The organism is Porphyromonas sp. COT-239 OH1446 (assembly GCF_000768875.1).
Classification (GTDB): Bacteria; Bacteroidota; Bacteroidia; order Bacteroidales; family Porphyromonadaceae; genus Porphyromonas.
In genome coordinates this window covers 1-57,671 of sequence record NZ_JRAO01000009.1, presented here as the reverse complement: position 1 = coordinate 57,671, position 57,671 = coordinate 1, and the positions used below count along the sequence as shown (strand labels likewise).

The following is a 57,671-nucleotide window of genomic DNA, read 5'->3' as shown; positions in this document are numbered from 1 at the left end:
CATCACCTCGTCAGGGATGAGCGTGCCGTCGAGGTCAGCAAAGACGTAGCGAATAGGCCAAAGAGCCTCCGAACGAGAGAGGTAGAGAGCCCCTCTACCATGGCGCACCAGGGGCAGTAGGGCAGTCAGTAGCCTCAGGGCATCGGCATCCTCGAGGGCGGGCAGACTGAGCGAAGCAACCAAATAGCTCTCAGTACGAGTACAATACCCCTGCCGAGCCTCTAGGCCCAGCTGCTCGAGACTAGACTCGACCTGTCGGAAGAAGTCCTGCCGACCAGGCAAACAGACCATATGCAGTCCACACCCGTTCATTTGCTTAGCATTCATACCACAAAAATATCTATTTCCCCGACTTTTCCTCTCTCTTTTGGGAGGAAGTCGCGACACGGAGAAAAGACTATCTTTGCCCTGCAAATACACTAGATCCTATTCATGCAAACAGACTTCTCCAATCAGCAGATCTCGTCCCAGGATCTGCCCCAGAGCGAGGCCGTCCATTGGCAAGCTCTACTTCCCTCCTATCGCAAGGTACAGCGCATCTCCATCGCCCTCGTTTGGGGGGGTATCCTCGTCTCAGGAATAGGTCTCTCGTGGGTTATACTCGAGGAGTTTAAGCCCTGGATCGCTGGGCTCATTGCCCTCGTAGCCCTAGGGAGTGGTGCGATCAATCTGCGCCTAGTCGATGCTGCCTATCGTGTCAAGGGCTATGCCGTGCGAGAGCATGACATCTGCTACCGAGAGGGATTGATCTTCCGCAAGAGCTCCACTATCCCCTACCGTCGCCTACAGCAGGTTACACTGAACCAGGGGCCTATCATGAAGCTCGCTCACTGCCACTCGCTCGAGCTCTTCGTCCCTGGGCAACTGGGGGTGCTGACCATCCCAGGCCTCTCGCTCGAGGAGGCTCAGCGCATACGAACCTTCGTACTGAGCCAAATACGCCTAGATGAAACCCATTGATTTCTCCCGACCTAGACGTATGGGGGGCGCAGCCCTCGTCGTGCTCCTGTGGGAAAACGTCAAGGGCTCACTGCGCGCCATCCTCACGCTCTCCGGCGTGGCTATTGCCCGGGCAATACTCAACGACGGACAGATCAAATGGGATGCCCTGAGCATCCTCACCTTTGTCATCTTCGCCCTCTACATCATCTCTACGCTGGTCAAGTATTTCAGCTTCCGCTTCCACATTGCTGACGGGATGATACACACCGAGCAGAGGGTGCTAAGCCTCGCGCGCAAGCACCAGAGCATCCCCATCGACCGCATTCACAACATCTCCTCTCGCAGCAATCTATTCTATCGCCTGGTCGATATGGAGTATATCAGCATCGACTCAACAGCGACCAACGAGGCCGAGATCACCCTCATCCTAACCGAAGCCGAGGCAAAGGCCCTGCGCAACTACATCGGTCTAGAGGAGAGGGAGCTACACGCTCCCGAGGTCGAGACGACGGACGGAGAGATCTCTCGAGGCGCAGAGATCCAGGAGGGCGAGGCCACCCTCGGGAGCATCTCGCTCACCAGGCGAGATCATCTGCTCGGGGCACTGTCTCAGAGCCACGTCCGTGCCATATCTCTACTCATCACCTCGCTGCTGGCCCTGGGCGATGACCTCCTCGAGCTCTTCGGCGACAAGGTACTCGTTCGCATATCGGAGACCTTTGCTCAGAGCACTGTCGAGGAGTGGAGCGAGGGCAACCTCAGCCCCTGGTCTGTACTACAGGTCGTGGCCGTACTCTACCTCATCCTCGTGGTGCTGTGGTCTATCCCCCAGGTGCTGCGCCAGTGGGGGGCACGGGTTGACCTCTACTCAGACCGCCTGGAGCTCTCGGCAGGGCTCATCGCTAGCATTCACCGACGCATCCGCTCGAGCCAGATCGTATTCCTCAGCCTGAAGACCAACCCCATCGAACATCTTCTCGGACTCTCGAGCCTGCGCATCACACAGGCAAGCAATGCAGGCAAGCAGGGGGAGAAAGAGGCACAGGGTGGACTACTGCTCTACGGCTGGCGAGAGCGTGCCCGGCTCTACCGCTGGTGGGGCATCGATACCGAGCCCCTCGAGGAGCTACGCCCCAATCGACGCATGCTCTCCCTCTACGTCGGCGGATGCCTCGTGCTGCATGGCCTAGCCTTCGGGGTGATGTGGTTCACCGAGGTCATCGAATGGGGAATTCTGCTCCTGCCGACGCTCCTCCTAGCCCTCGGGGCTACACGAGGGGCCTACTACCATCGTCGTCTAGTGCTTACCTCGACACATCTATGCGTCTATCATGGGCGGATAGCACAGATAGAGAGCTGGATCGCTCTGAGGCGTATCGAGAGGCTGACTCTCTCTCAGACCCCCATGCAGCGTCGCTCGGGTCGCTGTACCCTCAAGATCGACACCATGAGCGAGACGTTCAGCATCCCTTTCGCCTCGCTCGAGGAGGCCCGCCACATCCAAGACCATACTCTCTACCTCATCGAGAGATAGAGAGCTTGTAATCAACTTATTAACAGAAAGGTCAGAGAGGTATCAAAGACCTCGATAGGGTCTCACCTATAATCCTAATTGGATCGCAGGTGAGACTCAGATAGGAGTTCGATCGAAGTCCTACTTAGACCTCCATAGAGACCCAAGTAGGAGCGCAAGAGCAGCCCCATCTAGGGGCGCACCGAAGAGGTCCATAGGCTCTCAGCTAAGGTCTCGGGGAACGCAGGCACAACCATCCTCGAGGCCGATCGATGAGCTCCTAACGAGATCGAGGGAGAACCTAATCGTCCCAAGCAGAGTTATCAAGCTATATGGATTCAATTATATTCAAGCCCGTTTCCCTTGCGGATCGGGCAGAGATTACACGATTTACCCTCAACGGATCATCTCGCATCTGCGATCTAGCATTCTGCAACCTCTACGGTTGGGGCGAGCATTACGGCACCAGTTGGGCTATTGTCCGAGACACCTTAGTCATCCGTTTCCAGTCCCCCTTGCGCAACCATCCCACCTACCTCATGCCCGTCGGGGGCGAGGGGTGTAACCTCTCAGTCGCCATGACCGAGTTGCGCCGTATATCTGAGGCAGAGGGCTATCCCCTCGTACTCATGGGCGTTGCTCCACAGTGCCGAGAGGCTCTCGAGACCTCCTGCCCAGGGATGTTTCGCTTCACCAGCAACGAGGGCAGCCGAGACTATGTCTACCTACGAGAGCGACTGGCTAGCCTCTCGGGCAAGGCTCTACAGTCCAAACGCAACCACATCAACCGCTTCGAGCGACTATATCCCAACTACAGCTACGAGCCGATCAGCCGAAATAATATCGAGGAATGCCTAGCGGTCGAACGCAGCTGGTTCGACGAGCACGGAGCAGGTGAGGGACGGACATCGGAGCTCAGAATGATCGAGCGCGTCTTCTCAGCCTTCGATGAGCTGGAACTCATGGGCGGAGCTCTGCGGGTGGATGGACGAATCATTGCCTTTGCCGTCGGCTCTCCAATCAATCAGAGCACCTTTGGCGTGCATATCGAGAAGGCAGACCGTGCCTACGAGGGAGCTTTCACCATGATCAATCGAGAGTTTGCCCGCCGCATCCCCGAGCAGTACACCTACGTCAATCGAGAGGAAGATCTCGGGATCGAAGGTCTCAGACAGGCCAAGCTCTCCTACAAACCCGACATGTTGCTCTACAAAGACACCGCCGTCCTGCACCATGAGAGCTAAGTGCGACAGCAAGCGAAGCGAGGCGAAGCGGCTCTGGAGTACCTGCTTCGAAGACCCTCGGCCCTTCGTCGAAATGTACTTCGACAGAATCTATCGAGACGAGGAGACGCTCCTGGGTTATGATCCCGAGAGCGGCCAAGCTATCAGCCACGTCGGTCTACCAACCTATAGCCTTGCCCTATCGGGCGAGACCCTCCCAGTAGGCTATATTTCAGGGGCTTGCACCCTGCCCGAGTATCGAGGGCAGGGCGAGATGCAGCACCTCATGCGCCGAGCCCTTAGGCTCATGCACGAGCGGGGCGATGTGGCCAGCTTCCTCATCCCAGCCTCAGAGAGCCTCTACACCTATTACCGCAAGGGCTTCGGCTACGGGACGGCCTTCTTCTTCGAGCTCAGCCACAACCTCGACGAGAGCGATACGATAGGGGTGAGGGCCTCGGAGCTGATCGACTTCCTCATACTCTGTGAGGCGGAGAGCAAGGGCCATAGCATTCGCCACAGCCGAGCGCAGTGGGAGGCCGTCCTCGCCGACTACTCCCTCGCCGAGGTGAGCCATACGCTCATCGAGCGGGATCGTGAGGGCTCGATCACGGGGGTAGCCTTCTACCTCATGAGCGACGAGGCTCTCGAGCTCAGAGCCCTCTATGGCTTCGCCTATCACCGAGAGGAGCTCCTCCAGGAGCTTCGCCGTAGAGCCGAGGGCCGCAGCCTTAGGCTCATCCACCCTGTCCGAAGCCACACCCCTACCCTATGGCAACCCAAGGGAATGCTTCGTCCTCTACGCCTACTCCCCCTCCTGGAGCATTGGACAGGCAGCAAGGGGCAGACAGAGCTCCACGCCTATATCGAGGATGACCTCATCGCCGCCAATACTGGTTCGTACCTCATCACCCCTAGCGGCATACGCTACAGCCCCACCCGAGAGCCTGAGGCCAAGCCCATGTCCCTCTCGACACTGGTAGAGCGACTTGCCCACGAGCATCCACTATCCATGGAGCTGATGATGGAATAGCCCCTTGAGGCCAGCTCTTCACCCTCTCTCCATAAGAGCAACGCCCCCTGCTACGGACTGAATAGTCGTAGCAGGGGGCATCCACTCTCTAGAGGTAGAGAGGCTTAGATCGAGACCTTGTCCAGGATACCCGTTAGGTGTGCCAGGCAGATACCATAGTTCGTGATCGGCACTTGCTGGGCCGAGGCTCGGGCGGTGCGCCTGAGTACATGGGCTCGATTGAACATACAAGCCCCGCAATGAATGATCAGGTCGTACCCGCTGAGATCCTCCGGGTAGTCCATCCCCGAGACAATATCGATACCGAGGTCCTCGCCATAGCGTTTGCGCAGCAGAGCGGGGATCTTGACACGACCAATATCCTCCGTAGCAGGGGCATGGCTACAGGCTTCGGCGATGAGCACTCGAGAGCCCTCACTCAGGCTATCGAGAGCCTTTGCCCCTTCGACAAAGAGGTCTATATCCCCCTTGTAAGCTGCGAAGAGAATCGAGAACGAGGTCAGCAGGCTCTCCTTTGGCTTGAGCGCATACACCGCCCCGAAGGCCTGCGAGTCGGTGATGATGAGCTTCGGAGGGGCATTCAGAGCCGCCAGTGCTACCTCGAGCCGCTCGGGGGTACAGCTCACGATGATGCAACCCTTGTCCAGCAGCTCTCGTGTCGTCTGCACCTGCGGCAGGATGAGCCTACCCTTCGGGGCAGCCTGATCCTGAGGCATCACGAGCAGGACGACATCGCTAGAGCACACTAGAGAGCGAGTGATCGTCTGCACCCCAAAGTCCTCCGGTACCAAGCGGGGCAGGAGCTCATGCAGCTGTTCGAGCCCCTGGCCGGTCTTGCTGCTGAGGGCCAGGCATTCGACACTCGAGGGGAGGTCTAGGCGGGCCTGGAGCTCTCGGCACAGCTCCTCCTCCCCTCGCTTAGCCAAATCGCTTTGACTGACGAGGAAGGCGAAGGGGATGCGACGCTTGCGTAGCTCCTCCAGCCACCTGCGCTCGGGGGCAAGCTCAGCATCCTCCTCGAGAGAGGGCGCAGAGACCAGCACGAGAGCTATATCGACCCGCTCGAGGGTCTGTAGGGCTCGCCCTACTCGCTGCCCTCCTAGCTCGCCCTGATCGTCATCATAGCCAGCTGTATCGACGAGGACGCATGCCCCCAGATGGGGCAGTTCGATAGCCTTGGCCACAGGGTCGGTCGTTGTGCCTGGAGTGGCAGAGACGAGCGAGGTCTCCTGACCCGTAAGGCGGTTGATGAGCGAGCTCTTGCCACTATTGCGGCGGCCGTAGAGGGCGACGTGTAGCCGCTCGGAGCGAGGGGTTTGTTGCATAAATCAGCGTGAGAATAGTTTATTTTCAAGCGGTACAAAAGTACTGATAATCTCCTGAGCTCACGCCCCCGAGCCTCGAGGCTATAGACGAGGCGAGGTGGGCGAATTACCTTCGTCCACCTCGCCTATTGCTTTGTACCTATACCCCGAGCTCAGGGCATGCCCACTCTAGGGCTCGTGGCGTTTGAGCAGCTCTGCGCCCTTTGCCAAGGCCTCCATATTCATGGGGATGAGCTTGTGGTGTCGCTCGGGCAGAGACTTCATCAGTCCCTTCTGCACACTATTGATCGAGAGCATGGGTCGGGCCGAGAGCAAGGCCCCGAGGATGAGCATGTTGAACACCTTTTGGTTACCCATCCGATTGGCCTCTTCCGTAGCATCTACCTCATAGATCTCAATATCCGTCCGCCCAGGGACGTGGTGGATACCATTCGTATCATAGATCAGCACCCCGCCAGGCTTGACCCTAGGGGCGAACTTGTCGAGAGAGGGTTGGTTGAGCGCAACGACAATGTCGTAGTCATTGACCACAGGCGAGCTCACAGCGTCGTCGCTCACGATGACAGTTACATTCGAGGTACCACCTCGTTGCTCTGGGCCATAGGAAGGCATCCAGCTGACCTCCTTGTCCTCCATCAGTCCAGAGTAAGCCAAGATCTTACCCATGGATAGAACGCCCTGGCCTCCGAAGCCTGCGATTACAATCTCGTATGTCATAATGTTTGTCTTATGAGGTGAGTGTCTAAATATCCTTAAGGTCTCCAAGTGGATACTGCTTAAACATATGCTCTTCCATCCACTTGTTCGAATCGGCAGGGCTCATCTTCCACCCAGAGTTACAGGTCGATACGATCTCCACGATCGATGTCCCCTTACGTTGCATCGAGTTAGTAAAAGCCTTATCTAGGGCCTTCTTCGCCTTGCGCACAGCCGCTGGGGTATGCACAGACTGACGGGTTACATAACAAGTGCCCTCGAGCAAGGCCAAGAGATCAGCTATCTTGAGCGGATAACCATTCATCTCTGTATTACGACCGTCGGGACAGGTCGCAGTCTTCATCCCTGGGAGTGTCGTGGGGGCCATCTGACCACCAGTCATTCCATAGATACCGTTGTTGATGAAGACGATGACAATATTCTCTCCCCTATTGGCAGCATGGATCGTCTCTGCCGTACCAATGGCGGCAAGGTCTCCATCGCCCTGGTAAGTGAAGACCATCTTGTCAGGGTTCAGACGCTTAATCGCTGTAGCTAGAGCGGGTGCACGCCCATGAGCAGCCTCCTGCCAGTCGACATCAATATACTTGTATGCAAATACTGCACAGCCTACGGGAGCGATACCAATAGTCTTCTCCTCGAGGCCTTGGTCTTGAATGACCTCTGCAATCAACTTATGCACCACCCCATGGCTACAGCCTGGGCAGTAGTGCATATTGACATCGTTCATCAGATCTGGTTTCTTGTAAACCAAATTCTCGGGCTTGATAATATCTTGAATGTTGAAGTTCGTTTCCATCGTGCTAAGTTTAGTGTTTGATCAGACGAAGAATATAGGAGCAGAGACGCACCAATAGGGCTGCGATACCGAGGCCAATGAAGACCCAGCGAGCCTCATGCCTTAGGGTGAAGAAAGCCACCAGACACGAAGCGGCCAAGATGTAGAAGGCTACTGTGAGCCAATACTCTATGCGCTCGAAGCGTGCCTCTCTGTCCTCTTGAGCTCTCATCATCATGCGATTTACAGGGAGAAGAGCTTCTTGAGGTTGTCTAGGATCTCATTAGGAGAGAAGAGCATCCCTCCCATACGTCCGTAGTGCTCTACGGGCACACGTCCATTGACCGCTAGGCGCACATCCTCGACCATCTGACCTGCATTGAGTTCGGCCACAAGGAAACCCTTGGCTTGATCTGCGAGCTGAGAGATCGCATCCTGGGGGAAGGGCCACAGAGTAATGGGTCGGATGAGCCCCAACTTGATACCCTCTCGTCGAGCCAACTCGACAGTCTTCTGACAGATACGAGACGAAGATCCGAAGGCAACCAAGATGTAGTCGGCATCGTCCGTCTGAATACATTCGTAGCGGACCTCATGCTCCTCAATGAGCTTAAACTTGGCCTGGAAGTGCTCGTTGTTGCGCTCCATGATAGCAGATTCGAGCTCAAGCGAAGTGATGATATTGGGCTTACGCTTGTCCTTGCGACCGAGCGTTGCCCAAGGGCACTGCTGGCGGATCTCTTCGTCGCTGCGGCGAGGGGTAAAGTCTGGCAACTTAACCTTCTCCATCATCTGTCCGATGATCCCGTCGGTAAGGATAATCGCAGGATTGCGGTATTTAAAGGCGAGCTCGAGACCTAGGGGGACAAAGTCTGCCATCTCCTGCACCGAGTTGGGAGCTAGGGTGATGAGGCGATAGTCTCCGTGCCCGCCACCCTTGACGGTCTGGAAGTAGTCGGCTTGGCTGGGTTGAATAGTCCCGAGGCCTGGTCCTCCACGCATCACATTGACCAACAGACAGGGAAGCTCTGCCCCTGCGATATAGCTGACACCCTCCTGCTTGAGGCTCATACCGGGGCTCGAGGAAGAGGTCATCACACGCTTACCACAGCCTGCACCACCATATACCATATTGATAGCGGCCACTTCGCTCTCTGCCTGTAAGACAACCATCCCTGTAGTCGTCCAAGGACGCTCCTCCATCAAGGTTTCGAGGATCTCGGACTGAGGGGTAATAGGATAACCAAAATAGCCATCGACGCCACAGCGGATGGCCGAGTGGGCAATAGCTTCATTGCCCTTCATCAACTTGATTTCTTCTGCCATAATATATTGGTATTTATAGCGTGGGAGTTAGATCTTAACTTTGTAGACAGTGATGCAACCATCGGGACACACCATACCACAGCTAGCGCATCCGATGCAGTCATCATAATTCTTGAGGCGAGCATAGTGATAGCTCTTTTCGTTAACCTCTGTAGGGTGCAGTTCGAGTACCTTCGTAGGGCACGCCACTACGCACAGGTTGCATCCCTTGCAACGCTCGGTGTTTACGACGACCGTTCCTCTTACTTTTGCCATTTATAGAAACTGTTTAAGGTTATCACCACGACCGTCGCCAGGGCCAAGGCCTAGGTGGGGTCATTATTGATCTCTCTTCTTTCAGTAAACCGATCCAGCCACAGCGAGGCGAGGGAAGGAGATACTCCTCGCCCTGCAGATAGACCTTAATTCTGCATCAAATATACCACTAGTTTTTGATACTCCACCTATAAGAGAAAGAATATTTTCTCCCAGGAAGGGGAACCATTTTATCTAAGAAGCAGAAAGGTTTAATCAAGCCCTATTTACCCGAAATTTCAGGTATTGAAGGGTAGAGATTTCATTATTATTTAAGAAACTATGTCCCTACCCTTGAGCTGTGGGCGAGGGGCTACCTGCGCCCATGGGGACGGCGGGGACGTAGCTCTAGCGTCGGATAAAAGGCATTGGGGATGTGCTCGACGGTATAGGTCTGATCCGCTGCGATGTCGATAGCAATAATATCGTAGCGTACAGGGAGGCTCAGCCCATGTAGACGGATGTATCTGTCGGCTGCCTGAACGAGGCATCGTCTCTTGTCTCGATCGACGGTCTCTCGAGCACGCAGACGGCTACTAGAAGAGCGTACCTTGACCTCGACGATGATGAGCTCTCGGGTGTTCGAGGCAATAATGTCCACCTCCCGAGGTCGGTCGTACCAGTTGCGCTCGAGGATACTGTAGCCCTGTCGCTCGAGATAGCGACAGGCTATCTCCTCACCAACCCGACCCGTCTCAGAACGAAGTCCCATAGGCTACGACGATGCTCTCGAGTCAGTCGGAAGCTCAAGATATGCCGGGCTCGCTTCTCCTCGAGGATCTTATCCACGGCAATGAGGATACCTGTCTCCTCCACCTCTCCGAACTCATGATTGATCGCAGTGCCGAAGACCCTCATCTCGGGAGAGAGAGACATATAGGCACTTACCAGTGGGGGGATATTGATCCCGAGCCTACGCACCTCCTTGTTGAGAGCTCGATAGTTCTGCTTGAAGTTGTCCGAGGGGAAAAGGCTAGCCACACAGTCTGGATCAACCTCGATAGGCAGCGGTTCGATGGGAACAACCAAATGCTCGTGATCGTGGAAGTGTTTATCTAAGAAATAAAGTATGAGGTTACGGGCATAACGATTGTAATTGCGATACATCGTTACCTTGCCATAGAAATACTTCATATCGGGGTTCAGAACGGTGAGCGCACCGATGCCGTCCCAAAGATTGTCGAGGGCAAACATCGACTTCGCCCCCATGAGCGTGGACTGATAGGGCAACGAGACAAACGAGCGACCCAACTCGATCGTGTGCGGCAGGTACTCCTCGACGAACTGCGGGCTGAAGTGGAACATCTCTCCCGTAGCCAGGTGCGGACGCCCATCCGAGCTCAGCCTGACATCCGAGCCAAAAATAAAGCGATAGCCTCCGAGGATAGCCTGCTCAGCAGGATCCCAAACAATAAGCTGCATATAGCCCTCAGGGTCGGTGTCGAACTCATCTATATCGAGCTCTCGACCCGTACCTCCGCCATAATATCTGAAAGCCTCCTCACGTAAGCGGCCGACCTCACGCATCACGTTGGGGGCATCGGCAGCCTTGAAGATGTAGATCTCGTTGTCGGCCTTGTTCGTCGTGCGCAGGAAGAGCTTTCGAGTGAGCTCTCGCCGAATAAGATCGGCGGGTACAGGGGCGATGATGGGTTGTTCTTGCATATTACTAGGGGCTTGATCGGGGGAGCAAGGAGGGGGGCTATATCATATCTCTAAACTAGGGGCGAAGCTCGGTGGCCAGGGCATAGCTCAGAGAGCGAATACGCTGAGCCTGAGCGTGGGCAGAGCCCTCCCACTGGGCAACCTCCTGCCAGGGGATGGGTGAGCCGACGATGATCTCGAAGCTGCGGCCTCGGGTACGAAACATCTCGTCAGGCAACAGAGCCGTTGAGAGGTCGAACCGAATCCCTAGCCTGCGGCGCAGACGATCGACGAGGTAGAAGTGCCGAGAGTTGCGCCCGACGAAGTGCAGGGGGACAATATCCCGCTGGTAGGTCGTGGCCAAGTGGATGAAGCTCTTGTGCCAGTCCCGATCCTGCACTCGACCCGCAAGGTGTCGAGAGCAATAACCCGCTGGGAACGTCCCGATGGGCAGATCGCTCTGCATCGCCTCTTGGAGCATGGCCACCGACTCTCTGCGCTGCGCTCCGTAGGTATTCACAGGCAAGAAGATCGAGCGCAGGGGTCTGAGGTTGTAGAGCATATCATTGACCAGATAGCGCACATCGCCATAACGCTCAGCTAGGAGCAACGAGAGGCCTACCCCATCTATTGCCCCGAGGGGGTGATTGCAGACGAAGAGATATCGTCCATGCTCGGGCAGGGCCTCAGGGTTGCGCCAGCGTACCTGGACGCTGAGATCCTGCAGCAGGGCACGAAAGAAAGCAACACCCTCCTTGTCGCTATGTCGCTTGAGGATGTCATTAATCTCTCGCTCGTGAATGAGGCGTTGTAGCAGCCTGGCAATCCAGCGGGGAAGTTTCTTGCCACTCTTGGCCTCGACGACCTGGGCAATATCGATCTCGATAGGGTTGCTCATCTATGTATGGGGTAGGATGATCATCGTCTTATAGTAGGACAAAGGTATAAAATCTGTTCCTTTCTCCTACGCCCTCGATCCACTTTGCTCCGTAAGAAATAGGGCCTGGAGAACTAAAACTCGGCTTAGAAGACCCAACCTCGGCTGAAGCAAGACCTCAGGAGCGACCGGGGAGAGCCTTCCTGCTCTCGAGATGAATGCTGTTGAGGCTTCGAGACTATCTGAATAGGCACTCGACAGAGGTTCAACTGACACCTCAACGGAGATCCTACTTAACCCTCGATCGAGATCCTATCTGAGTCTCCAATGCGATCCTACTTGGATCTCCAATGAGGCCCTACCGAGCCTTCAACTTAGGAGCGAGTGAGAGCTCTAGGACATTCCCCTCGAGAGCTCACCCGGACCCCACCCGAAACCTCGATGAGGGCTCTATCAGGATCTCAATCAAGCCCGGTGGCATCTCTAGCACAAAGCCCGAAAAGCAAAGGGTGCAGCAAAACGCTTCGTTTTGCTGCACCCCGATGAATGGTATATCTTTATCTCTCGAGAGGGCTTGCAACCCTACTCGAGGGTCAGACTAGTGAAGAGCCTTACCATCACCTACGGTTGGCCACCCTGGGTTCTGGTATAGGTTAGAGTTATTCTCATCCTTGGTAGGAGAGCAGAGACGAAGCTCCTCTACAGAGAAAGGCGATAGGTAGTGTGCCTGCCAGAAAGTATAGCCGTCGTACATATCGTTGTTGGCCTTGATCTTCTGATAAGGACGCAGGTAAACACCTAGATCCTTGCTTGAGAGAACAGACTGAGCACCCCCATCAGCGATCACCCCAGAGAAGGAGGGATCTTTGTAGGCAGAAGTCCAGAAGTTCATCCCTTCGATCTGGTAGTTTCGCACCTGATCCATAGCTCTCCAGCGGATGAGGTCATCCATACGGAAGCCTTCGCCAGCGAACTCGCTACGACGCTCACGGCGGATACTATAGAGCGTGGCGTCAATAGGCGTACCAGCCGAGAATGCTGCCCAGTCATAGGAGGGACGATCGAGCTTAGCCTCTGTACCCATGTCAGTAGCATTGATGGTTACTTCGATCTCGGCCGTGATACCAGCACGACGACGGAGCTCCGTCCAGTACTTCTTGGCATCGGCATCGAGAGTATTCTTCCTCAGATAAGATGCCTCGATATAGTTGAGGTAAGCCTCAGCACTGCGGAAGAGGATGAGCGCAGTCTCGTCCTTCTGTCCCGTACCAACCATATCGGGGTCATAGTTGTACCCCTTACGCTGACGATAGCCCGTGCTCTCACGTATTTCGGGCTTCTCGATGAGGGATGCGAACTGGAAGATAGGATTTACACCATCCAAATTCTGAAGATCGCCATCGGCGAAGATGAAGAGCCGCAAGCGCAGATCACTATTATCCTTGAGTTTGGATATCGTCTCATCACCTTGATTGAGAGTAGGAGAAGCATAGCGAGGCTTACCATCGCTCATAAGGAAGCTCTCTACCAAACCACGAGTCCAACCCGTCTGCGTACCAGTGCGCATGCGCTCGGAGGAGTGATGTACGAGTTGAACCGCCTTGCCATACTGCCTCCAAAGCAATACTTCGGAGAAGCCTGATGGATTTACAGAAGCGAAGAGGTCATAGTAGGGATTCCAACCGTTAGGCTTGCCACCTAGAATGGGGTTTGTCTTGTCCGTGCTGGCAACTAGTGGGTAGGCATCTGCAACCATTTTAGACTCCTTCATAGCCTCATCGAGGAAGAAATTGACCTCAGAGGCTTGGTCGAAAGTCTTGCCCTTATTCCATTCCTTATCCTTACCAGGCCAGTTAGCATCCCCAGGCACACGTCCAGAGCCCTTATGATAGAGCTCGAAGGTTGCTTCGAAGAGTGCTACCCGGCTCTTGAACAGACGAGCTACATCCTTGTTAATGCGCTGCTTCATATTTGTCTGTGCAGGCAGCAGAGCAATAGCCTCGTCAAGTTCCTTGAGGATGAAGCGTGCCACCTGGTTGCGAGGCATACGCTTAGCATTCTCTACAAGTACTGCTTCGTCGTCGGGCAACGGCTCGGTAATGATCGGATAATCTCCGAAGCTACGCAGCTTATCGAAGTAGAGGTATGCACGGAAAAACTTGGCCTCACCCAGGTTCTGATTGATCAGATTACGGTCTCCAGAGATCTTACCAGCCTTGTCCTTGGTCGTAACGTCTGAGAGGAACCAGTTAATGCTGCGGATCGTATTGAAACCCAAACCGCCTGTAGCCGACACCTTCCAGTGATCATTGGAGAACATAGCCCTATTGGGATCGATAGCCGCTTGGTTGTCCGTCCCATTATCCCTAGTAGCAATACCTGCACCCCAAGAGCCTGCATAGTTGGGGAATACCCCATACATATTCATATTGAAGCTATTGAGTTGCTCCGCAGTGGAGTAGAATACATCAGGGCCTACCTGGTCGAGAGGCTTGCGGTCTAGGACATCGTCCAGACGCTGGCACGAAGTTGCGCTGAGGATACCAAGACCTACAACCGCAATGAGGGTTTTACCTATTATCTTTTTCATAACGTTATACTTTATCTAAGATAGAGAGATTAGAAGTTGAGGTTGAGCCCCAGAGACCATACACGCTGCAGTGGGTAGATCTTACCAGGCCCCCAGTCTCCGCCAGTAGCTTCTGGATCGAAGATCTTACTGAGCGAGGTGAAAGTAGCCAAATTGTCCACAGAGGTGTAGACACGCAGACCGTTAACGCCTAGACCCTCTACCAGGTGGCGAGGGATCGTATAGCCCAGCTGTACATTCTTGATACGCATATAAGAGGCATCCTGTAAGAATCGCGTCTGGGTTTGGAAGTTCTTACCCGCAGAACCGAAAGCTACACGAGGATAATAGGCATTCAGATTAGCCCCTAGAGGGTCTCCCTCTGGACGGAAGAAATCCCAATGCTCTTTGAAGCCAGCACTCTGCCACTGCCCGTGGTTAGCACCAGCGAAGTAGGGAGAGCTGTCATAGAAGTCTCGCTTGCCAACACCTTGCAGCATGATGCTGAAGTCAATACCCTTGTACGAAGCATCTGCCGTGAAGCTGTAAGAGTAGCGAGGCGAGCTGTTCCCGATGATACGCAGATCACCATGATCCTCTAGGGTAAAGTTGCCACCACTTACGACCATATCCTGCTTCTCTCCAGTACCAGGATTGAAGTTACGATACATGATGTCTCCAGCGGCCCAGTTGTTGCCCCAGCTAGGCTTGCTATGCTTCAGATGCTCGGTCATTTCCTGATCAGTCTTGGCGATACCTACAGTCTCATAACCCCAGATCTCACCCATCTTACGACCCACATACCATTTGTTCAGAGCACCAGTTGGGTTATAGAACTTAGTGATCTCTACCTGGCTGTCCGAGAGCACAAACTTGGCTCCATAGCGCAGGTCTCCGATCTGGTCGCGCCAGCGCAGCTCAAGCTCCCAACCATAGGACTTCAAGTCGGAGTTGTTCACAGGAGGTCTGCCAGCCCCCAGCAGAGAGGTAATCGGCTCTGAGGGGCCTACCATATCGCGCGTATTGCGATTATAGAAGTCAAACGAACCCTGTAGGCGAGTCTTGAAGGCAGAGAAGTCAAGACCGATATTCCAGCTCTCTACACGCTCCCAGGTCAGACTGTTAGACACAAGACCAGGGGCACTGGAGATCGTCTGCCTAGATCCATTAAGCAACCACGAAGAGCCTGATGTAGTGCTCGCAGGTGTAAATGGCATAGAGAGGAACCATGGGTAGAGAGCCTGAATGTTGGTGTTTCCAAGCTGCCCCCATGAGCCACGAAGCTTAAACTGTGAGATCGTCCCACGGAGAGGCTCCCAGAAGGCTTCACTGGCAGCATTCCATCCAAGAGAGAAAGAAGGGAAGGTCGCCCAAGTCTTATCCCCGATGAAACGAGAGGAACCGTCTCGACGCACCGAGAACTCGAAGAGATAGCGACTATCGAAGGCATAATTGACACGAGCAAAAACACCCATCGTAGACCAATGGCTATAACCACCACTAAGGCCAGGCTTATCGCTCGTAGCGGTATTGATCGTTGGCACGAGAGGTGTGATGAGGTGCTTCTTAGTTCCAGAAAGATTGCGCGAACGGCTAATGTCCATATCGAGACCAGCGGTTACCTTAATGTCATGCTTATCCGCAAAGATCTTAGCATACTCGGCAAAGTAGCGACCAGAAAAGAAGTTTGTCTTGTAACTAGACTCTCCGACCTCCGTGTAGTTACTGATGCGACCATCATCCCACTTCGTTTCTACAGGGTTACCATTCTTATCGTGGTTGTAGATCGTCTGAACATCCCAATGGTTATAATTCACTACAGTGTTGTAGTTCTGCTCGAGTCTGATAGTCAGGCCATCCAGGGGCGTAATGATCGCCGTGAGCTGCTGATTATAGAAGTCCTTTTGATTTTTATCACGTCCACCATTGATAATCTGATTGGCTTCGTTGTGAGGCATTAGATAACCGAAGGGGTCGTAGTAAGGATTGGTTGGCCAACGACGGGCAATATTGTGAAAGAAGAGCCCTGTTAGATAACTAGGACGTTCATAGTCCTCACGAGTGAAGCGGCTCTGATAGTTCACCATCAGCCAAGAGGCTACGTTTGCGCTGATCTTAGCAGAGAAGTTGTATCGTTGGAATTCATCCTTAGAGGGTTTGAGAATACCTCTTTGGTCTAGCAGCGCACCACTGAGATAATATTTGAGTCGGTTCGTACCACCGCTGATAGAGAGGTTGTGCTCATGAGAGGGAGCGTTCTTCTGATAGAATTCCTCAAACCAATTTGTATTGGCCCAAGCCCCAGAATAGAGACTCCACTCGCGGTCTTTAGCATTCCAGTCGGTACCAAACTTAATCTTCTCATCCCTAGAGCCAGCCTTGAACTTCTTGATCTTTTCCATGATCTCGGCATTGAAGACGGGGCTACTACCAGAGTTCTGAGCAGCACGATTGAAATAGTTCGCAAACATCTCAGAGTCCATCATATCGGGCACCTGAGTAGCTGTCGAGAAACGCACATTACCATTGTAGCTCACTCTAGTCTTACCCTCACGACCGCTCTTAGTCGTAATGAGAATCACACCAAAGGCTGCTCGAGAACCATAGATCGAGCTCGAAGAGGCATCCTTGAGGACAGAGATATTTTCGATATCATTAGCAGACAGCGTATTCATATCACCCTCAACTCCATCGATCAAGATCAGTGGACCAGAGTTAGAGCCAGCACCGATTGTACCTGTACCGCGGATGTTAATGTTCAGGCGGCTATTGAGCGCACCTCCAGAATTACCTACGGTTAGGTTAAGACCAGGGATCAAGCCCTGCAGTGCATGAGATACAGTAGCCACTGGACGGGCTTCGATAGCTTTAGAGTCCAGACTGGATACTGCTCCTGTCAGATTCACCTTCTTGGCCTTACCATAGGCCACGACAACGAGCTCATCGAGGAGTTTGTCGTCCTCCTGCATCACGATGTCAAACGAAGTCTTGCCATTGACAGGAATGTTGAGAGTCTTCATCCCCGTAAAAGAGATCACGAGTCGCCCTCTAGATGGGACACCTACTAGGGTAAACTTTCCGTCCACATCCGTCGATGCACCCTTGCTGGTTCCATCAACGCGAACGCTCACACCGAGCAAGGCATCCTTGTTTTTGTCCGTAACTGTCCCACGAATCGTTATCGTGTTCTGGGCTAAGGCTGGCAGTGCATAGAGCATCACGGCCAGTAAGCTCAGAAGGGTGAAACCACCCCTGACAAACTGAATTCCTTTTCTCATACTACTAGAAAAAAAACGTTAGTAATTAATTATCATAAATCGCTAGTTTAGCCTATGAAAAGAATGCCAAAGCCGTAGAGTCGAGTCCATAAAAAAACGGCTCTCAGCTCTACGGCTTTGGGGATGGTTGAAGAAATGGGCAGGGTATCTATCTAGATACTCAGATGCACGCCCCCCGTTCAGATCCCAATAAGATTTGACGGGACGACAAATACCATTACCTCCTATGCGTTTCATTGTCTTTAGGGCCAATTATGGCCAATTGCTCCTCGCAAAGTTAGAATAATTTGCTTATGGAGCAAAACTTATGTGAAATAAGTTTCAAACTTTAGCAAAGCCCAACAAAAGAGGCGTACGCTCTCGTCTAAAACGAAAGCGCACGCCTAAAAGATCAAGTTTATTCGAAAGGGATCAGGCGACCTTATCAAAGGACTCCCTGGGCAACCATAGCATTAGCTACCTTGAGGAAGCCAGCAATATTGGCACCCTTAACGTAGTTAATATACCCCTCTTCACGACCATTCTTGACACACTGCTCGTGGATATCATTCATGATTTGGTGGAGCTTAGCATCTACTTCTTCGTTCGTCCAACCGAGGTGCATAGCATTCTGAGTCATCTCAAGGCCAGAGGTAGCTACACCACCAGCATTGACAGCCTTACCTGGGCCAAAGATGATCTTGTGCTCTACATAGTACTCAGCAGCCTCGGCAGTACAGCCCATATTGGAAGTTTCTGCTACGAGCAGCACCCCATTCTTGTGGAGTGTACGAGCATCCTCCTCGTTCATTTCGTTCTGAGTAGCACAGGGCATAGCGATGTCTACCTTCTGCTCCCAAGGCTTCTTACCAGGGAAGAACTGAGCGTGAGGGAAACGCTTCACATAGTCAGACACTACGTCGTTGCCACTAGAGCGCAGGTCGAGCAAGCACTGAAACTTCTCCTCTGTATTGATACCCTCAGGATCATACACATAGCCGTCAGGGCCAGATACAGTAACGACCTTAGCTCCGAGCTCTGTGGCCTTCTTGGCTACCCCCCAGGCTACGTTACCGAAGCCCGAGATAGCTACAGTCTTCCCCTTGAGTTCGAGTCCATTGGCACGGCACATGTGGTCTACAAAGTACACTGCTCCGTAACCCGTAGACTCAGGACGCAGACGAGAGCCCCCAAACTCGAAACCCTTACCAGTGAAAGTACCCGTGTGCTCGTTGGCCAGTTTCTTGTACATACCGTACATATAGGCTACCTCACGACCACCTACACCAATATCCCCTGCGGGGACGTCAGTGTCTGGGCCTACATGTCTCCAAAGCTCGCACATGAAGCTCTGGCAGAAGCGCATAATTTCTCTGTCGCTGCGGCCCTTGGGGGAGAAGTCTGCTCCGCCCTTACCACCACCCATAGGTAGGGTTGTCAGAGCATTTTTGAAAGTCTGCTCAAAGCCAAGGAACTTGAGGATAGAGAGGTTCACCGTCGGATGGAAACGAATCCCCCCCTTGTAAGGGCCGATGGCATTGTTGAACTGCACACGATAGCCGATATTGACATGTACCTTGCCTGCATCGTCGATCCAGGGCACACGGAAGGTAATGATCCTATCGGGCTCTACAAGACGCTCGATGATCCCTTCTCTTTCGAACTCAGGGTGCTGGTTGTAAACTTCTTCTACGGATAGAAGTACTTCTTTCACGGCCTGGAGGAATTCTTTCTCTCCTGGATGCTTAGCCTCTAGGGCTGCTAAAATCTCTGCTGATTTCATAGGAAATCTTTTTAGGAGTTAGCGGTATGTTAGCTTGAATGTGGATAATTCAAGGGCAAATATAGGCAATGATTTTGATATGAGGACGCAAAGTCGCTTTTATTTATTCAAATAATCTATTTCCCCTAAACCGACCTTCGAGTAAGACGTACAGGGAAGCTCGAGATGAGCAGCGAAACAACTACCGAAGCCAACAAAATAAGCAAAATATCCTCCAGCTGGACCTGTATAGGGAAGGGCATCATTCCCAACCCTGTACCACTCATCAGAGGCTCCCATTCGAGCTGTATCCAACAGAGGAGCAGACCCAGCAGCGTGCCCAGCAGCGTGCCTGAGAGCGAAATCAGAAGCCCCGTCGAACGAAAAATCCCTGCCACCTGAGACGCACTAGCCCCGAGGGCATAGAGCGTAGCAATATCTCCTCGCTTCTCAATGACCAGCATCGCAAGGCTACTAGCCATATTGCTGGCAGCCAAGAGGAGGATAAAGAGCAGCACTGCATAGGTAATCACCTTCTCCATCCGAATGAGGTACGAGAGCTCAGGATGCTGCTCGGCCCGATCTAGCACTCGATAGTCAGTCCCTAAGAGCTCGGAGAGGCTGCGCTTCGTCTGCTCCAGCGAAGCCCCCTCCTCGAGCGAAAGGGCGATGGCAGAGGCTTCGTCGGCATCATAGGCAAGCATGCGTTGCAGCCGCTCTAGGGGGAGATAGATGGTGTGGTCTATATCCTCCCGCAGAGGCTTGAGGCCAGCCATCACTCGAGCAGGCTCTCGGACAAAGGCCGAGGCTGGGCTTAGGGGATTGATCAGACCCTTGCGCCGAGGGAAGACAAGCTGTAGTTCCTCTTCGTCCTCGACATCTGCACCGCCGAAAAGGAGATAAGCCCCGAAGCAGAGCGGGACATTCACCTTCGCCTCAGAGCCTATAAGCCAATCGAATTGTCCATGAGAAAGCCCCTCCGAGAGGTCTACGACCTCCAGGTAGCCAGGCGCAATACCTACGACCTCGACCACCCACTGGCGAGCACCACTGCTGAGGAGGCCTTTGCTCCTCAGCACCGCACCATGGCCCTTGACCTGGGGCTGTGCGAGGGCTTGAGAGATCCTAGGGTCTCTTGTCAGCGAGAGCGTCTGTCCCTGAGCGGGGCGAATAAGGAGGTCTGGGTCTGTATGCTCCGTCCCCTCGAGGATGAGCTGTACATAACCATTATAGACCGAGAGCACACACACCAAGGCCATCGACACAATGCCGATGGCCAGTGCAGAGATACCCGACACCCAGTTGATGGCGTTGATGCTTGATCGGCTGAAGAGATACCGAAGCCCAAAGAGAACAGAGAGCCTCATAACGAAGCCAAGGGCTTATCGTTGCAGCAGACTGTCGATACGCTCGAGATAATCGAGAGAATCATCAATGAAGAAGCTCACCTCAGGGATCTTGCGCAGCTGTGTCCGTACCCGCTGTCCGAGGGCATAGCGGATCGCCTTGGCATTGTCTCGGATATTCGCTAGAAGCTCCTCGCCTCGATCGCTGGGGAAGATGCTCAGGCGAATGCGAGCAATACCTAGATCGGGGCTCACCGTAACCGAAGTAACCGAGACGATAACCCCAGGCATTGCCTTAGTTTGTTCTCGAAAGATCTCACTGATCTCTTTTTGTATTAGTCGATTGATGCGACTCATTCTTGTATTGTCCATAACTGCTATTATTGAAGTATATGTAGTAATGTACCTCCCCTCTATCGAAGGAAAGAGGATTCGTTTGGAGCGTTTTACAAAGATATGAATTCATTTTGTGTTCCCTCGCCTCCATCCCCGCACATCGAAGCCCTCGGCAAAGGACTAAGGGAGTCGAGGGAAAGCTCGGGGAGAGCTCGACGGAGGACTCGATAGAGACTCGATAGAGGGCCTATCTAGAACCTCCGCAGAGGGTTAAGTAGGACTCCACTCGAGGCTCAGATAGGATCTCGATGGAGGTCTAAGTAGGAGTTCGGTCGAGGGTTAAGTAGACTTCACTCGAGGGCCTACTTGTGCTTCGATGGCGGCTCGCATGAGCATTCGGCAGAGAACGAATGGAGAGGGGAGCGAGGGGCTCTCGGAGAGCAAAATCAAGCCCTGGGAGGGGAGCCGAGGAGGATCGAGCCGAGGGCATAGGACAGTCCTAAGAGGGGTATTCGACGAGGCTTAGGCTGGGGTTTAGCGACGCAATAGCTTATGCACAGCTCTTTTGAGGGCAGGCACATGCACCTCGAGACGAAGGAGCGTCAGCAAGAGAGGCAGCAGAATCAGCGTCCCCAGGGGCAGACGCACCCACAGAAGATCGGGGGTATAGCGACGGATCAGAGCTAGGAGGATGAGGCTGCCCAACGTGATGGCCGCATAGAGGCCCATCCGAGGGAGCTCGTAGGGGACGGGGTAATACCTTCGTCCGAGGAGGTAAGAGAGTATCATCATCGCCCCATTGGCCACCACCGAGGCATAGGCGCAAGCCTCGAAGCCAATCACAGGCGTGAGGAAGTAGATAACTCCCACAGTCAGGAGGCAGCCAATACAGGAGAGGATCGCCCCCCAATGCGTCTGATCCGTTAGCTTGAACCATATAGAGAGGTTCGAGTATAGGCCGAACATCAATTGCCCCACCATGATGTAGGGCACGACGACCAGGCCACTATAATAGCTCTCGGGGATGAGCAGCTTGATCACATCCAGGTAAGCCATGACGGCCAGCATGATCACTAGAGCCGTAATGAGGTAATACTTCATAGCATCGGCATAAGCCCTGCGTGCAGCCTCGTCCGAGTCTCTGCTCTTGGCGAAGACGAAGGGGTCATAGGCATAGCGGAAAGCTTGGGTGAAGAGCACCATGATCACTGCCAGCTTGTACGAAGCCCCATAGATCCCAAGCAGCCGATCGGCCTCGAGCCTATCATCGAAGAGATGGGGCAGGAGGAGCTTGTCGGCTTGATTCGTGAGTGTCCCCACAAGACCCAACAGGAGGATGGGCCAGGCATAGGAGAGCATAGGTCTGAGAAGCTTGGTATCGAGTCCTCCTCGCCCCTGAGCTATTGTGGGCAGGAGGAGACCTAACTGGACAAGATTGCCCAGGAGATTGATGCCGAGGATGTAATGCAGATGATGCTCGGGACGATACCAGCCCGCGAAGATCGAGGGGAAGGTAGCCTCCAGGAGGGGCAAGCCGTAGAAGACACCGAGGGTCAAGCTGATGGTCAAGAGGATAAAGCTCATCCGCACCGTCATGAACCACCAGGGCCGACGCTGGTAGCGCAGATAGCCCAACGGGATAGCAGTGAAGGCATCCAGGGCCACGATACCTACCAGCATCATCACGAGCTCTGGGGCGTCGGGCTGCCCTAAGAGTGGAGCGACCGTCTCCGAGGTCAAGATGCCCAGGAGGACGAAGGCGGAAGAGCTAATCCCCAGTGTCCAAAGTGTCGATCCGAGTACACGCTCGGGTTCATCGTGCTTGCTAGCAAAGCGGAAGAAGGTCGTCTCCATCCCATAGGTCAAGAGGATAAGCAGTACAGCCGTCCAGGCATATAGATGGGTCATCTGCCCCATCTCCTGCTCGAGCAAGACACGGACATAGACGAAGGTCAGCATCCAATTGAGGAAGCGACCTAACATACTGCTGAGCCCGTAGACGGCAGTGTCTTGGAGGAGGGAGCGGAAGGTCGAAGCCATAGGGTTCTCGTCCGAGGGGTGCGGTCTGAGGGTTATTCGTCGAAGAGGCTTGATGGACGAGGGAGGAAGGTTCTGCCCAGATGTTCGTAGGCCAGCATTGTCGCCTCACGTCCCCGAGGAGTACGTTTGAGGAAGCCCTCCTTGATCAGATAGGGCTCGTACACCTCCTCGACCGTACCAGGATCTTCCCCAAGGGCTGTGGCAATAGTGGTCAGCCCGACAGGCCCGCCGGCGAACTTGTCGATGATGGTCTCGAGTAGCTTGTTGTCTATGTAGTCCAATCCGTGCCGATCAATATTCAAGGCCTCGAGGGCGTAGCAGGCGATGGCACGATCGATCGATCCATTACCCTTGACCTGAGCAAAGTCTCGCACTCGCCTAAGCAGCGCATTGGCAATTCGAGGCGTACCACGGCTGCGCCCAGCGACCTCTCGAGCAGCCTCGGGGGCGCAGGGGACGCCGAGGATCTGCGCCGAGCGACGTAGGATATTGCTCAGAGTATCGACGTCATAGTACTCGAGGTGCAGATTGATCCCGAAGCGAGCCCTAAGCGGAGCGGTCAAGAGACCACTACGGGTCGTCGCCCCTACAAGAGTAAAGGGATTGAGATCGATCTGGATGGAGCGGGCACTGGGGCCCTTGTCGAGCATAATATCGATGCGATAGTCCTCCATGGCCGAGTAGAGGTACTCCTCGACGATGGGGCTCAGGCGATGGATCTCATCGATGAAAAGGACATCATTGGGCTCAAGTGAGGTAAGCAAGCCTGCCAAATCCCCAGGCTTGTCGAGCACAGGGCCCGAAGTGATTTTGATGCCGACCCCTCGCTCGTGGGCGATGATGTGCGAGAGGGTCGTCTTGCCTAACCCTGGAGGGCCGTAGAGCAAGACATGATCCAGGGCATCGGAGCGCAACTTGGCGGCCTCGACGAAGATCTTGAGGTTCTCCACGGCCTTGTCCTGACCGCTGAAACTATCGAAGGAGAGTGGGCGCAGGGCCCGATCTACCTCTTCCTCCCGAGCATCGAACCTCTGGGCATCACGTATATCAAAGTCATTCATCTGCTATTGGGTATGCTGTATGGGGGCTGGGCTACATCTAGGGCCTCCTGGGTGCAATGCCCCCTCACAGGCGCAAAGGTACGGCAAATAATGCTTGCCTTACCTGCTGGGTGGAGCTTCGAGGCGAGCAAGGATAGTCGCTCGCAGCTCATCGTAACGATGCTCCAGCTCTTGAGGCGGAGGCTCTGCGCTGTGGCGTAGCTCGGAGAGGCTGTGGCGCAGCTGAGCCAGTTCGTCCAACTCTAAGCTCGAGAGCGAGGGCAAGTGGGCCAAAAGATATTGCCCTAGGGCACGTGAGACTTCGGGCAAGGCCTGATCGGTGTGCGTGGCAAGGCTGATGCCCTCCTGCTTCGCAGACCAAGCGAAGTGGAAGTTACCGAGGCCTCGATGCCCCAGGTGCGCATACAATTGCCCCTGACGTGCGGCCGAGAGGCAGATCCATCCGTCGAGAGCCTCATCGCCCGTTGCGGCCACTACGATGCTGTAGTGAGGGGCAACCTCCTCCCCTTGTCCGAAAGGGCGAGCGATCCAGCGGCATCGCCCCTTCAGGATCGCCTCTGCGAGCTCGGGGCAAACCTCTGGACTGATGACCGAGACCTCGACACCTCTGTCGATAAGCCCTCGGGCCTTGATCCACGCCCCCGAACCTCCACCGATGATGAGGGCTCGATGTTTCGACGAGGCGAGGAAGAGTGGCAGGCTATAATCCTCCGAAGGCGAGGGGATGAGGGATGTTGTGTCGGGGTGCAGAGGTTGCATCGCCCTCACAGGGCGCAGGCTAGCTCGTCTGAGCAGAGCCTCATCGGCGAAGACCTCCTCTACCGAGGTATCGGCGGCGATGCTGCCATCAACGAGGACGACGGCACGCCTACCCCAGCGGTAGGCGAGCTCCATGTCGTGGGTAGAGAGGAGGATGGTCTTACCCTCATCATTGAGGCGGCTCAGCAGGTCGATCACTCGGTCTGTAAAGTAACAGTCCAGCGAGGCCGTAGGTTCGTCCAAGAGGAGGATCGGGGGGTCGAGGGCCAGGACAGAGATGATCGACACCCACTTCTTCTGTCCCTCGCTCAGCTCGTGAGGAGGGCGGTGGCGTAGCTCCTCGAGCTCGTAGTCTGCGATAAGGGCTTCGACCCGCCGACGCACCTCCTCGTCCGAGAGGCCAAGGTTGCGTAGGCCGAAGGCCAATTCGTCCTCGACACTGGGGCAGAAGAGCTGATGGTTGGAGTTCTGTAGGACAAGGCCCACCTGTCTGCGCAGCTGCGGCAGATCACTTCGCCCACGTCCGAGGGCGTGCGTGCCGAGCAGGATCCGCCCCTGAGTCCATAGGCGCAGGCCTGCGAGCAGGTACATGAGGCTGGACTTGCCTGCACCATTCTTGCCCAGCAGGACAATTCGCTCTCGGGCGAAGAGCTCTAGGTCGATGCCCCGAAGGGCTGCTTGTCGGACTTCGTAGGCAAAGCCTATGCCACGGAGGCTGACAAGGGCCGAGGTCGTATCCATCTGTATAGGGGGTTGGTCTGTGGGGGAAGGCGAGGGGCTATCCCCCTCGGCATAGGCACGTGAAAGCAGACCCTCGTAGAGAGCCTCAGCCCCGTGATAGGTCAGGATGAAGGTCTGCGAAAGCAATAGCGGCAGATCTCGGAGCTTTGCTCGCCAGCCGAGCCAACCGAGCCGAGCGGTCTGTGCCAGGGCAATCTGCTTCGTCGTCTCCTGTAGGACGTGGATGTAGCGGTAGGTCAGCTCGAAGAGCTCGACCAGCAGCTGCGGTACGCCGATGCGCCGCAGCTCTCGGCAGAGCTCGTAGATGGGCACTAGGCTCAGCAAGAGGAGGAGTGAGCCCACAGCACTCATACAGCGTAGCCACAGGACAAGGCCGAGGGAGAGGCTCTCTCTAGAGACACCCCACCCCCAGAGGAGCTCAAGCACGGCGTCGCTCTGGCGGACAAGCATCACAGGTAGTATGCTCACCGAGACGAAGGCTGCGAGCAGGAGGAGCTGCCTGAGGCGACGCATCCTCGAGCCCGGTGGCTCGAGGTACAGCAGCATAGGGTATAGGGCAAGGCTGAGCAGGGCCAATAAGATGGCCCTGCTCAGCAGGAGCGACAGCACGAGGCTCACAAGAGGGAGGGCGAGCCTGAGCTGTGGCTGACGAAGGGGGAGGGGGAGGGAGCGTATGCCCGAGTTCATCCGAGGGGATATTAGGCCTTGCTCCTACGCCTGATGGCTCGGTAAGCCAAGGCGAAGATCAAGATACCGATACCGACCTGTAGGGCGAAGAGCCAAGGCTCGGCGGCCTCGCTGGGCTCGTAGCCCTCGAAGAAGGGGGTAGGCTCGTAGCCCGTAGCCAGAGCCTCAACCATCTCGCCCGCCTGGTCGTCTGCACCCGAACCGAAGTCCACATATCCGCCCACCACAGGCAGAGCGAGACAGACGAGGGCCAGCAGCGAGAGGCCTAGGGTGCGCAGCGTCTGAGCCCGATCGACTACCGCCAGGGCAGAGCGACGAGTGCCCTCGAGCAGCTCGATCACCCCGACGGTGATGATCGCCTCGAGCACCGATAGGGGCAGCTGCGTTACTGCGAAGATACCGAGGAACTTACCCGCAGCCCCCACGAAGCCCATCTCGGGATCGGGGAAGACGATGGCCAGCTGGATCGAAGTCGTTACATAGGTCGCCATCGAACCGATGAAGGTCGCCACGAAGACCACGATGCTGCGGCGGGAGATCACCTTGCTCAGCGACACGTACACGAGGTAGGCGGCCTGAGGGCCGATGATGGCCAGCGAGAAGACATTCGCCCCGAGGGTGCTGATCCCCCCGTGTGCCAGGAGCAGCGACTGGAAGATGAGGACGATCGTCCCAATAAGTGGCATGGCCATCACGCCCACCGTGAGCGTGCCGAGCGTCGTCCCCGTTAGGTGCGAGCTACTGCCCGTAACCGAGGGTAGCTTGAGGGCCGAGAGGATGAAGACAAAGGCCGAGGCCAGGGCTAGATCGACACGACGGCGAGGCTCTCGGCGCACCTGAGCGGCGATGAAGCGATAGCTCAAGAAGACGAAGGGCACAGAGACAGCATACCAAAAGATGCACCAGCCCAGGGGCAGATACCCCTCCATGATGTGCATGGCCTGTAGGGGCTCGAGGGCAATGAGGAGGATAAGGGGTAGGAGGTAGAGCTTACGTAGCATAGAGGATCCGATATATATGGGGTAAGACAAATGCAATAGCTGGGTCAAGACACTAACCTAGGGCTGCCTCGGCACGCTCTAGGTGGGCCAACCAAATGGAGCAGATGGCATCGTAGTCGCCCAGGCCGTGCAGATGACAGTTCTCCTCTCGGTCGCTAGGATAGCCCTCACAGAGCAGACGGGTGCGCCAGCTCTGCTCGTGCATGGGCTCGTCCTCGTCGTAGTCGCCGACCATATCGTTGAGGGCGTGATCGCCCGCCACGGACATGAGCGGGAGGAAGTTGAGCGTCGTCCCCGAGGCACAGACCCGATTGAGATACTCGAGTACATGATCGTAGAGCAAGGCTTCGTAGTCCACCGTCCCGATGATGATCTTGGCATCGAGGCTCTGTAGATAGGTATTGAGCTGGTCATACTTGCCGTTAGCCTCGGGAAACTTGTCAGTATGATTGCCATGACCCATTAGGACGAGGGCTTCCCCTGCGCTCAATCGAGGGGCAAAGGCCTCGTAGATGACATTACCCACAAGACGAATATCTTCATCATCCCAAAGCAAGGGTTCACCTAGGCAAACAGGGATCTCAGGATAGGCCTCACGGAACTGGGGAATGTAGCGATCGGTGATGAGCGAATACTCGAGCCCGGGGATAACGTGCAAGCTTTGGATGCTCACACGCTTGTAGCCTGCAGCACCGATCGCACTGAGCCACTGATCGGCAGGGTAGTACTGCTCGCCACTCTTCTCGAACCAGCGACGCATGCACATCCTCGAGGTGAAGGCCATGTAAATATCCCTATCGGGGAAGCGATCCGCAAAGAACTTACGGATATGGGCAAAGGTACGGTGAGGGCCAGGATAAGTGCTGCCGAAGGTTACGAGCAGCAGAGCCTCATCCGTGCGACGGACGAGTTCGCTGGGGGCTAGGGGTTTGGTCGTTTGCATCATTGTAGGCGTTTTGGGGATCGAGGGCAAAGGCTTTGTGGCTCTGCACGCTGCCTGTCTCTTGTTTCGGACAAAAGTACTGCTATTATGCCAAAGAGCCAACGCCCTCACGGGGCAAGCCCTCTAGCTCTCGAGTGGGGCTCTCGTCCAAGGTCAAGATAGTCCCCAGTAGGCCCTCGGCCGAGGTCTCGATAAGCTCTCGGGTGAGCCCCTATCTAGGGCTGTCCCTGAGATGCCGATAGGATCGCAATAGAGATCTAAGTAGGAGCTCAAGAGAGACCCAAATAGGAGCTCAAGTGAGATCCAAATAGGATCGCAACAGAGGTCTAAGTAGGAGCTCAAGCGAGACCCAATCTTGAGCCTCTAGAGAGATATAAGTAGAAGCTCCACGAAGAGGGATAGAGACCCATCGGAGGAGGTCGAGCAAAGCCGTCCCCAAGAGCCCACTAGAGATCTTAGTCGTAAGAAGCTAACCTATCGGGGAACAAATATATTCAAAATAGACATTTAGAAATCAGATGTTTATACACCACACCGCTTATTATTAATCAAGGGACTAATTGCTATCACACAAAAACCTTTCTCGTTACGTTCCGACGCATCGCATTCCAATCAAATCACCAAAGAAGTAAACATCAAAATGATTACCTTTGGACATTAGAATTAAATAAGCATGAAGACTTTAGAAGTATTATTTGCGAACTACCCTGACATTGTCAAGGAGGTAGTTCTACCAATGGGCACAGCCATACTAGCAATCGCTTTCCCTCTGTTACTGCAAACGATAACTCGAATTGATGACAAATATGGCTCAACAAGACTAGTCGATACTTTTATTAGGAGAGAATGGATTACTCGCTGCTACATTGGGTCTTTAGTGATACTAATCGCTGGATGCATCTTTTGGATGCTACAACTACCAAGATGTATCGAATTAGGCTTTCTCAACGAATGGGTTGATCATTCAGCTTTGATATTACTCGTGGTTTCGTTAGCAGCTTTGCTTATCCTCACATTTGCAATTGCCTATCAAATATATGTCTTCTACCATCCACTCAAGCTCTCTCAGCACTTAGAAAAAAGACACGACTCGAGCACGAATAAGAAGGAGAAAATTCTTTTCTTCACTAGTATATCTGACCTTCTCTTTTATGCGATACAAAAAGACGATGAGGAGCTAAGTCGGTTTTTACAAGAATTTTATTATAGGGCTATCATCCGTTATCGAGAAGAACGACGAGGAAGCATCATTGAATATCCACAAGAGTACTATAACTCCATGTTTGCTGCGAATGAAATGGTCTGCCAACGAAAAAGGAAAAAGATCTCCCTTTGGAATGCATCTTTTTTTGTGGAATTGGTCTTGGATCAACATCAGAGAACAATCATGAGTCCCCAAACCAACATCTTTATTTGGAAGTGTATTTTACAAGCTCTATCCTACGACAAAGAGGACTACATCATGTCATATTGGACGGTAGCACATCAATTTTATGATCTTACTCTGCTTCATACAAACATGGATCATAGTGGCGGTGAGGCCAACGAAGAAAATAGGGCTGAGAGGGAGAAAGCACAAAAAGCTTTTCTAGAACTCCACTATGCCCTCGGGGGGCTATTGATGTATCTGAGAAAACACAAATTACTGCGGAAAATTTTAAGATATTCTAAGCAAATCCCCCCCAAGTACGTCCTTGTTCCCGAGAGCCTAGAGGATGTGATTGATCAATACATGGCAACATCCGAACGTTTAGAACAGGACCCTTTTTATTACGCAAGAAACTACCAACACCCAGACATGGATGCTCCTTTTGGAGATACTCTTGAGAGTATTCCAAGGTGGATCAAGTATTATCTCGGGGTACTCTTCCTCCGACAATATACCCTAGTGGGAGAGGTTGGTCTATTCCCACCCCGACTAAAACTACTAACTCCTCCCAAAGACCTGCACAAACTGAGGTATTGGGAAGAGGGGCTTGACGAGCTAAGACAGCTTATCAATGATATTCGTAAAGACAAAGATCTCTTATCCGAACTTGGGCTATCTGATCTGTGCTCAGACGACTGGTTTCGAGAGAGAGAGAAAAAGCTCCCAAACGACCTAATTGACGAACTCCAGGAGTCTGTCAATAGAACCAAGGAGGAGATCCAAAGAACTCAATCGTTGGATAGTCAAAAGGTTGAAAGATTCAAGCAATCTACAAAAGAGATACTAGGCCCAGTACTTAAATTCTGCTCCCAAATATCTAGAGATGAAACTAATCCTACAACTCCAAGTAATGAACATTCATCAAGTAAAGAACACTCATTATTTATTGGGGGGGGCAATATCCTCGTAAAGAAGGAAGCCTTCGGGGAAAGTCAAGGAATTGGATACGGAGAGGTAGATACCATTACCGCCGAACAAATTGCCTTGAATATATCCAGGTCTCTATCTAATGGATTTCAGCTAATGTCCGCAGAAAAATACGTACTGCAAACGAAGGATGTCTTCAACGCTATCGACCGTCTGAATCTTGATCCCGAACAATTCATTATCGTTGCCATGGGGGTAAATCTTCCATTTTTCCTAGCATCAGGCATAACAAATTTGGAGGAGGGAGAGGGAGGAAAAGAGTGGAGTTACAAAGGTATGAGGATCATATGTATTGATAGCAATGAATGGATGGGAGTCTCTATGCTCGTTCTCAGAAAAGCAGATATGCCATTGATAAGACACGAAAAGACCAACAAAGACACCATTTCGAGATATGGGTTAAAAAGCATTGATGAAGAGGATAGAATTTACACTAACATCATTGACTTGAATCAGCATCAGGAGTTAAAGAAAGAGTTGGAGAATGATAGAAATGAAGATCTCGGGGATTATGTATTAGTCTGTGTCGAGCTTAAGATCGAAATGAGATACAAACTAAATGCTCCCTGCATTCAATTAAAAATATTTAGCTCATTTGAAGATAGAGGGAGTACCAACACTCCTTCTGAGGTAAAGAATTTATGGCGTTAGAAATCAACGGGCAAAGAGCTTATCTTTGCAAATAAGCTCACTCTAGGCTGTTCACAGCCCCACTCTACCCTCTACCTCTATGAAGAGAAGACTACTACTGCTACTCCTAATCGTCTCGACAGTTCCCCCACTCCTAGGCCAAGACCTCTCGAGGCGGAGGATTTATGGCCTCATGGACATCAGCGGCACAAACCCCTACGAGACCGTAATCCTCGACGACTATAGCCGACACTATGGTGTACCCGATGTACGTTTGGCCATAATGCTGGCCTATCGTCCCCTGCCTCAGCTACAGGTAGCCGCTGGGGTCAATCTAGCCGTGGATGGAGGAGCGTATCAGCTCTCCCCTCGGTCGCTGCTGCTCGACGGGCGATACTTCCCCTGGTCGCATCTGCCCCTCTACGCCAATGCCCGTCTCGACCTCCCGATCGCAACCCCCGAGATCAAGACCAAGCACTATGGCTCGATCTCGCTGGGGATCGGCTCGAAGTTTGACTGGCTGGCCATCCCCCTGCCAGCCATCCTCGAGGATCTAAGCATCTTCTTGCCCTACGTCCATATCACCCTAGGCGTAGGGGGACGGCTGGACCTCGTCTCGACGAGACCCTCAGGGGGGCTGGAGGTACTCCCAGCATTTTATGTACGTATTGGGCTCGATATATAGCTGATTTGCCTTACCTTTGCCCTTGATGAAGCAGCTCCTCCACTATAGTCTCTGCCTCTACCTCCTCCTGCTCGCGCTCATGCCCTGCACCGATCGTCTGAGCTCGGGGGAGATCCTCGCCTCCGATCGAGGCGAAGCAGCCCTCTGCGTGGCTACAGAGGGGGCGGAGGGGGCACATCATCGAGATGCCTGCTCACCCTTCTGCTTCTGCTCCTGCTGTGGGCTCACCCTAGGCTCGACTCAGCTCAGAGGGCTCACCCTAGAGCTCTCGGCCCTGGAGCAGGTAGACGAGAGCTTCATCCCCACCAGCCTAGGCGTCTACATCCGTCGGCCTAGGGAGATATGGCAGCCGCCCAAGATCTAGCGCACACACCGCATTAGACTATAGCTTCATTCCCTTAGTTTACGCACAGAGGCATCCTATTCCCAGCTTGGGGGTCGAGGGCCTTTGGGCTCATTATACATTGCCATATCAATATGTTAAACTATATCATCAGGTACAGCATCCGACACAAAATGCTCATCGGCATGATGACCCTGCTGCTCATCATTTGGGGCGGCTGGAGCATTAGCCGTCTGCCCATCGATGCCGTGCCAGACATCACCAACAATCAGGTGCAGATCATTACGACCTCGCCCTCGCTGGCCACTCAGGAGGTCGAGCAGCTCGTTACAGCACCCATCGAGCGCACCATGGCCAATCTGCCCGAGCTGGTCGAGATGCGCAGTATCTCTCGCTTCGGGCTCTCGGTCGTAACCTTGGTCTTCGAGGAGGGGACGGATATCTACTTTGCCCGCCAACAGATCAGCGAACGCCTCCCCGAGGCAGCAGAGCAAATCCCCAACGGGGCTGGCACACCCGAGCTAGCCCCCGTGAGCACGGGCCTAGGCGAGGTGTACCAGTACATCCTGCGTCCCAAGGCCGAGGCCGAGGGGAAGTATTCGCTTCAGGAGCTGCGCACGATGCAGGACTGGATCGTCGCTCGTCAGCTCAACGGCATCCGAGGCGTAGCCGAGATCAATAGCTTCGGCGGCGAGGTCAAGCAGTATGAGGTCTCGGTAGACCCCAACCGCCTGCGTGCCCTCGGGGTCAGCATCTCGGACATTTTCACAGCCCTAGAGCAGGGCAATGAGAACACAGGCGGAGCATACATTGACAAGCGTCCGAACGCCTTCTTCGTGCGTGGGATCGGCATGGTCTCCTCCCTCGAGGACATCGGAAATATCAGTATCCGACACAACGAACAGGGGCAGCAGCTCCTCATCCGAGACGTCGCCCAGCTACGCCTAGGCAAAGCTATCCGCTACGGAGCTCTGACCCTAGATGGGGAGCAGGAGACCGTCGGGGGTATCGTCATGATGCTCAAGGGGGAGAATAGCCACGAGGTTGTCCGCCGCATCAAGGATCGCCTCGAGCAGGTGCGACAGGCCCTACCCGAAGATGTCGAGGTTGTCCCCTTCCTCGACCGTACTGACCTCGTCGATCGGGCCATCAGCACCGTGGAGAAGAACCTCATCGAGGGGGCTCTGATCGTGATCTTCGTCCTAGTCCTCTTCCTCGGGAATATGCGGGCTGGGCTCATCGTCGCTTCGGCCATCCCGCTCTCGATGCTCTTTGCCCTGGGGATGATGAACTGGCTCGGCATCAGTGCCAACCTCATGAGCCTCGGAGCTATCGACTTCGGTCTGATCGTCGATGGGGCTGTGATCGTCGTCGAGGCGACGCTGCACCACCTATCGCTCCGCACGAATAGCCAACGCCTCACGCAGGCTGAGATGGACGAGGAAGTCTTCGCCTCGGCCTCGAAGATCCGCAGCAGTGCCACCTTCGGTGAGATCATCATCCTCATTGTCTACATCCCCATCCTCACGCTCGTAGGGGTCGAGGGTAAGATGTTCGCCCCCATGGCCATGGCCGTCTCACTGGCCATCATCGGGGCTCTCATCCTCTCGCTGACCTATATCCCGATGATGTGTGCCCTCTTCCTAGACAAGAATCCTCAGCGTCGAGAGACTCTCTCTGATCGGATGATGTGCCGTCTACAGGGCATCTATGCCCCATTGCTCGAGCGCGCCCTTCGCTTCAAACGCTATGTGCTGCTAGGCTCTGTGGGGCTCTTCGCCCTGTCTCTCCTGGGCTTCTCGAGCCTCGGGGGGGAGTTCATTCCACAGCTCCAAGAGGGCGACTATGCCTTCCACTGCTTCCTTCCCCAGGGGAGCTCCCTGAGCCAAAGCATAGAGACCTCGATGCAGGCCTCTCGCATCATGAAGAGCTTCGATGAGGTTCGCATGGTCGTTGGCAAGACAGGCTCGGCCGAGGTGCCCACAGACCCTATGCCCCCCGAGGCTACGGACATCATGGTCATCCTCAAGCCTCGAGCAGAGTGGAGCGACCAGAGTAAGAGCTATGAGGCCCTAGGTGATGAGATCGAGCACGCCCTCGAAGTCTTGCCAGGCATCTTCTTCGAGAAGAACCAACCCATTCAGATGCGCTTCAATGAGCTGATGACCGGTATCCGCCAAGACGTGGCTGTCAAGCTCTTCGGGGAGAATATAGATAGCCTCAGCATCTATGCCGAGCAGATCTCCGCCATCCTCTCCGAGGTCGAGGGGGTTAGTGCCCCACAGGTCGAGCAGGTGACAGGTCTGCCACAGATCAACGTCCAGTACGACCGTCTTAGGCTCGCCACCTATGGCATTACGGTCTCTCAGGCCAACGACGTCCTCAGCACAGCCTTTGCGGGCAAGGTCGCAGGGCAGGTCTTTGAGGATGAGCGTCGCTTCGACCTCGTAGTCCGCCTCGACAGCATCCACCGAGGGGATATAGAGGACGTGCGCAACCTGCCCGTCCCCAGCCACGATGACATCCTCATCCCCCTCTCCTCACTGGCCGAGGTGGGCTACCAAAGTGGCCCTGCACAGATCAGCCGAGAGGAGGGTAAGCGTAGGATTGTCGTGGGCTTCAACGTCTCTGGACGAGACGTCAAGAGCGTAGTCGAGGAGATCCAAGAGCGGCTACAGAGCCTGCGCCTGCCCACAGGCTATTACATCACCTACGGGGGGCAATTCGAGAACCTGCAGGAGGCTCAGAGCCGTCTGCTCGTGGCCGTCCCTCTATCGCTGCTCTTGATCTTCGCCCTGCTCTACTTCACCTTTGGCTCGGTGCGCTGGGCTCTGCTCATCTTCACAGCTATCCCGATGAGTGCCATCGGTGGGGTAGCGGCTCTGATGCTGCGAGGGATGCCTTTCAGCATCAGCGCAGGGATCGGCTTCATTGCCCTCTTTGGCGTGGCTGTGCTCAACGGGATTGTGATGATCGGTACCTTCAACCAACTAGAGCACTCGGGAGTGCGAGATGTGCTCACACGCATCCGCCTCGGGGCTACCGAGCGTCTGAGGCCCGTGCTCATGACCGCTATGGTGGCGAGCCTCGGCTTCCTCCCTATGGCCCTGAGCACTGGGGCGGGGGCAGAGGTGCAGAGGCCTCTGGCTACGGTCGTGATCGGGGGGCTCATCTCGGCCACAGCCCTGACCCTCTTTGTCCTACCACTGCTCTATCTGCTCTTCAGCAAAGGCAAACATCAACCCCAAATACAAGCTACAGATGATTCGGAATAAAAATCTCCTAATACTCGTCCTAATACCTCTTCTCCTCGGAGAGGCTAAGGCACAGGCCAAGGACACCCTGCACCTAGAGAGCCTCGCCCAGGCGATCGAGCTCCTCGAGGGCAAGCACCAAGGGCTCGAGGCCGCAAGGCTGAGGCATCAGGCTGCCCAACAAATGCGCCATACGGCCTACGAGCTGCCTCGCCTAGAGCTCGGGGGGCAATACGGCAATATGGGTGGTGCAGAGCGAGATCTGATGCTCGAGGTGAAGCAGAGCCTCCCCTTCCCAACGGTCTTCGGGGCTAAGAGACGATTGCTGCGCATACAGAGCCAACAGCAAGGTGCACAGCTAGCTCTCGATAAACAAGAGCTCATCACTGTGCTGCGCACACTCTACGAGGGTATTCGCTATCAGGAGTATCGGGCTCGGACAATCGCCCAGCTCGACTCGACCTATGCGGACTATGTACGGCTGAGTGAACTGCGCCATCGCAGTGGGGTGGCTAAGAGCTCGGAGCTGCGCCTCTCGCAGCTCAAGCGAGGGAAGATCGCTCAGCAGATGAGCGAATGCCTACTGACCCTCGAGGAGACCTCTCGGCAAATGGCTAGTCTGCTCGGGCACAAGGGTGTCGTGCGGATTGCTCTCGATCGAGAACTCATCCCCCTCAAGCTCCCTCGAGAGGTCGAGCTCAATAGCCTCGAGCACAACGCAGGCCTGCGCCTCTCGAGCATCAGGATCGAAGAAGCTCGGGCCGAGCGTCGCCATACGAAAGCTTCACTACTGCCCGAGATTACCCTGGGCTACGAGAATAGCTCTGCCGTCGGAATGCACGAGATCGGAGGGCGAGAGGTATGGCAGGGGCTCGGCAAACGCTTCTCTTCCTATTACCTAGGGCTCTCGATCCCCCTCGACCTGGGGACTAGCCGAGCTAAGCTACGGGCCGAACGGCTGGAGATCCAAGCCCGAGAGCATGCCCACGAGCAGCTACGCAGCGACCTCGAGGCAGCCCTCTGCTCGGCCCAGGAAGCCTACCGAATGCGCCTCAAGCAATACGAATACTACAAATACGAGGCCCAACCCACAGCCGAGGAAGTCCTCAGAGTTGCAGACCGCAACTTCCGCTCGGGCGAGATCAGTTACCTCGAGTACCTCGAGGCCCTCGAGACGATGACCGAGGTGCGCCTGTCCTACCTGGAGAGCTGCTATCAGCTGAGCCTGGCGGTCATCCACATCCATTCACTCACTCACCTCTAAATGTATCCTAAGACTATGTTCAAGCCCTATAGCCTCATCCTTGTGCTGCTCTTTGCCTGGAGCAGCCTCTTCCTGGGCAGCTGCACTGGCGGCTCAGAGGACAGCCACGCCGAGGCCACACAGACAGAAGAAGACAAAGAAGACGAACTCATCGCCATCACTGCCCAGCAAATGCGCAGCGTGGGGATCGAGCTTCGGGAGATCGAATACAAAGACCTCAGTGCCACCATACGGGCCAATGGCTCGATCCACGTCCCCAATAGCCACAAGGCCTATACCTCAGCCCTCTACGGAGGGCTAGTGCAGAGCCTCTCGGTGCACCCTGGCGATCGGGTACGCAAAGGGCAAGTCATTGCCCGACTGGCCAATCCCCAGTTCGTCCAACTGCAAGAGGAGTATCTAACGACACAGAGCCGAATCATCTATGCTAGAGAAGAACGCAAGAGGCAAGAGATGCTCGAAGCAGGAGCTGCAGGGGCGGCCAAAGATCTCCAGTCGGCCATCGCTGAGCTCGCTTCTCTAGAAGCACGACTGGCTTCGCTGAAACAACAGCTATACCTCATGGGTATTACCCCCGAAAGCATATCGACGAGCAACATCCGCCCCTATCTTGACATCATCAGTCCACTCTCAGGTGTGGTCAGCAAGGTGATGGGTAAGATCGGGGCGTATGTGGATGCCTCCACACCACTGGCCGAGATCATCGACAACTCGGGGATGCACCTAGAGATCAACATCTACGAGCAGGATCTAGCCAAGATCAAGCCAGGGCAAATTATCCACTTCCGCCTAACGAATTGCCCCGACAAGGAATACGATGCCCGCGTCTACTCTCTGAGCAATACCTTCGAGCCCGACAGCCGCACGATCGCAGCCCATTGCGATCTCTTGGGCGATATCTCGGGCTTCATTGACGGGATGAATATCACGGGCATCGTGAGCCTGGGGCAAGTCTCCTCGCCCGCTCTGCCCGACGAGGCCATCATCCACACCTCGGGACGGGATGTGATCTACGTTCTAGCCCCTACCCCCGAGCATGAGCATGAGGAGGGCGAGGGACATGACCCCGAGAGCGAACCCATCTACTTCCGCCCCGTCGAGGTCGTCCGTGGAGCGTCGCAGATGGGCTACACGGCCCTACAGCTGCTCGAGGAGCTGCCACAGGGGACGAAGGTAGCCTGCCGAGGAGCTTTCTTCGTCCATGCGAAGAAGGATAAGTCCAGCGAGCACGCCCATGCCCACTAAAATCCGAGTATAGGGGGCGAGGGGGGCCGAGCCCTCCGAGAGAGCCCCTATGCGCCCAAGCAAAAGCCCTTTCGCCAGGCGAAGGGGCTTTTTGTTTGCGGAAAGCGATCGACTCGCCTGCGGACAAAATTGGATTTGCTTGCGAACAAAGATCGACCTGTTTGCGGAGGGAAATTCGCTTGCTTGCGGGCAAAAAATTGGACGAGTGAGCAAGCCCCCGAAGAGCCTTGCGCAGAGACAAAAATTTCTGTGCGCAAGGAAATATTTTTTCGTGCGCACGAAAATAAATTTTCTTCCGCAAGAAAAAATATTTTCTTCCGCAAGAAAATTTGGCCCTCTCCGCCCCCCTCCTCAACACACTATATACCAGCACTTAACGAAAAGCCTCCCAAGAGGTGGCCCGAGGGCCTATCTCTTGGGAGGCTTTCATGCCCCCGAGGGGCTCGGCAAGGCCTATTGCTGGGCGGCCTTAGCCATGCGCTTGCGCTCGTTCTCGTCGAGCAATATCTTGCGCATGCGCATCGAACCAGGGGTTACCTCTACATATTCGTCGATGCGGATGTACTCGAGGGCGTCTTCGAGGCTGAAGGCCACGGGTGGGGCAAGAGAGACCTTGTCGTCGCTGCCCGAGGCGCGCATATTGGTGAGCTTCTTGCTCTTGCAGACATTGACCGAGAGGTCGCCCTCCTTCGTATGCTCACCGATGACTTGGCCCGCATAGACCTCCTCCTGCGGAGAGATGAAGAAGCGGCCTCGGCTCTGCAGATTGTTCAGCGCATAGGCATAGGCTGTGCCGGTCTCCAGGGCGATGATTGAGCCGTTGTTGCGGCGGTCAATCTCCCCCTTCCAGGGCTGAAACTCGAGGAAGCGATGCGCCATCACGGCTTCGCCCGCTGAGGCAGTCAGCACGGCATTGTTCAGCCCGATGATCCCTCGAGAGGGGATGACAAACTCGAGGAAGGTGCGTTCATCCTTCGTCTCCATCATCGTCATCTCGCCCTTGCGCCGAGTAACGAGGTCGATGATGCGGCTAGCACTCTCGGCAGGCAGATTGACCGTTAGCTGCTCGACGGGCTCATGCTTCGCCCCGTCAATCTCTCGGATGATTACCTGTGGCTGCCCCACCTGTAGCTCGTAGCCCTCACGGCGCATCGTCTCGATCAGCACCGAGAGGTGCAGCACGCCACGGCCATAGACCAGCCAGCTGTCGGCACTCTCGGCGGGCTCGACACGCAGGGCGAGGTTCTTGTCCAGCTCCTTCATCAGTCGGTCGTGGATGTGGCGAGAGGTTACGAACTTACCCTCCTTGCCGTAGAAGGGGGAGTTGTTGATCGTAAAGAGCATGCTCATGGTGGGTTCATCAACAGCAATCGGATCAAGAGCCTCGGGCGTGGCAGCATCCGCAACCGTCTCGCCAATCTCAAAGCCCTCGATGCCTACCAGGGCGCAAATATCCCCCGAAGAGACCGCCTCGACCCGAGAGCGGCCAAGGCCTTCAAAGATATTGAGCTCCTTGATGCGCATCTTCGCCACCGAGCCATCTCGCTTGCACAGAGCGACCTCTTGCCCTTCTCTGAAAGTGCCTCGATGCACTCGCCCCACAGCGATACGTCCTACGTACGAGGAGTAGTCCAGCGAGGTGATGAGCATCTGTGCGGGGCCCTCAAGACGACGAGGGGCGGGGATCTCAGCTAGGATCGTGTCTAGGAGCGTAGAGATGTCCTGCGTAGGCTCTTTGTAGTCCTTGCTCATCCAGCCTTGCTTGGCCGAGCCGAAGATCGTCTCGAAGTCGAGCTGGTCTTCGCTTGCCCCGAGGCTAAACATCAGGTCGAAGACCATGTCCTGCACCTCCTCGGGACGGCAATTGGGCTTGTCCACCTTATTGATCACAACGATGGGCTTGAGGCCCATCTCGATGGCCTTCTGCAGGACGAAGCGCGTCTGAGGCATAGGCCCTTCGAAGGCATCCACAAGCAGCAGACAGCCATCCGCCAAGTTCAGGACTCGCTCCACCTCTCCGCCGAAGTCTGCGTGCCCAGGAGTATCGATGATATTGATCTTAACATCTTTGTAGCGAATACTCACATTCTTCGACAGGATCGTGATCCCACGCTCTCGCTCGAGGTCATTATTGTCGAGGAAGGTATCCACTTCGGCAGCTTTATCATCCCTGAATAGCTTACCGGCCAGCATCATCTTGTCCACGAGGGTCGTCTTACCGTGGTCTACGTGGGCGATGATAGCAATGTTTCTAATATCTTGCATATTCATTGTCTAATTGAGGGAGGCAAAGGTACACAAATCACCGCAGAGGGAGTGTATCTCCGAAGCCATTCCCCTCGAACCCCTTACCCCCGCCGAGCCTTGCTGATGATGATGCTGAAGTAGGGGAATTTGCGCTGCGAGATCTCTGCCACATCGCTCGAGCAGTACTCCCCCTCTTGCCCGACGAACTCGAGGTAATGCCACTGACGCTCTGGGTAGAGGGCCATAGCTCGCAAGATCTCCTCCTGGCAGAGCGAGCCCTTCATCACGACAATTGTGTGCTTGCCCTGCCAAGCCTCAGCCCATTCCTCGGCTGAAGCCTCTCCAGGGATCACCCTGAGCTGCTCCTCCAGCTGCACCAGCTGCCCTCCAACGAGGGCATTGCTGGCAATGAAGGCAGGCACACCAGCCAATTGGCGGATCTGAAGCCCAGCCTCCAACAGGTGATCGCCAATATAGGCCGAAGAGGAATAGAAGCCACTATCGCCCTCGGCTACGACAGCAATACGCTCCGTAGAGCCCTCTCGAGAGAGGCGGATAATCTCATCGGCAACCATGCGATAGGCCGCCTGAGCCCCATCCCTCTGCTTACTCATCGGCAGGTCATAGCTCTGCAGTTGCTCGGGACGAATGCCGAGGCTGAGCATAATCTCTGAAGCCTTGGACGAACGCCGCCCCGACGGGGCAAGGGGCACTGGAGTGTAAATGCGATCGCAACGCTCCAGGAGGCGTAGAGCCTGTAGGGTAATCAGCTCGGGATCTCCTGGGCCGAGCGAAACGAAGTATATAGGTTCTCTCATCATGTATCTGTAATCGAATGGATAGGAATAACGTATCTGCCCCTCATCGTCAATGAGCAGGACGGTCAGCTCACTCTCGGGGACGAGCCTCTGGCTGACCTCGAAGCAGGCTCGGGTGATGTGGCGCATGAATCGGCCAAGATCGTCAGCCGAGAGGTCGCTCCACAGCTCTCGAGCCAGAGTGATACGATCGATCAGCCCCTCTGCCTCGGCACTACAGCCAGAGGATCGGGCGACCTCGTGCAGGAAGGCTCGGTTCATCACCACCTTCTTACTATGCGTATCCATATTGCCCTCGGCCAACTTGACAGCCTTGCCGAGCATGATGCCCATGATGATCTTGGGGACAGAGTGCTCGGCAAGCTTGGCCAGGGTCTCCCCGATGAAGTTACCATACTGGACGAAGGACTGCGGCGGCAGCTCCGAGAGGGCCGCCCTCAGATACCCCTCGCTCTTAGCCCCGCTATTGATCACAATCGTGTCCGCCCCGAGCGATAGGGCAACGCTTGTCTGTCGAGCTATCGAGGCGACGAAGGCTTCACTTGAGAAGGGCTTGACCACCCCCGACGTACCAATGACAGAGATGCCGCCCAGGATACCCAGGCGAGGGTTGAAGGTCTTCTTGGCAAGAGCCTCCCCCTCGGGGATGCTGATCATGATGTCTACCCCACCCTCGGGATAGAGCCTGCGCACCTCGCTGGTCATCATCTGCCTAGGGGTGGCATTGATCGCAGGCTCGCCTATCGGGATGCCCAGGCCTGGGAGCGTTACCACCCCCACCCCTGGGCCCTGGACGAAGCGCACCTCTCGATGCTCGTCGCTGAGCCAAACCTCGGAGCAGATCTCTGCCCCATGGGTAACGTCGGGATCATCGCCCGAATACTTGAGGGCTCGAGCTCGATAGCCTCGTGGAGTTGCCTCGAGGCCCTCTATAGGCAGGCGTACAGGTTCGCCGCTGGGGAGGAAGATCTCGGCCTCTGTGGCCTCCTGATCGCCCAGGAGAAGGGCCCTCAGGGCGGCCACCGTAGCAGCTGTAGCCGTCGAGCCTGTTGTGAAGCCCGTCTTGAGGGGGAAGAACTCGGGGACAAGCCCTTCGACGGCCTTGCGCAAGCCCACTGGGCCGTAGACTGTCTGATAATGCTCGGGCAACGGAGGGCGAGTAATCATATAGACCGGCACGCCAGCCTCGAGGGCTGGGGCGACCTTCTCGTCGAAGAAGCCGCTCTCGCCGCTCTCCTTCGTTGCCACAGCATCGGGCTGGATCTCGTCGAAGAGCAGCTGATCCTCCCCTTCGGCGAAGTAGCGAATGTGGGAGGCGGGGAAGCCCGCGGCCTCGGCCTTCTCCCTCGAGTCGTCTCGATCGAGGATGCGAAAGAAAGTCTCCCTCTGGCTCCAGAAGGCCTTCAGGTGTGTGATCGTATTGACCCCTGTCAGGGCGAGCAGACGGCGAGCAGGTTGAGCGAGCAGTCGCTCGGCCATCTCGGCATAGCTCTGGCACGAGATAATCCGCTCGTCCAGGGCGGGGTAGCGACGCTCATACCGCACGACAGGCACACCCAGGGCTAGGGTTACCTCGCCGATCGTACGGTGTAGCTCGGCAGCGAAGGGATGAGCCGCATCGACGACGAGGTGGATCTCCTGCTCCTGAATGAAGGCTTGCATCATCTCTCGGGTCATTGCCCCCATGAGGCGATGCCCATGCACGAGGTCAATCTCTTGGGCATCCCCCTTGGTCGAGTAATAGAAGTCCCGCCCCGACTGCTCGAGCACGGAGCAAACCGCACGTCCCTCTGTCGTACCTCCGAAGACTAGAATCATCGACGGAAAAGGTGTTTGAACTCATCGGCATAGAGCCTGGAGAGTCCCTTACGATTGTCAATAGCCTCCCCGACGACGATCATCGTCGTAAGGGTGAGGTTATTACTCTTGACCAAATGGGCCAGCTCGTGCAGCTCGCCTCTATAGATGCGCTCATCGGGCCAGGTGAGGTGATAGCAGGCAGCCACTGGCGTCGTGGGCGGATAATGCTCGAGGAGCTGTGCCTGCACGTCGTCTACGATGCCAGCTGAGAGGAAGATACACATCGTGCTCTGAGAGCGGGCCAACATGTGCAGCTTCTCCTTGTCGGGCATGGGGGTGCGCCCCTCGCCTCGGGTGAGGATGATGGTTTGGGTCTTTTCGGGTATAGTAAACTGAGATCTCAAAGCCGCCGCAGCTGCCTGAAAAGAAGAGATCCCAGGGGTGATATGGTAGCTCATCTCATACTCGTCGAAGAAGGCCATCTGCTCTTGGATAGCCCCATAGATACAGGGGTCGCCCGTATGCAGGCGAACGACCAGGAGGCCTCGGTCGTAGAAATCCTTCATCAAGGCAAACTGCTCCTCGAGATTCATCGAAGCGGAGCTACGGACTGTCGCCCCAGGCTTGGCACAGGTGGTCAAAGCCTTGGGCACGAGGCTACCAGCATAGAGGATCAGGTCGGCGATCTCGAGGAAGGCACGCCCTCGGATCGAGCAAAGCTCAGGGTCGCCAGGGCCTGCCCCAACGATCTCGATGTGTCCCCTGCGCTCGGCCTCTCGATCTATAGCCAAGGCGAAGGTGAAGTCATTGCCCTCATGCAGCATCCCCTTCTGCTTCTCAATGACAATGCTGCCCATACGGGCTACGAGCCTGGCCGAGCTCTCGGCCACACCATAGACCCCAGTTACCTCAAAGACCTTAGCCGAGGGGTTGGGGATCTCTACAGGAGCGAGATCTGCGGCTGTGTAGATGGTCGGGCTCTCGAGGTGCAGATAGTCCGCCATCTGATGCAGGAGGGGCTCATTCTTCTTGAGATCTATGGTCGCCAAGCGGCCAATAGCCTCTGGTAGGTAGCCCATGCGGCGGACTTCGGAGACGATATACTCGGGGATCTCTCGAGGGTCGCAAAGATAGCGGCAACCCATCCCGAGGGTCAGCACCCGAGGGCTGTACTGGATCGTGGGGCGAGAGCTCTCGAAGCGTCGGGGGCTGACCACGAGGATGAGCTCGTAGTCCTCAGGAAAGAAGTCCTCCCGACGGTAGAAGATCTCCACATGAGGGGCTCGGGTACGCTCGAGCTCAAAAGTGCCCCGATCCTTGACCTCGAGTAGGAGGGCAGTGCGAGCACCATTGGTATAGAGAGCGATGGGGCGATTGAGGCCATCTGTATTGGCCTCCTCATGCCAACCATATCGCCGCCCCAGTAGATCTAAAGCCCAAAGGCCGGTATTATCTGTTTGGGTGCTCACTACAGGCTCGGCCCCTAGGATGCGAGCCACCTCGAGAGTCAGCTCGTTAGCCCCACCGATATGGCCTGAGAGGACAGAGATGGCGAAGCGTGCCGTACTATCGACACAGATGACAGCAGGGTCGCAGTACTTGTGGCCGAGGTGAGGGGCAATGCTGCGCACGCAGATCCCCATAGCACCGACGAAGATGAAAGCATCGAAGTGAGTAAAGTGCTCGGCCAAAAAGCTCTTAATATCTGCGATCTCGAGGACACCCGAGGTCTGATGCGTCGAGTAGATCTCGACCGCCTGCCCCAGCTCGGGGCGGAGCGTCTGTGCGACCTCGATGCTCTGAGGCGAGACGGCTATGATAGCGATCCTATTCATGCAGGGAATAAATGTATATGTCCTAATTGTTCGGTGGGAGGGCCTCCTGGGACAGGCCGAGGGTGCCTTTCTTAGGTAACAAAGGTAGGGCCTGTATAGTTACGAGCGGATAAGGGCTGAGAGGCAATGCCTAGATAGCGGAAGGGGTGCGGCGAGACCATTGTCTCGTCGCACCCCCTAGCGAACATGAGGATAGCTCTCGATCGAGAGAGATGATTAGGCTTCGACTGCCTGCATCAGCGCACCGAACTCCTCGGGGCTTACGCTCTTCTCCTCGAGGGTTACGAGGGTCTTGGCGATCTCGGCAAACTTGTTGTCCATCACACGGGCAGCGATGTTGCGGCGAGTATCTTCCTTCTCGAGCATACTCTTAGCATACTGGGCCAGAATGGCATCGGGCACAGAGCTCATACCATACTGGGCGAACTGGCTCTTAGCCACCACGAGGGCGAAGGCCTGTAGGTCTGCATCGGTAACCTGCACCTGGTGCTCGGCCAGCAGATCGTCCTTAACGAGCTGATAGACGAGGCCCTGGATCATCTGAGGGTACTCGCGCTCGATCTCCTCGTCGGTGAGCTTGCCTTCCTTGCTAACCTTGAGCCAACGCTTGAGCAGATCGTCAGCTAGCTCTACAGAGCCAGCCTTCTCCTCGATCTTCTGACGCAAATCTAGGAGGAACTTGTAGTCGCTCTCGGGGTCGAACTGCTCGCGGAAGCCAGCACGTACCTGGGTACGAAGAGACTCCTCGTCCTTAATCTCACTCTCCTGACCAAAGGCATTGACGAAGAACTCTTCATTCAGTTCAGCAGGCACATGGCGGCTGATAGAGGTGATCTCGAAGCTGAAGCTCTTGTCCTTGTACTGCTCGACCTCTGTCTTGTCTATATGAAGGAAAGAGGCCAACTCGTGCTCGTTGCCCTCATAGGCTGCATAGGGGTCGAAAACAACTGTCGTCGCCTTGGCCGCTCCAACGAACTTGGCCTTCTGCTCCTCGCTCTTGATATAGGAAGGCAAGAGCATAGCATTCTCGACACGAACACCCTCTTGCTTAGTGGCATCACCTTCGAGCTCGGTGAGAATCCCCTTGACGAGATCCTTCTCTTCGATGATCTCCGCCTCGATCTGCTGGCCATGACTATTGAGCATCTGCTCAATGTGCTGAGAGATCATCTCATCGGTAGCCTCGATGCGGTAATAGGGGATCTTATCGCTTTTGGTGAGCTTGACCTCTACCTTGGGGGCAAGAGCGATGTCGAAGGAGAAGACAAAGTCCTCACCCTTCTCCAGATCCTGCTCAGGTGCGTCCAAAGCGGGCAGAGGCTCGCCTAGGACATTGAGTTTATTAGTGTTGATATAATCATAGAGCTCTCGGCCTACGAAGCGATTAATCTCTTCGATCTTGATTCCTAGACCAAATTTCTTTTGGATCATCCCCATGGGAGCGTGCCCACGGCGGAAGCCTGGGATGTCCGCACGCTGGCGATAGTTTTTGAGAGCCTTGTCGACCTCGGGTTGGTAATCAGCCTTAGTTACTGGGATAGTAATCACAGCAGCGGCATTGTTCTTGGTGTACTGAATGGATACAGCCATTTGTGATAGTCGTTATTATTTCGTTAGACCAATTGAATTATCTCTCGTTGCTTAGTTCAGTGCTACATACAGAGCAGAGCGACCGCAAAATTAGTCCAAATCGTAGACTTGTACAACTGAGCTCCTCTCGAGCGAATAAGCACAGCGAGCAGGGCAGATCTTGATCTGCCCTGCCCGCTGTGCTACGGCACAAGCCGAAGACTACTAAATCCTTCAGTTTAGAAGCTGAAGAAGTAGGTAATCATGTCATAGACCCCCTTAGCTCCAGCATACTGCTCAGCCTCCTCGGGGGCTAGGGTGCGCTGCTTCGTCGAGCTCATCAGATAACGACCCGACCAGATGGGGGTGAAACTGAGTTGCCCCTCTGGATAGCGATAATAATTCTTCGCCCAACCATTATCTCCTTGGATGGTTACCTTGAGCCCCTTGTACGAGCCACTGTTTACTACCACCGGGAAGTGCGTCTGACTCCCAACAGCAAATCTAGGCTCTACAGGAGGCAAGAAGGTAATCCCCTGACCGAAGGGGCTCTTGCGCTGAGCCTCGGTAACAGCCTCCGAAGGTTGACCGACATAGACCCAGGCAAGCGACTGATAGCGCAGCTGTGAGCCTCTCCAAAGCTCGGGGACTACGATCGAATAATGAATGCGATACCAACCCTGCTGCTGTGGGTGAAAGGTCGCCACATAGCAACTGTCCATTGCATGGGCTCTGAGGTCGATAAGCTCACCCGAGGGGGTAAGCACCTGCCAGGTGCCCTCATGCATTCCTTTGAGCCAACCTTTAATTGGAGTGCGGTCGGCCATGCTAAACTCCCCGAAGTAGAGCGATACCTGGTGGGCTCGACCGATAGCACCTCGTGTAGAGGTCTCGAGCCACATCGTGTGCGCCTCGGCAAGCCCCGTCATGAGGATCAAGCAGAGGGAGAGGGAGAGTAGTCTCAGAAGTTTCGTAATGTTCATTGTCATTGGTTTTGTGGTTATTGAGTTAGAGTTGTAATCTAGGAGCAAAAGAGCCCTATGCTTAGCAGCATCAGAGATCGAGAGGTAGGCAGCCTATCAACAGCTCCACAGAGCATCTCTATTCAGATGTCGGGTAGACAAATTGGTGACGGAGCTCACTCTTTGGCAACAAAGTTCGCCAAACTTGACTCCATATACAATAGCATAGATTAGGTAAAAACAGACCCTAACATCACCTTTCATATCGAGGCAACGTTGTGGATAGGAACATCAAGGCAAATACCACAGAGCCGATCCCTAACCATAGCTCCCGTCAAGTGCCTCGGTCTCGACAGGAAACGCAAGTGCCACAAGTGCGGCAAAGACAGGCATCGCATCTATAGCTAGAGAAAATCGGGAAAGGAGAAAATACTATCTCTGCGAAAACATTATATTGACTTCACCAGTTATAAAGTCAGTGCGATTGGATAGAGCACACAAAAAACTTTATAACTCATTATGAATAAAAACTTAACCGCCCTCATCCTTGGGATAGGGCTACTGAGCCTGAGCTCATGCTCTGGCAACAAGAAGGAAACGACTGCTACACAGGAGCAGCAACCCGTGTCTACGTCCTCAAACAGCAGGACTTCTCCCATAGACCTTGAGGGTTCGACCCTCCTATGGAAGGGATTCAAGCCTGCAGGCGAGCATTATGGATCAATCGCATTGAGCGACGGACAGATCGAGCTGCACGAGGACAAGCTCGTCTCGGGCTTCGTCGAGGTAGATATGGGAAGTATCAAGGTTACCGATCTGGAGGGTGAGATGGCAGAGAAGCTCAAGGCACACCTCGAGGGTGAAGACTTCTTCGATGTAACGCAGCATCCAAAGGCTCGCTTCGAACTCACAGATCTGCCCGAGGAGGGGCTTCCTCTGCTGGGTCTCACTGAGATCAAAGGAAATCTCACACTCAAGGGTATTGTCAAGAATATCAGCATCCCTATCGAAGACGTCCTAATGGATCAATCTACTCAAAAGTATCAGATCCGTAGCAAGAAGTTTTTGATCGATCGCTCGGAGTGGAATGTACGCTATGGCTCGAAGAAGTTCTTCGACAACCTTGCCGATAAGTTTATCAACGACGAGATCGAGCTGCAGTTCGTCCTCAGCACCCGTTAGAGTTTCAAAGACAGGAGAGTAGAGGTTCAACTCTAACTCTCTCAAAAGAAGGCCTCGCCCCCTCGTCTGGGATATACCCTACGAGGGGGCTAGCTATATCTCCCAGAGACCTCTAGCCTAGGGTTATAGCTCACCCCAGGCTTCCCCCTCCCAATAGTTTTAGGGAGCGGCTATCTAGATTGCGGATGTGTCCCCGTCTATATCCCCATACAAGACTCTATTTGGATCTCGATCGAGACTCAAATAGGAACTCAATCGAGGTATAGATAGGAGCTCACTCGAACTCCTACTTAAGCCTCTACAGCGATCCTATCGAAACCTCTGAGGACATCAAGCAGCCTCCCCACCCGAGGCCCTACACCCTCCCCTGATAGCCTCCCCTATCGAGGGATAGGCAACCCAAAGCCCCCGACAAGTGTTGTATCATTACAAATAGACGAGTCGCTCCCTAGTCGGCACTTCCTCTAGGGGGGGGGCAGCTCGCCGCAACTATAGGGCTGTGAGGTTACTCGCAAGCCCTCCCTCTGCTCTATGACGCATCAGAAACGACTTCGCCCTCTGCCCCTCATCGGGCAAGGTATAGATCTACTCATACTGCCAGTAGCACTCCTCGTGCTACTGCTGCCCCTCACACCCGAGCTACAGATAGTTGTGCTCGTCTTGCTGCTCCTCTCGAGCATTCTATCCATTACACCACGACGCTATTGGTGGATCGTCTTCTTCATTTTCGCACCTACCCTGGGGCTAGGTATATGGTCTGCCCCTACCCTCTCGACCCTCTCGGCTCAGCTCCTAGGCCTAGGATTGTATCTCATCGTACGGCTTACGAACTTCGCCCTCATGACACGCCTAGGCGACCTCTCACCCGAGATCGAGGGCGAGAGCTGCTGCGGGACGCGACGCCTCAGAGCTTTGCTCGCCGAGCATAGACGCTTCCGACGGATCATCTTCCGCTACTTCTGTATCGTCTCGGGCATAGGTTGGTCTCTTGTAGCCTTGCTCGAGAGCAGTCCGCTGCTCGAGGTGCTACTCTCGTGGTTCATACCCCTCTTCATGCTGCCCATGTACACCCTTGAGGGCACACATCTTCGGTGGATGGAGCGCAGGCTTAGGGCCGAGCGATGGCTCACCATCCTGGACGATCACAATCGCCCCATCGGTCGCATTGCTCAGACGCAGTTTGCCTCGGCACAGGGGCGACTCTCTGTCGTGCGCCTCGTAGCCGTCAGCCATGGGATGGTCTACCTCGAGCGTACGGCTGGGTTGTGCTCGGGCGAGGAGCGTTATGACACCCCCTTCGTCGATTGGGTCTGCGAGGACTACCGTCCGCAGGAGATCGCCCAGAGACTCATAGACGAGCGATTCTGTGGTGTACGCCGCGCTCGCCCACACCTATCGCTACAGTACCATGCCGAGGAGGGAGGCATGCGCCTCGTAGTCTATCTCTACACTGTCCAGATCCCCGAGCCCGACCTGCTGCTCATCGACTGTAGGCCGATCAGAGGCAAGTGGTGGAGCTTCAACCTCTTGTTCTCAGAGCTAGGCAAGTCGGACTTCTCGCCTCTACTCTCGTGCGACATTCCTTACCTCGAGCAGACCATGCTACTGGCCGAGCGGCTCAAGCAGGAGGCTTCTCCTCTGAGTTGCTCCTAGCGAGGTTGTCAAGAAGTATACAAATCCGAAGCAAAAAATCCTGCCTAAGAAGCAATATTATCTCAAGCACACATATAGAAACACCAAAACTGCACACAAGAGCACACACAAACGCAACAAAACCCCAACCAAGCAGATATACTCTCATAACAAAGAGCTATATTTGTGCAGCTAAATTCATTATTTACCAATCAACAATCAGTATGAGACTACGAGCAAGATTTGTGTCATCGCTCCTCTCTTTGGCCCTCGTGGGGATTACACTGCTATCAGCTTCGGCCTACGCCCAGCAGATGCCCAAGCTCCCCATTGATAGTGCTGTGCGCATCGGGAAGCTAGAGAATGGACTGACCTATTTCATCCGTCACAATGCCCTACCAGAGGGTAAGGCCGAGTTCTACATCGCTCAGCGTGTCGGTTCAATGCAGGAGGAAGACTCCCAAAGCGGGCTAGCCCACTTCCTCGAACACATTGCTTTTAATGGGACGAAAAACTTCCCAGGTAAGGGGATCATCAATTACCTCGAGACGATCGGAGTGAAATTCGGGGAGAATATCAATGCCTACACCGCTTTCGACAAGACTGTGTATACGCTGATGAATGTCCCCGTGGCTCGTAAAGCCACCATTGACTCCTGCCTACTAATCCTGCACGACTGGAGCTGCGCCATCTCCCTCGAAGATAAGGAGATTGATGCCGAGCGTGGTGTAATCCAAGAAGAATGGCGTTCGCGCAACAATGCCAGACAACGTATCGGAGAGAGCCTCATCCGTCAAGCCTACCCCAATAGCCGCTATGGCGAACGTATGCCCATCGGACGTATGGAGGTCGTACGCAACTTCAAGTATCAAGAGCTCAGAGACTACTACAAGAAATGGTATCGACCAGATCTACAGGCTATTATCGTGGTCGGAGATATCAATGTGGACGAGGTAGAGGCTTCACTCAAGCGCATCTTCGCCGACATTCCTAAGCCTGTAAACCCTGCCGTGCGTGAATACCTTGAGGTAGCCGACAACCAAGAGCCCATCATAGCCATGGGGACAGACCCCGAGGCTACGAGCACGAATATCTCCATTCTCTTCAAGTCCGACGCTACGCCCAGGGAGATGAAGGAGACCAACTTCGCCATCGTGGAGAACTACCTCAAGTATGTCATCGCACACATGCTCGATCGTCGCTTCTCTCAGATTACGAAGAAACCCAATGCACCCTTCCTCTCCGGAGGAGCATCTTTCGGAGACTTCCTCGTGTCCCCCACAGAGCAGGCGATCTCCTTCGACATCGAAGTCAAGGAGGGCCAGTACAAGCGTGGTCTCGACGCCCTCGTGGCCGAGATCGAGCGTGCACGTCAGCACGGCTTCACCCAGAGCGAGTACAAGCATGCGAGCAAGGAGTATGTCTCCATCCTCAAGGCTCGCAATGCCGAGCGAGACAAGCGTAAGAACGGAACCTATGCCAACATCTACGCTGACTACTTCTGCGACGGAGGCAACCTGGCAACTCCCGAGACCTGGTACACCTTGGGCTCACAGATCGCGAATGCTCTGCCCCTGGAGGCTGTCAATGCGACCTTCCAGCAGATCATCACCGACAACAACAACGTGATCCTCTTCTCTGCCCCTGAGAAGGAAGGGCTCAAGTACCCCACAAAGGCCGAGTTCGCAGCCCAGTACCTAGAGGCACGCAAGCAGCCAGTAGAGCCCTACAAGGAGCAGATCAGTAGCGAGAAGCTCATGGATAAGCTGCCCACCAAGGGCAAGATCGTCAAAGAAGCGAAGAACGGCAAGTTTGGCACGACCATCTGGACACTCAGCAACGGCACAGAGGTCATCATCAAGCCTACAGACTTCAAGGCTGACCAGATCAGCCTATCAGCTGTACGCCCTGGTGGTCTATACGCTCTGAATGTAAACAAAGACAACAAGACGCTCCGTCTACTCAACCCGCTGGCCAACCTCGGTGGTGTTGGAGCATTCGACGTGAATGCCCTTGATCGTGTGCTCTCGGGCCGTGTAGCCAGTGCCAGCACCGGCATTGGATCGACAGAGGAATATGCTAGCGGCAGCAGTAACCAAGAAGACTTGGAGACAATGCTACAGCTACTCTACCTCCACTTCACAGCTAAGCGCAAGGATGTAGAGGCCTACGAAGCATTCAAGGAGCGTACCATCAGTGAAATCAAGGCCGCTGAAGCTAACCCTCTCTCAACCATTGGTGATACCATCAGCATTGCTCTGACTCCTAAGAACCCCTTCGGTGGATCACTTAAGGAGAAGGACTTTGAACAGGTCTCTTACGATCGTGCTCTCGAGCTTTACAAGCAACGCTTCTCTAATGTCCGTGGCTTCAAGTTCTTCATCGTAGGTAACGTAGACCTCGAGAAGCTTCGTCCACTCGTAGAGCAGTACATCGCCTCTCTGCCCTCAACCAAGAAGGTAGAGAAGTCCACCGAGCACCTCCTGCCTAAGTCTCGTCGCGGAAGCTATATGAACCACTACACGAAACCACTACAGACACCTATGGGTCTCGTGGTGAACTTCTTGGTCGCAGACATGAAGCATGACCTCAAGAATTCGATAACGGTCGATATGCTCGGTCAGATCCTCGACATCGTCTACACGGCCTCGATCAGAGAAGAGGAGGGGGGCACCTATGGTGTCAGCACCTCTGGCTCTATAACCCTGGCTCCAGAGCAGCGTGCACAGCTACGCATCATCTTCCAAACAGACCCCATCAAGGCCAAGCACCTCAACAGTCTTATCTTCAAGGAGCTTGAGGATATTGCCAAGAATGGCGTCAAGCGTGAGCACTTCGACAAGGTGATCAGCAGTGCCAAGGAGTCTCAGAAGACCCATCTCAAGGAGAATAGTTATTGGATGAATGTACTGCGTACCTACTTCTACAGAAATATGGATACGCTCACAGACTTTGATGCGACCCTTGATGCGCTTACTCCCGAAGACATTCGTCTGGCAGCAGAGCAGCTCGTCAAGAGCAAGGATCGCATCGAGGTGATGCTCCTGCCTGAAGCTAGAGAGGAGAAGAAATAAGCTCTAAAGGCTTACTCCGCCTACAACAGACAGCCTGGGCGCGTGAGTTAGAGAGGATTATACCTCCTGACTCATGCGCCCAGGCTGCTGTCATAGAGGAGCATCGTTAAGATTTTTATTATCTTTGCCTCGTCAATGAGGCTAGAGCAAGCGGCTCTTCGACCCTTGACCTACTCTCCCGAAAGCCGGGAACCACAGCCAAGTGTGCCGCCTGCACAAGGCCCATACGAAGCTTTGGGAAGTTGAATCTAAATAATGATTTATGAAGCTAAAAGGAATTCTTTTCGGCTTAGTCGCAGGCCTTGTCCTACTCGTAGGCGCATCGGCCACCTCACCTATGGACCAATCTCATAGTGGTCTGGCAGTGGGCAACGTACTACCCGAAATGAAACCTCTACAAGAGCAACCGTATCAGCTCCTCCCCCAGTCGGGCCGCTATAGCCTAATCCACTTTTGGGCAGCTTACGATGGAGAGAGCCGTTCAGAGCACATTGCCTGGAGCAACCACTTTGCACATACGGTCAGCGACAAGATTGCCTACAGAGCCGTCTGCCTAGACCTCGACAAGGCTGTCTATGAACAGACGTTGCTGCTCGATGGGATTCCTACCAACCAAGCGGGGCAATGCTCCCCCAACCCTCAAGTCCGCCTCGAGATAATCGACCGCTATGCCCTCTCGGGTAGTATGCACAGCTATCTAGTCGATGAGAGAGGAGTGGTACTAAGTGTAGACCCAGCGTTAGAGGAACTCAAAAGATTCTATTTGCGCTAAATTATCGAAGCAATTATGCCTCCACCTCGGCCTTCGGGCACAGATAAGAGGCGATCCAATTATCTATTGAGGGTGTGCTCAGATCTTAGTATCTGGGCACACCCTCTTTCGTTTGGCCTAGGGGGGATAATCGTATCTTTGCCCCAAGATTATTCGACACTATTCATCACCGTATAGATATATATCCTGCATGAAACCTATAAGAACGAACCAGGCAGACGTGATCAACGGAGCACATGTGCTTCGCTTCGCTGATATAGAGATCCTTCGCTACGAAATCACTGGCTTCGAAGCCCTTCCTCTTGAGCGCAAGCTATTGGTCTATCACCTCAGCGAGGCAGCCCTCTCGGGGCGAGACATCATCTTTGACCAAAACGGAGTTTATAACCTGCGTCTAAGAAATCTGCTCGAGGGCATCTATCGTCATTATTCGGGGGATAGACAATCGGTAGACTTCCTCGCCCTCGAAGAGTACCTATATCGTCTATGGTTCTCCTCAGGCATCCATCACCACTATGGTTCGGAGAAGTTCGAGCCAGCCTTCAGTGAAAGCTTTCTGCGTAGGGCAATCGCTGAGATACAGATCGGGTCTGCAGAGCTGTTGGAGTTCACCTCGGTAGAGCTAGATGAGCTTAGCAGGGTGATCTTCTGTCCTGAACTAGAAGCTCGTCGGACACAACAGTCGGGCCAGGAGGATCTCCTGCTCGCCTCATCGGTCAACTTCTACGCTCCAGGGATCTCACAGCAGGAGGCAGAGGAGTACTACGAGGCGCAAGAGAGAGGAGCAGATGAGCCCGAAAGCCCTGCCTCCTATGGGCTCAATAGCCGCCTAGCTCGCACGAATGATGGCCGCCTGTACGAGGAGACCTATCGCATTGGGGGACTGTATGGAGCAGCCCTGGAGCGCATCTCTACCCACCTCAAGGCGGCTCTCGCCTACACCGACACCCCCGAGCAGCGAGAGGCCATACTTGCCCTCCTGGAGTACTATAAGACGGGCGACCTCGGGGCCTACAATCGCTTCTGTATCCTATGGGTACAGGACACGTCGGTAGAGGTGGATTTCATCAATGGCTTCACCGAGACATACAGCGACCCGATCGGTCTCAAGGGTTCATGGGAGGGTCTCGTGCACCTGCGTCATAGGCAAGCCTCGGAGCGCAGCGAACGAATGTGCCGTGAGGCTGGATGGTTCGAGAGAAATGCCCCCATAGACGAACGCTTCAAAAAGCCTGAGCCCAAAGGTGTATCAGCCTCAGTTGTTACGGTTGCGATGCTAGCAGGCGACTCATACCCTGCTACCCCTATTGGTATCAATCTACCGAATGCAGACTGGATACGAGCACGCTATGGTTCGAAGTCCGTTACCATAGACAACATCCACCGAGCCTACCACTATGCCTCGAAGCATAGCGGGATGGATGAGCTCTTCGTCCCCGATGTCTCCGTACGGGCGATGCTTGAGCGATATGAGGAGTACACCGAGCAGCTGCACACTGACTTGCATGAGTGTCTCGGGCATGGATCAGGACAGCTATTACCAGGGGTATCACCCGATGCTCTCGGGGCCTATGGCTCGACGATCGAGGAGGCACGAGCAGACCTATTCGCCCTCTACTATATCGCCGATGCGAAGATGGTCGAGCTGGGACTCCTACCCGACCGAGAGGCTTACAAGGCCTGCTACTACCGCTATCTACTCAACGGATTGGTAACGCAGCTCGTACGCATCCGCCCTGGGCACGAGCTTGAGGAGGCACATATGCGCAATAGGGCTCTGATCGCCTACTATGTCCTGGCCCGAGCAGCGGAGAATAAGCACATCGAGCTCAGAGGCATCGAGCTGATCATCCATGACTATGAAGAGGTTCGTCGCTCGATCGCTTCACTACTGGGCGAAGTGCAGCGCATCAAGAGCGAGGGCGACTACGAGGCCGCCCGCTCGCTGGTCGAGGGCTATGGTATCAAAGTCATGCCACACATCCACGAGGAGGTACTCAGACGCTATGCCACACTCGATCTAGCTCCTTACAGAGGCTTTGTCAATCCACGCCTAGAATTGATCTTCGAGGATGGTGGCATCGTGGACGTTGTGGCTGACTACCGAGAGGGCTATGCCGAGCAAATGCTCCGCTATAGTCAGGAGTACGGCACTCTAGGGCTGAACCCCACAGAGCTTCAGGGTATGGCGCAGAGCGAACCGACGGCCGAGACCCTCGAGCTGGCTAAGCGACTCAGAGGACGACTGCGAGAGGGGATGGATGGGGTCGTCTCGAGCTCGATGCGGGACAAAGGTCTGCACTATGGGATCAACTTTGGCCTGACCCAGGAGCACCTCCAACGCCTGGCCTCGAGTCTGCCCAAGGATCTAGACCTGGCAACTTATCTCATGAGTCGAGATGTGCGTGAGCTCAAGCTCATCGCTCAGATCATCATGCCCGAGGAGGCGATGACCTTCGAGCGGGCAAGCTATCTCGCCTCCGTCTCCTTCTCCAAGGCTGAGCTGAGGGATTGCCTGGCCAAGAGCCTCTTCGACCGCTGCCCTGCTGCTCCTCAGTGGGCAATGGCATGGATCTTCAAGACCTCGGATGGGGGGCTCTACAGCGACCTCGTCCCTCTAGGTTACATCATACTGGCTCGACATCTGACCCGTGGCTATCACATCGAGCACAAGAGCTGGCGCACGAGACTGATGCGCTCAGCTCTCGAGAGCCTCAGAGGTCGAGACGAGGACGAAGGTCTCAGTGCAGAGCGGGAGGCAGCTCTGCTGCTCCTGCGTCGCTGGGCCACTCGAGACTCAGAGGCTCGAGCCGAGACGCTCGAGGCCCTGGAGCGAGAGGGCTGGCAGAGGTCTCAAGATGCAGTCCTCCGAGAGATCGCCGAGGTGCTCCTCTTCGACCTTGAGCAATAGATTATTCTCTAGAGATTGTCGTGTACTGAAAAAAGTTGACAGTGGGTGGAGCCCAATTCCTATTGATTATGCCCGCAGCATCTAGCGATTTTGAACGCCTTGCGATCATCGAGGAGTACCTGAGTGGTCCACAGAGCAAACACGCCATCGAGAACAAGTACAACATTTCCCATGGTGTACTTCTCGATTGGATTCGTAAATTTGATCTTGAAGACAAACCTCATTCCTGTCCTATGAAATCGTCCCAGCCCCCCAAGAGCGATCTAACGCTCAGTGAGAGAGAAGAATTGCGCCAACTACGCAAGGAGAACCGTGTACTCAAAAGTCGCCTCAAGCGCGAGAGCTTGGGTCATGAAGCCTATAAGCTCTTGGTGGTATAAGCTCTTGGTGGATTTGGCCGAAGAGACCTACGGCATCGAGATCGTAAAAAACTCCGCAGCCAAGTAGTTCATCGTTTGTCAGATGCGGAGCATCAGCATCCTGTCGCTCCTCTCTGCGCACTGCTTGGCTTTAGCCGTCAGGCCTTCTACAAACGCCAATTCAACGCCTTTGCTGGTCATGAGGAAGATGTCCTCTGCACGAGCATTATCCTTTACTGTCAGTATCTTAGGCAGCAGGAGAACCTACCTTCCTCGGGCTTTCGAGAGCTTTTTGAGCTCTGTCGCTTAGAGCCAATGGTTTACTTCTACGCCAACGCCGCTTTCGCCCTAGGACGACGAACTCTCAGCATCGTTTTCATAAGTATGAAGACCTGCTGAATACCGAGCCCAAGCTCGTGCCTCAGAAGGCCGGCGAGCTGGTCGTGGCTGATATTACCTATATTTCTTACAAAGAAGGCTTTGCCTATCTTTCCCTACTTACCGATGCCTACAGTCGCTGCATTGTCGGGCATTGTTTGCACCCTACTCTAGAGGTGGA

Annotated in this window: 40 protein-coding genes and 2 pseudogenes (1 of these 42 running past the window's edge); 16 read left to right on the top strand and 26 right to left on the bottom strand. The window is 54.7% G+C overall.

Going from position 1 to position 57,671, the window contains the following annotated elements:
• Positions 1-327, bottom strand: the 5' end (the start) of a protein-coding gene (locus tag HQ37_RS01645) for an HAD family phosphatase (RefSeq protein WP_081951722.1). Its footprint begins 561 nt before the window's first position; only the first 327 of its 888 coding nucleotides appear in the window; its start codon is at positions 325-327; the stop codon falls past the left edge of the window.
• Positions 328-432: 105 nt separating this feature from the next.
• On the opposite strand from HQ37_RS01645, the gene HQ37_RS08030 reads away from it, so the two are divergent.
• The 4 genes from HQ37_RS08030 to HQ37_RS01625 all read left to right on the top strand — a co-directional run bounded on the left by HQ37_RS08030 (position 433) and on the right by HQ37_RS01625 (position 4,711).
• Entirely contained in the window at positions 433-960 is a 528-nt protein-coding gene (locus HQ37_RS08030; RefSeq protein ID WP_052080680.1) for a PH domain-containing protein, read from the top strand.
• Positions 947-2,476, top strand: coding sequence for a PH domain-containing protein (locus HQ37_RS01635; protein WP_081951721.1), 1,530 nt, complete (start codon positions 947-949; stop codon positions 2,474-2,476). The genes HQ37_RS08030 and HQ37_RS01635 overlap by 14 nt, the downstream gene beginning before the upstream one ends.
• 311 nt (positions 2,477-2,787) lie before the next feature.
• Complete coding sequence (locus tag HQ37_RS01630) at positions 2,788-3,699, top strand: DUF2156 domain-containing protein (RefSeq protein ID WP_036879494.1); 912 nt, start codon at positions 2,788-2,790, stop codon at positions 3,697-3,699.
• Entirely contained in the window at positions 3,689-4,711 is a 1,023-nt protein-coding gene (locus HQ37_RS01625; protein WP_036879491.1) for a GNAT family N-acetyltransferase, read from the top strand. The genes HQ37_RS01630 and HQ37_RS01625 overlap by 11 nt, the downstream gene beginning before the upstream one ends.
• Positions 4,712-4,815: 104 nt before the next feature.
• On the opposite strand, the gene hydF is transcribed toward HQ37_RS01625, so the two are convergent.
• The 19 genes from hydF to HQ37_RS01535 all read right to left on the bottom strand — a co-directional run bounded on the left by hydF (position 4,816) and on the right by HQ37_RS01535 (position 28,177).
• Positions 4,816-6,036: a [FeFe] hydrogenase H-cluster maturation GTPase HydF gene (gene hydF, locus HQ37_RS01620; RefSeq protein WP_036879489.1), complete on the bottom strand. Its 1,221-nt coding sequence runs from the start codon at positions 6,034-6,036 to the stop codon at positions 4,816-4,818.
• A gap of 168 nt (positions 6,037-6,204) precedes the next feature.
• Positions 6,205-6,753 (bottom strand): 2-oxoacid:acceptor oxidoreductase family protein, encoded by a 549-nt coding sequence (locus HQ37_RS01615; protein ID WP_036879487.1) that lies wholly within the window; start codon positions 6,751-6,753, stop codon positions 6,205-6,207.
• A gap of 25 nt (positions 6,754-6,778) precedes the next feature.
• Positions 6,779-7,552 (bottom strand): thiamine pyrophosphate-dependent enzyme, encoded by a 774-nt coding sequence (locus tag HQ37_RS01610; protein ID WP_036879485.1) that lies wholly within the window; start codon positions 7,550-7,552, stop codon positions 6,779-6,781.
• A 10-nt stretch (positions 7,553-7,562) separates the two neighbouring features.
• Entirely contained in the window at positions 7,563-7,769 is a 207-nt protein-coding gene (locus tag HQ37_RS01605; RefSeq protein WP_036879482.1) for a hypothetical protein, read from the bottom strand.
• A 5-nt stretch (positions 7,770-7,774) separates the two neighbouring features.
• Positions 7,775-8,857 (bottom strand): 3-methyl-2-oxobutanoate dehydrogenase subunit VorB, encoded by a 1,083-nt coding sequence (locus tag HQ37_RS01600; protein WP_036879479.1) that lies wholly within the window; start codon positions 8,855-8,857, stop codon positions 7,775-7,777.
• Between the two features lie 27 nt (positions 8,858-8,884).
• On the bottom strand, positions 8,885-9,112 hold the full coding sequence (locus HQ37_RS08160) for a ferredoxin family protein (protein WP_081951720.1): 228 nt from the start codon (positions 9,110-9,112) through the stop codon (positions 8,885-8,887).
• A 352-nt stretch (positions 9,113-9,464) separates the two neighbouring features.
• Entirely contained in the window at positions 9,465-9,863 is a 399-nt protein-coding gene (locus HQ37_RS01595) for a YraN family protein (RefSeq protein ID WP_036879476.1), read from the bottom strand.
• Positions 9,821-10,816: a GNAT family N-acetyltransferase gene (locus tag HQ37_RS01590; RefSeq protein WP_036879474.1), complete on the bottom strand. Its 996-nt coding sequence runs from the start codon at positions 10,814-10,816 to the stop codon at positions 9,821-9,823. Before HQ37_RS01590 ends, HQ37_RS01595 begins: the two co-directional genes overlap by 43 nt.
• 55 nt (positions 10,817-10,871) lie before the next feature.
• Positions 10,872-11,693, bottom strand: coding sequence for a 1-acyl-sn-glycerol-3-phosphate acyltransferase (locus HQ37_RS01585; RefSeq protein ID WP_036879471.1), 822 nt, complete (start codon positions 11,691-11,693; stop codon positions 10,872-10,874).
• A 577-nt stretch (positions 11,694-12,270) separates the two neighbouring features.
• Positions 12,271-14,262 (bottom strand): RagB/SusD family nutrient uptake outer membrane protein, encoded by a 1,992-nt coding sequence (locus tag HQ37_RS01580; RefSeq protein WP_036879468.1) that lies wholly within the window; start codon positions 14,260-14,262, stop codon positions 12,271-12,273.
• Between the two features lie 29 nt (positions 14,263-14,291).
• Positions 14,292-17,519: a TonB-dependent receptor gene (locus tag HQ37_RS01575; RefSeq protein ID WP_036879465.1), complete on the bottom strand. Its 3,228-nt coding sequence runs from the start codon at positions 17,517-17,519 to the stop codon at positions 14,292-14,294.
• A 424-nt stretch (positions 17,520-17,943) separates the two neighbouring features.
• Positions 17,944-19,281 carry an NADP-specific glutamate dehydrogenase gene (gene gdhA / locus HQ37_RS01570; RefSeq protein WP_036879462.1) on the bottom strand — a complete coding sequence of 446 codons (1,338 nt, stop codon included), beginning with the start codon at positions 19,279-19,281 and terminating at the stop codon, positions 17,944-17,946.
• Positions 19,282-19,406: 125 nt separating this feature from the next.
• Positions 19,407-20,627 carry an FtsX-like permease family protein gene (locus HQ37_RS01565; protein ID WP_036879459.1) on the bottom strand — a complete coding sequence of 407 codons (1,221 nt, stop codon included), beginning with the start codon at positions 20,625-20,627 and terminating at the stop codon, positions 19,407-19,409.
• Positions 20,628-20,642: 15 nt separating this feature from the next.
• Positions 20,643-20,978, bottom strand: coding sequence for a 30S ribosome-binding factor RbfA (rbfA, locus tag HQ37_RS01560; RefSeq protein WP_036879457.1), 336 nt, complete (start codon positions 20,976-20,978; stop codon positions 20,643-20,645).
• Between the two features lie 498 nt (positions 20,979-21,476).
• Positions 21,477-22,982, bottom strand: coding sequence for a lipopolysaccharide biosynthesis protein (locus tag HQ37_RS01555; protein ID WP_036879454.1), 1,506 nt, complete (start codon positions 22,980-22,982; stop codon positions 21,477-21,479).
• Between the two features lie 32 nt (positions 22,983-23,014).
• Positions 23,015-24,043, bottom strand: coding sequence for a Holliday junction branch migration DNA helicase RuvB (gene ruvB / locus HQ37_RS01550; protein ID WP_036879451.1), 1,029 nt, complete (start codon positions 24,041-24,043; stop codon positions 23,015-23,017).
• A gap of 99 nt (positions 24,044-24,142) precedes the next feature.
• The gene (locus tag HQ37_RS08025; RefSeq protein WP_052080679.1) at positions 24,143-26,230 is read right to left on the bottom strand and encodes an ATP-binding cassette domain-containing protein; all 2,088 of its coding nucleotides are present in this window, start codon (positions 26,228-26,230) and stop codon (positions 24,143-24,145) included.
• 11 nt (positions 26,231-26,241) lie between these two features.
• Complete coding sequence (locus HQ37_RS01540; protein WP_081951719.1) at positions 26,242-27,231, bottom strand: energy-coupling factor ABC transporter permease; 990 nt, start codon at positions 27,229-27,231, stop codon at positions 26,242-26,244.
• Positions 27,232-27,283: 52 nt separating this feature from the next.
• On the bottom strand, positions 27,284-28,177 hold the full coding sequence (locus tag HQ37_RS01535; protein WP_036879554.1) for a sirohydrochlorin cobaltochelatase: 894 nt from the start codon (positions 28,175-28,177) through the stop codon (positions 27,284-27,286).
• Between the two features lie 670 nt (positions 28,178-28,847).
• Between HQ37_RS01535 and HQ37_RS01530 the strand changes: the two genes are divergently transcribed.
• The 6 genes from HQ37_RS01530 to HQ37_RS01510 all read left to right on the top strand — a co-directional run bounded on the left by HQ37_RS01530 (position 28,848) and on the right by HQ37_RS01510 (position 37,951).
• Positions 28,848-31,181 (top strand): hypothetical protein, encoded by a 2,334-nt coding sequence (locus HQ37_RS01530; protein ID WP_036879448.1) that lies wholly within the window; start codon positions 28,848-28,850, stop codon positions 31,179-31,181.
• Between the two features lie 79 nt (positions 31,182-31,260).
• The gene (locus tag HQ37_RS01525) at positions 31,261-31,845 is read left to right on the top strand and encodes a hypothetical protein (RefSeq protein WP_036879445.1); all 585 of its coding nucleotides are present in this window, start codon (positions 31,261-31,263) and stop codon (positions 31,843-31,845) included.
• A 25-nt stretch (positions 31,846-31,870) separates the two neighbouring features.
• On the top strand, positions 31,871-32,209 hold the full coding sequence (locus tag HQ37_RS01520; protein ID WP_036879441.1) for a hypothetical protein: 339 nt from the start codon (positions 31,871-31,873) through the stop codon (positions 32,207-32,209).
• Positions 32,210-32,322: 113 nt separating this feature from the next.
• Positions 32,323-35,463 carry an efflux RND transporter permease subunit gene (locus HQ37_RS01515; protein ID WP_152566762.1) on the top strand — a complete coding sequence of 1,047 codons (3,141 nt, stop codon included), beginning with the start codon at positions 32,323-32,325 and terminating at the stop codon, positions 35,461-35,463.
• Entirely contained in the window at positions 35,450-36,706 is a 1,257-nt protein-coding gene (locus HQ37_RS08310; RefSeq protein ID WP_152566761.1) for a TolC family protein, read from the top strand. The genes HQ37_RS01515 and HQ37_RS08310 overlap by 14 nt, the downstream gene beginning before the upstream one ends.
• 15 nt (positions 36,707-36,721) lie before the next feature.
• Positions 36,722-37,951 carry an efflux RND transporter periplasmic adaptor subunit gene (locus HQ37_RS01510; protein ID WP_036879551.1) on the top strand — a complete coding sequence of 410 codons (1,230 nt, stop codon included), beginning with the start codon at positions 36,722-36,724 and terminating at the stop codon, positions 37,949-37,951.
• Between the two features lie 453 nt (positions 37,952-38,404).
• On the opposite strand, the gene typA is transcribed toward HQ37_RS01510, so the two are convergent.
• The 6 genes and pseudogenes from typA to HQ37_RS01485 form a co-directional block, all read right to left on the bottom strand.
• Positions 38,405-40,216: a translational GTPase TypA gene (gene typA, locus HQ37_RS01505; RefSeq protein ID WP_036879438.1), complete on the bottom strand. Its 1,812-nt coding sequence runs from the start codon at positions 40,214-40,216 to the stop codon at positions 38,405-38,407.
• An 83-nt stretch (positions 40,217-40,299) separates the two neighbouring features.
• Complete coding sequence (locus HQ37_RS08435; RefSeq protein ID WP_235264615.1) at positions 40,300-41,016, bottom strand: precorrin-2 C(20)-methyltransferase; 717 nt, start codon at positions 41,014-41,016, stop codon at positions 40,300-40,302.
• A 27-nt stretch (positions 41,017-41,043) separates the two neighbouring features.
• Positions 41,044-42,834: pseudogene (gene cbiD / locus HQ37_RS01500) on the bottom strand (cobalt-precorrin-5B (C(1))-methyltransferase CbiD); the annotation flags it as partial.
• Complete coding sequence (gene cobM / locus HQ37_RS01495; protein ID WP_036879435.1) at positions 42,831-44,651, bottom strand: precorrin-4 C(11)-methyltransferase; 1,821 nt, start codon at positions 44,649-44,651, stop codon at positions 42,831-42,833. The pseudogene cbiD and the gene cobM, both read right to left, overlap by 4 nt.
• A 216-nt stretch (positions 44,652-44,867) precedes the next feature.
• The gene (locus tag HQ37_RS01490) at positions 44,868-46,241 is read right to left on the bottom strand and encodes a trigger factor (RefSeq protein ID WP_036879432.1); all 1,374 of its coding nucleotides are present in this window, start codon (positions 46,239-46,241) and stop codon (positions 44,868-44,870) included.
• 218 nt (positions 46,242-46,459) lie between these two features.
• On the bottom strand, positions 46,460-47,203 hold the full coding sequence (locus HQ37_RS01485) for a hypothetical protein (RefSeq protein ID WP_036879428.1): 744 nt from the start codon (positions 47,201-47,203) through the stop codon (positions 46,460-46,462).
• 498 nt (positions 47,204-47,701) lie between these two features.
• Between HQ37_RS01485 and HQ37_RS01480 the strand changes: the two genes are divergently transcribed.
• The 6 genes and pseudogenes from HQ37_RS01480 to HQ37_RS08430 all read left to right on the top strand — a co-directional run.
• A complete protein-coding gene (locus HQ37_RS01480; protein WP_036879425.1) occupies positions 47,702-48,364 on the top strand; it encodes a YceI family protein in 663 nt (220 codons plus the stop codon).
• A 531-nt stretch (positions 48,365-48,895) separates the two neighbouring features.
• On the top strand, positions 48,896-50,017 hold the full coding sequence (locus tag HQ37_RS08020; RefSeq protein WP_052080677.1) for a hypothetical protein: 1,122 nt from the start codon (positions 48,896-48,898) through the stop codon (positions 50,015-50,017).
• 203 nt (positions 50,018-50,220) lie between these two features.
• The gene (locus HQ37_RS01470; RefSeq protein ID WP_036879422.1) at positions 50,221-53,070 is read left to right on the top strand and encodes a pitrilysin family protein; all 2,850 of its coding nucleotides are present in this window, start codon (positions 50,221-50,223) and stop codon (positions 53,068-53,070) included.
• A 262-nt stretch (positions 53,071-53,332) separates the two neighbouring features.
• On the top strand, positions 53,333-53,842 hold the full coding sequence (locus tag HQ37_RS01465) for a hypothetical protein (protein WP_036879419.1): 510 nt from the start codon (positions 53,333-53,335) through the stop codon (positions 53,840-53,842).
• A 190-nt stretch (positions 53,843-54,032) separates the two neighbouring features.
• Complete coding sequence (locus tag HQ37_RS01460; protein WP_052080675.1) at positions 54,033-56,753, top strand: peptidase M49; 2,721 nt, start codon at positions 54,033-54,035, stop codon at positions 56,751-56,753.
• Positions 56,754-56,821: 68 nt separating this feature from the next.
• Positions 56,822-57,671, top strand: a pseudogene (locus tag HQ37_RS08430) (IS3 family transposase); the annotation flags it as partial.

Bases quoted from the DNA above. Each gene is read 5' to 3' on its own strand.
- HQ37_RS08020 (WP_052080677.1), top strand. From the start codon at position 48,896: ATGACGCATCAGAAACGACTTCGCCCTCTGCCCCTCATCGGGCAAGGT.
- HQ37_RS01585 (WP_036879471.1), bottom strand. From the start codon at position 11,693: ATGAGCAACCCTATCGAGATCGATATTGCCCAGGTCGTCGAGGCCAAG.
- HQ37_RS08160 (WP_081951720.1), bottom strand. From the start codon at position 9,112: ATGGCAAAAGTAAGAGGAACGGTCGTCGTAAACACCGAGCGTTGCAAG.
- HQ37_RS01490 (WP_036879432.1), bottom strand. From the start codon at position 46,241: ATGGCTGTATCCATTCAGTACACCAAGAACAATGCCGCTGCTGTGATT.
- cobM (WP_036879435.1), bottom strand. From the start codon at position 44,651: ATGAATAGGATCGCTATCATAGCCGTCTCGCCTCAGAGCATCGAGGTC.
- HQ37_RS01580 (WP_036879468.1), bottom strand. From the start codon at position 14,262: ATGAAAAAGATAATAGGTAAAACCCTCATTGCGGTTGTAGGTCTTGGT.
- HQ37_RS01565 (WP_036879459.1), bottom strand. From the start codon at position 20,627: ATGAGGCTCTCTGTTCTCTTTGGGCTTCGGTATCTCTTCAGCCGATCA.
- HQ37_RS08025 (WP_052080679.1), bottom strand. From the start codon at position 26,230: ATGAACTCGGGCATACGCTCCCTCCCCCTCCCCCTTCGTCAGCCACAG.
- HQ37_RS01635 (WP_081951721.1), top strand. From the start codon at position 947: ATGAAACCCATTGATTTCTCCCGACCTAGACGTATGGGGGGCGCAGCC.
- HQ37_RS08310 (WP_152566761.1), top strand. From the start codon at position 35,450: ATGATTCGGAATAAAAATCTCCTAATACTCGTCCTAATACCTCTTCTC.
- HQ37_RS01530 (WP_036879448.1), top strand. From the start codon at position 28,848: ATGAAGACTTTAGAAGTATTATTTGCGAACTACCCTGACATTGTCAAG.
- HQ37_RS01595 (WP_036879476.1), bottom strand. From the start codon at position 9,863: ATGGGACTTCGTTCTGAGACGGGTCGGGTTGGTGAGGAGATAGCCTGT.
- HQ37_RS01460 (WP_052080675.1), top strand. From the start codon at position 54,033: ATGAAACCTATAAGAACGAACCAGGCAGACGTGATCAACGGAGCACAT.
- HQ37_RS01525 (WP_036879445.1), top strand. From the start codon at position 31,261: ATGAAGAGAAGACTACTACTGCTACTCCTAATCGTCTCGACAGTTCCC.
- gdhA (WP_036879462.1), bottom strand. From the start codon at position 19,281: ATGAAATCAGCAGAGATTTTAGCAGCCCTAGAGGCTAAGCATCCAGGA.
- HQ37_RS01575 (WP_036879465.1), bottom strand. From the start codon at position 17,519: ATGAGAAAAGGAATTCAGTTTGTCAGGGGTGGTTTCACCCTTCTGAGC.
- HQ37_RS08030 (WP_052080680.1), top strand. From the start codon at position 433: ATGCAAACAGACTTCTCCAATCAGCAGATCTCGTCCCAGGATCTGCCC.
- HQ37_RS01480 (WP_036879425.1), top strand. From the start codon at position 47,702: ATGAATAAAAACTTAACCGCCCTCATCCTTGGGATAGGGCTACTGAGC.
- HQ37_RS01625 (WP_036879491.1), top strand. From the start codon at position 3,689: ATGAGAGCTAAGTGCGACAGCAAGCGAAGCGAGGCGAAGCGGCTCTGG.
- HQ37_RS01605 (WP_036879482.1), bottom strand. From the start codon at position 7,769: ATGATGATGAGAGCTCAAGAGGACAGAGAGGCACGCTTCGAGCGCATA.
- HQ37_RS01520 (WP_036879441.1), top strand. From the start codon at position 31,871: ATGAAGCAGCTCCTCCACTATAGTCTCTGCCTCTACCTCCTCCTGCTC.
- HQ37_RS01535 (WP_036879554.1), bottom strand. From the start codon at position 28,177: ATGATGCAAACGACCAAACCCCTAGCCCCCAGCGAACTCGTCCGTCGC.
- HQ37_RS01510 (WP_036879551.1), top strand. From the start codon at position 36,722: ATGTTCAAGCCCTATAGCCTCATCCTTGTGCTGCTCTTTGCCTGGAGC.
- HQ37_RS01590 (WP_036879474.1), bottom strand. From the start codon at position 10,816: ATGCAAGAACAACCCATCATCGCCCCTGTACCCGCCGATCTTATTCGG.
- HQ37_RS01615 (WP_036879487.1), bottom strand. From the start codon at position 6,753: ATGACATACGAGATTGTAATCGCAGGCTTCGGAGGCCAGGGCGTTCTA.
- HQ37_RS08435 (WP_235264615.1), bottom strand. From the start codon at position 41,016: ATGAGAGAACCTATATACTTCGTTTCGCTCGGCCCAGGAGATCCCGAG.
- HQ37_RS01630 (WP_036879494.1), top strand. From the start codon at position 2,788: ATGGATTCAATTATATTCAAGCCCGTTTCCCTTGCGGATCGGGCAGAG.
- HQ37_RS01610 (WP_036879485.1), bottom strand. From the start codon at position 7,552: ATGGAAACGAACTTCAACATTCAAGATATTATCAAGCCCGAGAATTTG.
- HQ37_RS01600 (WP_036879479.1), bottom strand. From the start codon at position 8,857: ATGGCAGAAGAAATCAAGTTGATGAAGGGCAATGAAGCTATTGCCCAC.
- ruvB (WP_036879451.1), bottom strand. From the start codon at position 24,043: ATGAATGACTTTGATATACGTGATGCCCAGAGGTTCGATGCTCGGGAG.
- HQ37_RS01555 (WP_036879454.1), bottom strand. From the start codon at position 22,982: ATGGCTTCGACCTTCCGCTCCCTCCTCCAAGACACTGCCGTCTACGGG.
- HQ37_RS01540 (WP_081951719.1), bottom strand. From the start codon at position 27,231: ATGCTACGTAAGCTCTACCTCCTACCCCTTATCCTCCTCATTGCCCTC.
- HQ37_RS01465 (WP_036879419.1), top strand. From the start codon at position 53,333: ATGAAGCTAAAAGGAATTCTTTTCGGCTTAGTCGCAGGCCTTGTCCTA.
- rbfA (WP_036879457.1), bottom strand. From the start codon at position 20,978: ATGGACAATACAAGAATGAGTCGCATCAATCGACTAATACAAAAAGAG.
- HQ37_RS01485 (WP_036879428.1), bottom strand. From the start codon at position 47,203: ATGAACATTACGAAACTTCTGAGACTACTCTCCCTCTCCCTCTGCTTG.
- HQ37_RS01470 (WP_036879422.1), top strand. From the start codon at position 50,221: ATGAGACTACGAGCAAGATTTGTGTCATCGCTCCTCTCTTTGGCCCTC.
- typA (WP_036879438.1), bottom strand. From the start codon at position 40,216: ATGCAAGATATTAGAAACATTGCTATCATCGCCCACGTAGACCACGGT.
- hydF (WP_036879489.1), bottom strand. From the start codon at position 6,036: ATGCAACAAACCCCTCGCTCCGAGCGGCTACACGTCGCCCTCTACGGC.
- HQ37_RS01515 (WP_152566762.1), top strand. From the start codon at position 32,323: ATGTTAAACTATATCATCAGGTACAGCATCCGACACAAAATGCTCATC.